39 protein-coding genes and 3 pseudogenes (2 of these 42 cut by a window edge) are annotated in these 57,671 nt (G+C 72.4%); 29 read left to right on the top strand and 13 right to left on the bottom strand.

Annotated features, from left to right (window positions below; genetic code table 11):
- Both ACWCPI_RS01425 and ACWCPI_RS01420 read right to left on the bottom strand, forming a co-directional pair.
- On the bottom strand, positions 1–77 hold the 5' portion of the coding sequence (locus ACWCPI_RS01425) for a hypothetical protein (protein ID WP_451036151.1). It extends 541 nt beyond the left edge of the window; only the first 77 of its 618 coding nucleotides appear in the window; it begins with the start codon at positions 75–77; its stop codon lies off the left edge, out of view.
- A gap of 475 nt (positions 78–552) precedes the next feature.
- Positions 553–783, bottom strand: coding sequence for a twin-arginine translocase TatA/TatE family subunit (locus ACWCPI_RS01420; protein ID WP_388810349.1), 231 nt, complete (start codon positions 781–783; stop codon positions 553–555).
- Positions 784–981: 198 nt separating this feature from the next.
- On the opposite strand from ACWCPI_RS01420, the gene ACWCPI_RS01415 reads away from it, so the two are divergent.
- The 3 genes and pseudogenes from ACWCPI_RS01415 to ACWCPI_RS01405 all read left to right on the top strand — a co-directional run bounded on the left by ACWCPI_RS01415 (position 982) and on the right by ACWCPI_RS01405 (position 3,908).
- Entirely contained in the window at positions 982–1,371 is a 390-nt protein-coding gene (locus ACWCPI_RS01415) for a BlaI/MecI/CopY family transcriptional regulator (protein WP_451036150.1), read from the top strand.
- A 6-nt stretch (positions 1,372–1,377) separates the two neighbouring features.
- Positions 1,378–2,324, top strand: a pseudogene (locus ACWCPI_RS01410) (M56 family metallopeptidase).
- A 177-nt stretch (positions 2,325–2,501) separates the two neighbouring features.
- Positions 2,502–3,908: an LCP family protein gene (locus tag ACWCPI_RS01405; protein WP_451036149.1), complete on the top strand. Its 1,407-nt coding sequence runs from the start codon at positions 2,502–2,504 to the stop codon at positions 3,906–3,908.
- Positions 3,909–3,987: 79 nt separating this feature from the next.
- Here the strand turns inward: ACWCPI_RS01405 and ACWCPI_RS01400 are convergent.
- Positions 3,988–4,206 (bottom strand): annotated as a pseudogene (locus tag ACWCPI_RS01400) (tellurite resistance TerB family protein); the annotation flags it as partial.
- 193 nt (positions 4,207–4,399) lie between these two features.
- Between ACWCPI_RS01400 and ACWCPI_RS01395 the strand changes: the two are divergent.
- The 3 genes and pseudogenes from ACWCPI_RS01395 to ACWCPI_RS01385 form a co-directional block, all read left to right on the top strand.
- Complete coding sequence (locus tag ACWCPI_RS01395; protein WP_451036148.1) at positions 4,400–5,737, top strand: hemolysin family protein; 1,338 nt, start codon at positions 4,400–4,402, stop codon at positions 5,735–5,737.
- Positions 5,734–6,753, top strand: coding sequence for a hemolysin family protein (locus ACWCPI_RS01390; RefSeq protein WP_451036147.1), 1,020 nt, complete (start codon positions 5,734–5,736; stop codon positions 6,751–6,753). Before ACWCPI_RS01395 ends, ACWCPI_RS01390 begins: the two co-directional genes overlap by 4 nt.
- Before the next feature lie 105 nt (positions 6,754–6,858).
- Positions 6,859–7,206 (top strand): annotated as a pseudogene (locus tag ACWCPI_RS01385) (acyltransferase family protein); the annotation flags it as partial.
- On the opposite strand, the gene ACWCPI_RS01380 reads toward ACWCPI_RS01385, so the two are convergent.
- Both ACWCPI_RS01380 and ACWCPI_RS01375 read right to left on the bottom strand, forming a co-directional pair.
- Positions 7,185–7,694 (bottom strand): DUF6174 domain-containing protein, encoded by a 510-nt coding sequence (locus ACWCPI_RS01380; protein ID WP_451036146.1) that lies wholly within the window; start codon positions 7,692–7,694, stop codon positions 7,185–7,187. The pseudogene ACWCPI_RS01385 and the gene ACWCPI_RS01380 overlap by 22 nt on opposite strands.
- 209 nt (positions 7,695–7,903) lie before the next feature.
- Positions 7,904–11,935 carry a molybdopterin-dependent oxidoreductase gene (locus tag ACWCPI_RS01375; protein ID WP_451036145.1) on the bottom strand — a complete coding sequence of 1,344 codons (4,032 nt, stop codon included), beginning with the start codon at positions 11,933–11,935 and terminating at the stop codon, positions 7,904–7,906.
- 243 nt (positions 11,936–12,178) lie between these two features.
- Between ACWCPI_RS01375 and ACWCPI_RS01370 the strand changes: the two genes are divergently transcribed.
- The 4 genes from ACWCPI_RS01370 (at position 12,179) to ACWCPI_RS01355 (ending at position 15,182) form a co-directional block, all read left to right on the top strand.
- Entirely contained in the window at positions 12,179–12,568 is a 390-nt protein-coding gene (locus ACWCPI_RS01370) for a cell division protein SepF (protein WP_019756151.1), read from the top strand.
- A 507-nt stretch (positions 12,569–13,075) separates the two neighbouring features.
- Positions 13,076–14,194, top strand: a complete 1,119-nt coding sequence (locus ACWCPI_RS01365) for an AAA family ATPase (protein WP_451036144.1) — start codon at positions 13,076–13,078, stop codon at positions 14,192–14,194.
- Positions 14,191–14,517, top strand: a complete 327-nt coding sequence (locus tag ACWCPI_RS01360) for a nucleotide pyrophosphohydrolase (RefSeq protein WP_451036143.1) — start codon at positions 14,191–14,193, stop codon at positions 14,515–14,517. Before ACWCPI_RS01365 ends, ACWCPI_RS01360 begins: the two co-directional genes overlap by 4 nt.
- 194 nt (positions 14,518–14,711) lie before the next feature.
- Positions 14,712–15,182, top strand: coding sequence for a DUF6099 family protein (locus ACWCPI_RS01355; protein WP_451036352.1), 471 nt, complete (start codon positions 14,712–14,714; stop codon positions 15,180–15,182).
- 173 nt (positions 15,183–15,355) lie between these two features.
- Here ACWCPI_RS01355 and ACWCPI_RS01350 read toward each other — a convergent pair whose 3' ends face one another.
- Entirely contained in the window at positions 15,356–15,532 is a 177-nt protein-coding gene (locus ACWCPI_RS01350; RefSeq protein WP_451036142.1) for a hypothetical protein, read from the bottom strand.
- 245 nt (positions 15,533–15,777) lie between these two features.
- Here ACWCPI_RS01350 and ACWCPI_RS01345 point away from each other — a divergent pair, with 245 nt between their 5' ends.
- The 3 genes from ACWCPI_RS01345 (at position 15,778) to ACWCPI_RS01335 (ending at position 20,963) form a co-directional block, all read left to right on the top strand.
- Entirely contained in the window at positions 15,778–16,701 is a 924-nt protein-coding gene (locus ACWCPI_RS01345) for an LLM class F420-dependent oxidoreductase (RefSeq protein WP_451036141.1), read from the top strand.
- A gap of 225 nt (positions 16,702–16,926) precedes the next feature.
- The gene (locus tag ACWCPI_RS01340) at positions 16,927–18,417 is read left to right on the top strand and encodes a 3' terminal RNA ribose 2'-O-methyltransferase Hen1 (RefSeq protein ID WP_451036140.1); all 1,491 of its coding nucleotides are present in this window, start codon (positions 16,927–16,929) and stop codon (positions 18,415–18,417) included.
- The gene (locus ACWCPI_RS01335; protein WP_451036139.1) at positions 18,414–20,963 is read left to right on the top strand and encodes a polynucleotide kinase-phosphatase; all 2,550 of its coding nucleotides are present in this window, start codon (positions 18,414–18,416) and stop codon (positions 20,961–20,963) included. The genes ACWCPI_RS01340 and ACWCPI_RS01335 overlap by 4 nt, the downstream gene beginning before the upstream one ends.
- Positions 20,964–21,061: 98 nt before the next feature.
- Here ACWCPI_RS01335 and ACWCPI_RS01330 read toward each other — a convergent pair whose 3' ends face one another.
- Positions 21,062–21,961 (bottom strand): hypothetical protein, encoded by a 900-nt coding sequence (locus ACWCPI_RS01330; RefSeq protein WP_451036138.1) that lies wholly within the window; start codon positions 21,959–21,961, stop codon positions 21,062–21,064.
- Complete coding sequence (locus tag ACWCPI_RS01325; RefSeq protein WP_451036137.1) at positions 21,958–22,995, bottom strand: SPFH domain-containing protein; 1,038 nt, start codon at positions 22,993–22,995, stop codon at positions 21,958–21,960. Before ACWCPI_RS01325 ends, ACWCPI_RS01330 begins: the two co-directional genes overlap by 4 nt.
- A gap of 125 nt (positions 22,996–23,120) precedes the next feature.
- Between ACWCPI_RS01325 and ACWCPI_RS01320 the strand changes: the two genes are divergently transcribed.
- Positions 23,121–24,344, top strand: a complete 1,224-nt coding sequence (locus ACWCPI_RS01320; protein WP_451036136.1) for an arginine deiminase — start codon at positions 23,121–23,123, stop codon at positions 24,342–24,344.
- 61 nt (positions 24,345–24,405) lie between these two features.
- A complete protein-coding gene (gene argF / locus ACWCPI_RS01315) occupies positions 24,406–25,413 on the top strand; it encodes an ornithine carbamoyltransferase (RefSeq protein WP_451036135.1) in 1,008 nt (335 codons plus the stop codon).
- Positions 25,414–25,420: 7 nt separating this feature from the next.
- Here the strand turns inward: argF and ACWCPI_RS01310 are convergent, their stop codons facing one another.
- Positions 25,421–25,873 carry an ATP-binding protein gene (locus ACWCPI_RS01310; RefSeq protein ID WP_451036134.1) on the bottom strand — a complete coding sequence of 151 codons (453 nt, stop codon included), beginning with the start codon at positions 25,871–25,873 and terminating at the stop codon, positions 25,421–25,423.
- A 307-nt stretch (positions 25,874–26,180) separates the two neighbouring features.
- On the opposite strand from ACWCPI_RS01310, the gene ACWCPI_RS01305 reads away from it, so the two are divergent.
- On the top strand, positions 26,181–27,008 hold the full coding sequence (locus tag ACWCPI_RS01305; RefSeq protein WP_019756463.1) for an enoyl-CoA hydratase family protein: 828 nt from the start codon (positions 26,181–26,183) through the stop codon (positions 27,006–27,008).
- On the top strand, positions 26,993–29,308 hold the full coding sequence (locus tag ACWCPI_RS01300) for a bifunctional salicylyl-CoA 5-hydroxylase/oxidoreductase (RefSeq protein ID WP_451036133.1): 2,316 nt from the start codon (positions 26,993–26,995) through the stop codon (positions 29,306–29,308). The genes ACWCPI_RS01305 and ACWCPI_RS01300 overlap by 16 nt, the downstream gene beginning before the upstream one ends.
- Positions 29,309–29,317: 9 nt before the next feature.
- Here the strand turns inward: ACWCPI_RS01300 and ACWCPI_RS01295 are convergent, their stop codons facing one another.
- Both ACWCPI_RS01295 and ACWCPI_RS01290 read right to left on the bottom strand, forming a co-directional pair.
- A complete protein-coding gene (locus tag ACWCPI_RS01295) occupies positions 29,318–30,130 on the bottom strand; it encodes a PaaX family transcriptional regulator (protein ID WP_451036132.1) in 813 nt (270 codons plus the stop codon).
- Positions 30,131–30,145: 15 nt separating this feature from the next.
- Entirely contained in the window at positions 30,146–31,759 is a 1,614-nt protein-coding gene (locus tag ACWCPI_RS01290; protein ID WP_451036131.1) for an AMP-binding protein, read from the bottom strand.
- A 172-nt stretch (positions 31,760–31,931) separates the two neighbouring features.
- Between ACWCPI_RS01290 and ACWCPI_RS01285 the strand changes: the two genes are divergently transcribed.
- The 3 genes from ACWCPI_RS01285 (at position 31,932) to ACWCPI_RS01275 (ending at position 34,364) form a co-directional block, all read left to right on the top strand.
- Positions 31,932–33,101, top strand: a complete 1,170-nt coding sequence (locus tag ACWCPI_RS01285; RefSeq protein ID WP_451036130.1) for an acyl-CoA dehydrogenase family protein — start codon at positions 31,932–31,934, stop codon at positions 33,099–33,101.
- Positions 33,098–33,496 (top strand): RidA family protein, encoded by a 399-nt coding sequence (locus tag ACWCPI_RS01280; protein WP_451036129.1) that lies wholly within the window; start codon positions 33,098–33,100, stop codon positions 33,494–33,496. The genes ACWCPI_RS01285 and ACWCPI_RS01280 overlap by 4 nt, the downstream gene beginning before the upstream one ends.
- Before the next feature lie 148 nt (positions 33,497–33,644).
- Positions 33,645–34,364 carry a class I SAM-dependent methyltransferase gene (locus tag ACWCPI_RS01275; RefSeq protein WP_451036128.1) on the top strand — a complete coding sequence of 240 codons (720 nt, stop codon included), beginning with the start codon at positions 33,645–33,647 and terminating at the stop codon, positions 34,362–34,364.
- A 180-nt stretch (positions 34,365–34,544) separates the two neighbouring features.
- On the opposite strand, the gene ACWCPI_RS01270 is transcribed toward ACWCPI_RS01275, so the two are convergent.
- Positions 34,545–34,727, bottom strand: coding sequence for a DUF5999 family protein (locus ACWCPI_RS01270; protein ID WP_451036127.1), 183 nt, complete (start codon positions 34,725–34,727; stop codon positions 34,545–34,547).
- 294 nt (positions 34,728–35,021) lie between these two features.
- Here ACWCPI_RS01270 and ACWCPI_RS01265 point away from each other — a divergent pair, with 294 nt between their 5' ends.
- From ACWCPI_RS01265 to ACWCPI_RS01225, 9 genes are all read left to right on the top strand, one after another.
- Positions 35,022–35,501, top strand: coding sequence for a DUF6299 family protein (locus ACWCPI_RS01265; protein WP_451036126.1), 480 nt, complete (start codon positions 35,022–35,024; stop codon positions 35,499–35,501).
- Positions 35,502–35,694: 193 nt separating this feature from the next.
- Positions 35,695–35,883, top strand: a complete 189-nt coding sequence (locus ACWCPI_RS01260; RefSeq protein WP_451036125.1) for a hypothetical protein — start codon at positions 35,695–35,697, stop codon at positions 35,881–35,883.
- A gap of 653 nt (positions 35,884–36,536) precedes the next feature.
- Complete coding sequence (locus tag ACWCPI_RS01255) at positions 36,537–38,456, top strand: RiPP maturation radical SAM C-methyltransferase (RefSeq protein ID WP_451036351.1); 1,920 nt, start codon at positions 36,537–36,539, stop codon at positions 38,454–38,456.
- Positions 38,453–39,394, top strand: coding sequence for a TauD/TfdA family dioxygenase (locus ACWCPI_RS01250; protein ID WP_451036124.1), 942 nt, complete (start codon positions 38,453–38,455; stop codon positions 39,392–39,394). Before ACWCPI_RS01255 ends, ACWCPI_RS01250 begins: the two co-directional genes overlap by 4 nt.
- Before the next feature lie 23 nt (positions 39,395–39,417).
- Positions 39,418–40,716, top strand: a complete 1,299-nt coding sequence (locus tag ACWCPI_RS01245) for an MFS transporter (protein WP_451036123.1) — start codon at positions 39,418–39,420, stop codon at positions 40,714–40,716.
- The gene (locus ACWCPI_RS01240) at positions 40,713–40,964 is read left to right on the top strand and encodes an MbtH family protein (protein ID WP_451036122.1); all 252 of its coding nucleotides are present in this window, start codon (positions 40,713–40,715) and stop codon (positions 40,962–40,964) included. The genes ACWCPI_RS01245 and ACWCPI_RS01240 overlap by 4 nt, the downstream gene beginning before the upstream one ends.
- Positions 40,965–41,014: 50 nt before the next feature.
- Complete coding sequence (locus ACWCPI_RS01235; protein ID WP_451036121.1) at positions 41,015–44,278, top strand: non-ribosomal peptide synthetase; 3,264 nt, start codon at positions 41,015–41,017, stop codon at positions 44,276–44,278.
- A gap of 13 nt (positions 44,279–44,291) precedes the next feature.
- Positions 44,292–51,245, top strand: a complete 6,954-nt coding sequence (locus ACWCPI_RS01230; protein ID WP_451036120.1) for an amino acid adenylation domain-containing protein — start codon at positions 44,292–44,294, stop codon at positions 51,243–51,245.
- Entirely contained in the window at positions 51,242–55,201 is a 3,960-nt protein-coding gene (locus tag ACWCPI_RS01225; protein ID WP_451036119.1) for a non-ribosomal peptide synthetase, read from the top strand. The genes ACWCPI_RS01230 and ACWCPI_RS01225 overlap by 4 nt, the downstream gene beginning before the upstream one ends.
- 281 nt (positions 55,202–55,482) lie before the next feature.
- Here ACWCPI_RS01225 and ACWCPI_RS01220 read toward each other — a convergent pair whose 3' ends face one another.
- Positions 55,483–57,671, bottom strand: the 3' portion of a protein-coding gene (locus ACWCPI_RS01220) for an MMPL family transporter (RefSeq protein WP_451036118.1). 82 nt of this gene lie beyond the right edge of the window; only the last 2,189 of its 2,271 coding nucleotides appear in the window; its start codon lies off the right edge, out of view — the gene reads right to left on this strand; the stop codon is at positions 55,483–55,485.

Below are 57,671 nucleotides of genomic sequence, written 5' to 3'. Positions count from 1 at the left end.
ACGGTCTCACCGTCCGCCCGTATCGGCTCACTTCCGCTGCGGCGCGTGATGACCAGCGGGCCCAGACCTGAGCTCATGGTGTCCTCCGGGTGGCGATACGAGCTGACACCGAGTCTGGCAGCCGCGGCCGCACCGGCGTTGCGCCGACGAAGCGGCGGCGGCTCGGGAGTGCGGCGCCGCGCTGCAGTGGGCGGACCTGATCAGCGCATCCGACACCCTGGAGCTCAGGATGCGGGTCCTCGTCGTCGTCCGTGGCGAACACCGTGTGGAGCGCATCCACGACCGGGTGGAGCGGATCACCCGGTCCCAGCGGCCCGCGGCCCTGAGCGTCCGATCGTCACGGCGGCCGATGGGTCGCCGGGCAGTGGCGAGAACCGCCCGGCGGGACCCGATCCGCAGGCTGACCCACGGCCGGCAGCCCGTCTCCCGGCAGCCCGTCTTCCGCGGCCTTCGCGCGGCCACCGGCCGGTGCCGTCGCCCGACCCCGCCGGATGTGACGCCGTGGGTGGGGCGGCCGTGGCTCACGCCGCCCAGGGGCCGCCCGTCACGCCGCTATCGCTGATGCGGCCGCGCGCCCTGGGGGCCCGGCTCGTTCGGGGTGACGGTCTCGCCCGGGATCACCCGGGGTGCCGCCGGGTCGGGCTCGTCCTTCATGGCCCTGGCCTCGGACTTGAGAATGCGTGCGGACTTGCCCGCGGAGCGGGTCAGTTCGGGGAGCTTCTTGACGCAGAGGACGGCGATGACGACAAGGAGGATGATCGCGAGTTCGCTCATTCCGAACATGGGGGTCCTGCCTTCTGGTGGCTGGGGGACGTGTGGCCGCAGAGAGAGCAGCATCGCACGGCCGAGCGACGCGCCGGTGAAATCTACAGTACTGTAGAAATACGAGTGGGCGGATCCCGCCCGCGATGTCCGCCCTCCTTACGATGGACCGCTCGACGTGTCGCAGGGAACGCGCGGGTCAGCGGAAGGAGACAGGGCATGGCGGAGCACCGGCAGCGCCCCGGGCGCCGGGGGCAGGGCGAGCTGGAGGTGCTGGTCCTGTCGGCGCTGCGGGAGGCGGACGGCCCGGCCACGGCCGGGTGGGTGCAGGAGCGGCTGGGCGGGGACCTCGCCTATACGACGGTGATCACGATTCTGACCCGGCTGCTGGCCAAGGGTGCGGTGACCCGTGAGCGCGCGGGCCGCTCCTTCGCGTGGACCCCGGCCTCGGACCAGGCGGGACTCGCGGCGCACCGGATGCGCAAGGTGCTGGACGCCGAGAGCGACCGGGGGGCCGTGCTGGCCAGCTTCGTCACGGGCCTCGGACCGGACGACGAGCGGCTGCTGCGCGAGCTGCTGGGGCGGTCCCCGAGCGAAGGGGGAGACTGACGCCTCATGGGGGTCTTCGTCTTCCTGCCGCTGGTGCTGCCGCTCACGGCATGGCCGATGCGCGCCTGGCCGAGCGGCACCTGCACCCCCGTACCGCGACCCGGCTGCGCACCGGCGTCGCCGCGGTGATGGCGGCCTGCGGCACGGTGTGCCTGGGCCTGGTGAGGGTGGTCGGCACCGCCCAGCTTCCCGGCAACCCGCTGCCCGACGGTTGGTCGGACCCCGAGGTGCGGGCGGCCGTGCCGTACGACGAGGTCGTCGGCAAGGCGGCGATCCCGGCGCTGTGCGCGGTGGTGGTCGCCTGCGGGCGGGCCCTGTGGCGGCACGCCCGGGTACGCGGCCGCGCCCATCGTGCGCTGGCCGGGCTGCCGGGGGCGGGGTGGCCGTCCTGCCCGACGAGACGCCGTACGCGTACGCGCTTCCCGGTGGCAGCCGGGGCCGTGTCGTGGTGACCACGGGGCTGCTGGACTGCCTCGAACCCGCCGAACGCCGGGCGTCGTTCGCCCACGAACGGGCCCATCTGACCGCGCCCCACCACCGGTTCCTGCTCACCGTCCAACTGGCCGCGCGCGCCGACCCGTTCCTGCACCCGCTGCGCACCGCGGTGTCGTACACCACGGAACGGTGGGCGGACGAAGAGGCGGCCCGGACCGTCGGCAGCCGCCGGACCGTGGCGCGGGCGATCGGCAAGGCGGCGCTGGTGACGCGGGGCACTCCCGTCGCGACACTGGCCGGCTTCGCGGCGCCGGGGCCGGTGCCGCGCCGCGTGGCCGCGCTGCTCGGGCCGGCGCCGCCCGTTCGCCGCCGGCTGTCGCTGTTCACTTAGGTGGGCCTGGCGGCCTGGCGGCCTGGCGGCCTGGTGCGCGGCGGCGCGGACGGCCGTGTCGGCGATGTCGTCGGCGAACTCGGCGGTGACGATGGTCCTCATCCTGCGCGCGGCCACCCCGCTCTGAACGAGCGCCGTCCGAGGGGGCGTTGGACGTGGGCTGCCGGCGGGCGCCGCGCCCGTGCTCCCGGTCACCGATAAAATTCGTGTCTTCGTTCGGTCCGGAGCAACGGAAGTTGCGAGGATCGTGGTCTGTTCATGGTGGGGCGTCCGGGCTCGGCCCGGCCGTATGTCTACAGACCACATGTCTACAGAGGGGGCGCGGGTGAGCGGTTCGGGGAAGCGACGACGTGAGTCGGGCGGCGCGGGGAAGGCCGTGCTCACGCGGCGCGGGCGGATCCTGGCGTGGAGCGCCGGGGTGACCTCGGTGGTCGTCCTCGGTGTAGCCGGGGTGGGCGCCTGGGTCTACCAGGACCTCGACAACAACATCAGGTCCGCCGACGTCGACGACAAGATCGGCGGGGACCGCCCCGAGAATCTCAGCCCGGGCTCGAAGAACATTCTGGTCGTCGGCTCCGACAGCCGCGACGGGGCCAATGCCGCGTACGGCAAGGACCTGGACACCATGCAGTCGGACACGCTGATGGTGCTGCACGTCCCGGCGAACCGGAAGTGGGCCGCGGTCGTGTCGTTCCCGCGTGACTCCTGGGTGCAGATACCGGCCTGCGACCGCGGTGACGGCAGCGACTCCTCGCCGCACCGCGCCAAGATCAACGAGGCCTTCGCGATCGGCGGCACCAGCGGCGAGGTCGCCGGTGCCGCCGCCTGCTCCATCAAGACCGTCGAGGCGAACACGGGCCTGCGGATCGACCACTTCATGTCCGTCGACTTCCAGGGCTTCAAGGGCATGGTCGACGCGCTGGGCGGCATCGAGGTCTGCCCCGAGCAGGCCATCCGCTCCAAGAAGGCCAAACTGCGGATGGACAAGGGCTGCCAGACCGTGGGCGGGGAGAAGGCCCTCGGCTATGTGCGCGTCCGCTACGGCGTGGGCGACGGCTCCGACATCGGGCGCATCGGGCGCCAGCAGGAGTTCATGAACGCCCTGGCCGAGAAGGCGCAGGACAAACTGACCAGCCCGAAGGCGCTGTACGGGTTCCTGAAGTCGGCCACCGGGTCCCTGACCACGGACCCCGACATGGCCGGCATCAAGCCGCTGTACGGGCTCGCCTCGGAGCTCAAGGGCATCCCGAGCGACCGTCTGAGCTTCCTCACCGTGCCCAACTACCCGCGCGAGGCGGACGTGCCGGCCGACCTGGCCAACGTGGTCTGGCAGTACCCCCTGGCCAGTGATCTGTTCGCCGCCCTGGCCAGGGACAAGGAGGTCGACAAGAAGGAACTGGACGCCGCCGCGAAAACCCCCCTGTACGCCTCCTCCGTGCGGGTCCAGGTCCTCAACGGCGCGGGCGTCCCCGGACTGGCCGCGACGGTCGCCGACAAGCTCCGCAGGGGCGGTCTCAGCGTGACCGGCACGGGCAACTCCCCGCAGAACTCCGACACCACCACGGTCACCTACCCGCAGGGCCTGGAGAAGCAGGCCAAGGCGGTGGCCGCCCGGCTTCCCGGGGCCCGTGTCACGCAGGAGGCGGACGCCGCGCCCGGCGTGGTCACCGTGGCCGTCGGCAAGGACCTCGACCCCGACGACATCCGCTGAGCGCCCGTGCCGGGCGGGTCCGCTTCTCCTCGCGCCCGGCGCACGGCCGGGGATCACTCAGAGGTCGAACTCGTGCGGCGGGCGGGAGCCCCAGCGCGTAGCACGCCTCGCGGACGACCGACTGTTCGTACGTATCGAAGTCACCGTCGGCGCCGCCGATGACGACGCCGATCTGGACGGCGGCCCGCGCCTCGGCGGGCTTCCTCCTCGCCTTGGCGATCTCCGGCAGCACGCTCACCTTGCCGAAGCCGAAGTCGGTGGTGAGCCTGTCCAGGTTCTCCTCGGTCCGCGAACGGACTGCCGCAAAGATCTCGACCAGCGGGCTTTGCCTGTCCTTTACCATGGGGCGGAAGGGTGTCCGCACGGGCGCCCGGACCGCGAAGCCCCGCCGAACCGAGAAGGAGACACGAGCCCGCGATGGGTGAGCCTCCCAGTACCAGCCGTGCCATGCCCCGCACGCCCGACGCGCACGAGGGAACGGGGGTGGCACGATGACCGAGATCCTGCTGCTCCTGCTGGCCCTCCTCCTCATCCTGGCCTGCGCCCTGTTCGTCGCGGCCGAGTTCTCCCTGACCACCGTCGAGCGAGGTGAACTGGAGCACGCCGCCGCGGCAGGCGAGCGCGGCGCCGCGGACGCGCTGAAGGCCGTACGCCATCTCACGCTGCAGCTCTCCGGCGCCCAACTCGGCATCACCGTCACCTCCCTGGTGATCGGCATGCTCGCCGAGCCGTCCCTGGCCGCCCTCCTGCGGGGCCCGCTGACGGCGGCCGGCCTCGGCGGGGCCGCCGCGTCCGTGGCGACCGTGCTGGGCGTGGTCGTCTCCACCGTCGTCCTGATGGTGATCGGTGAACTGGTGCCGAAGAACTGGGCGATCTCCCGGCCGCTGGCGGTCGCCAAGGTCGTCGCCGGCCCGCAGCGCGGATTCACGACCGCCTTCGGCCCGTTCATCCGCCACCTGAACAACACCGCCAACCGGTTCGTACGCCGCTTCGGCCTGGAGCCCGCCGAGGAACTGGCGGCCGCCCGCAGCCCCGAGGAACTCGTCGCGCTCGCCCGCCACTCCGCTGCCCAGGGCGCCCTGGAGCCGGACTCCGCCGAACTGTTCGTGCGCACCCTGCACCTGGCCTCGCTGACCGCCGAGAACGTGATGACCCCGCGCGTCGATGTCAAGGCGCTCGAAGCGCGGGCCACGGCCGCCGACGCGGCCAACCTCAGTCACGCCACCGGCCTTTCCCGCTTCCCGGTCCACCGCGGCAGCCTCGACGAGGTCATCGGCACCGTCCACATCCGCGACGTCCTCGCGCTGGAGCCCGCCAAGAGGCTGGTCACACCGGTCACGGAACTGACCACCGCGCCCCTGCTGGTCCCCGCCAGCCTCACCGCGGACCGGCTCCTCGAACGACTGCGCACCACCCGCACGATGGCCGTCGTCATCGACGAGTACGGCGGCACGGCGGGTGTGGCCACCATGGAGGACATCGTCGAGGAGGTCGTCGGCGAGGTCCGCGACGAGCACGACCCCGTCGAGGTCCCCGACCTGCTGGCCGGCCCCGCGACTGCGGACGGGCGTGCCGTGTGGGAGGCGGACGGCGGCGTACGCCTCGACGAACTCTCCGCCATAGGACTGACCGCACCGGACGGCCCGTACGAGACGGCCGCCGGACTCATCGCCACCCGCCTGGGCCGTATCCCCGCCAAGGGGGACGTGCTCGACCTCGACGGCTGGCAGCTCGACGTCCTCGACGTCGAGCACCACCGCGCCGACCGCATCCGCATCACCGCACCGGCCGCCGTCCGGCGGGCCCAGCTCGCGGAGGAAGCCCGATGACCGCCCTGCAACTCGCCATCGGCGCCCTGACGCTGCTGACCAACGCCTTCTTCGTCGGCGCCGAGTTCGCCCTGATCTCCGTGCGCCGCAGCCAGATCGAGCCCCGCGCGAAGGAGGGTGACAAGCGGGCCCGGATGACCCTGTGGGCCCTGGAGCACCTCTCCGCGATGATGGCCACCGCCCAACTGGGCATCACCGTCTCCTCGCTGGTGCTCGGCGCGGTCGCCGAGCCGGCCATCGCGCACCTGCTGGAGCCCGGCTTCGAGGCCGTTCACCTGCCGCACGCCCTGGTCCACCCGGTCGCCTTCGTGATCGCCCTGACCGTGGCCACGTATCTGCACATGCTGATCGGCGAGATGGTCCCCAAGAACATCGCCCTCGCCGCCCCGGTGCCCAGCGCCCTGCTGCTCGGCCCGCCCCTGGTGGCGCTCACCCGGGCCCTGCGGCCGTTCGTGTTCGGCATCAACGCCTTCGCCAACGCCCTGCTGAAGCTGCTGCGCGTCGAGCCCAAGGACGAGGTGGACGCCGTGTTCACCGACGACCAGCTGGTGCGCATGGTCGTCGACTCCAGTGAGGCCGGGCTGCTCACTCCCGCAGACGGGGAGCGCCTGCGTGACGCGCTGGAGCTGGGCACCCGGCCGGTGGGGGAGATCCTGGTACCGGTGCAGCGGATGCACACCGTCGACCACACCGTCACCCCGGCCCGGCTGGAGCGCGTGGCCGCCGAGGCCGGCTTCTCCCGCTTCCCGGTCACCGGCCCCGAGGGCGCCCTCCTCGGCTATCTGCACATCAAGGACACCCTCGGCGTCGCCGACCGCGACCGGCCCTTCCCGCCCGGCGCCCTGCACCGCGTCACCCGGGTCCGTATCGACACCCCGCTCGACGACACCCTCACGGCCCTGCGGGCCGAGGGCAGCCATCTCGCGGGTGTGCTCGGTGAGGGCGGCAAGGTGATCGGCTTCGTGACCATGGAGGACGTCCTGTCCGAACTGGTCGGCCCCGCCGCCGGAGTGTGAGTGAGCCCGGGTGCCGTGTGCGGTCCGGCCGACCGCGGGCGAGCGCCCGGGTCGGCTCATACCGCGCCCGACTTGGCTCATAACGTGGGCAGCAGCGGCGGCGGCTTGGCCGGTTTCGGCTGCTCGATCGTCCTGGTCGCCGGTTTCCTCGCCCGGGTGCCCGGTCGCCGGACGTGGTTCACCGCGCTGGGCGCCGGGACGCTGTACGGCTTCCTGCTGCACGGGTTCGCCGCCCAGGGCGCCAAGTACCTGGGCTGGTACGACCCGGACTGGATCCGGCGGCCCCTGGGCGTCATCACCGTCACGCTGGTCGCCGCAGCGGTGATGACCGCGCTGTGCACCCCAGTCGTACAGCGGGTCTTCCGCCGGCTGGGCCGCCGACGGCGAGCGCACCCGACGGCGGCCGACGAGACCGACCTGTCGCGCCGGCGTCAGTCCTTCGTCGGCGTGTAGTCGCTGATGACGTACAGGGCCTCGTCATCGATCGCATCCTCCTCCCAGTCCAGGGAGATCCGGGCCGGGTGCCCGTCGGCCGCGTACCGGGCCTCCGCCTCGTCGGCGCCGTCCCGTCGCGCCTGGTCCAGCTCGGCGAGGAGTTCCTCCAGTGTGGGCACGGCGTCCGGCACGCGCTCGACCACGCTCCGGCCGCTGTCGTCGAGACCCACGGCATCGACCACGGCGCCGTCGCGGACCGTGATCCGGAAAGTGCCGAGCAAGCTCCGCTCCCCGCCGCTCGACAGGAGCGTGTAGGCGTACGAGCCGGGCTCCTGCCAGGGGGCGCGGCGCTGCGCCGCCGTACCCCGCGCGCCGTCCCCTCCCGCGGAACCGGAGGCCGCCGGTGTCCCGGTGCCGCAGGCGGCGGCCGCGCAGATCAGCCCTCCGATCAGAGCGGCACGGACCCCGGCACGGGCAGCGGTGGGTACGACGGTCACGGCAGCCATCCCTTCGACGACGAACTACCGCTATGACGCCGCTCGCCCGATGAACGTTCGATCTGCCCTCTGGCCGCCGGCTGTCCGGCCCCTCGCGCTCGTCGGGTGACGCTCCGTGAATTGGTCCCGTGCTTCTCGTGCCCTTCATCAGCGCTGTACGGGCGCTGACCGCCGCTTCACAACAGTGGCAACACCGCCCCACCGGGGAGGAACCGCGGTCAGTACACGTCCCTGACGTACCGCTTGGCCGCCGCCAGCTGTTTCACGTACGCCGACGCCTCGGCCTCCTCCAGCCCGCCGTGCGCGACCGCGATGTCCCGCAGCGCCCGGTCCACGTCCTTGGCCATGCGGGAGGCGTCGCCGCACACGTAGAAGTGGGCGCCGTCCTGGAGCCAGCGCCACAGCTCCGGGCCGTGCTCACGCATCCGGTCCTGGACGTACACCTTGTTGCGCTGGTCGCGTGAGAACGCGGTGTCGAGCCGGGCGAGGGTGCCCTCGTCGAGCAGGCCGGTCAGCTCCTTCTCGTAGTAGAAGTCGCTGGCCCGGTGCTGCTCGCCGAAGAACAGCCAGTTCGGCGCGCGGTGGCCGAGTGCGCGCCGCTCCTGGAGGAAGCCCAGGAAGGGTGCGACACCCGTGCCCGGGCCCACCATCACCATCGGCGTCGAGGCGTCGGCGGGCGGCCTGAAGTGCGGGGAGCGCTGCACGAAGACGGGCACCTCGGTGCCGGCATCGGCGTCGGCGAGGAACAGGGAGCAGACCCCGCCGCGGGGCCGGCCGCGCAGGTTCTCGTACCGCACCACGGAGACGGTCAACGAGACGCTGTGCGGGTCGACGAGCGGGCTGGACGATATGGAGTACAGGCGCGGCTGAAGCTTCTTGAGCACTCCGGCCCACTCCTCGGCGCCCGCCCGCACCGGGTGCTCGGCGATGACGTCCACCGCCTGCCGGCCCCAGCTCCACTGGGCCAGGCCGTCCTTGTTGTCGGGCCGCAGCAGCCGGCGCAACTCCCGGTCGTCCCGCACCCGTTCGGCGACGAAACGCAGCAGGTCCGGGGTGATCCTGGTGATGTCGAGGTGCCGGTGCAGGGCTTCGGTGAAGGCGACGACGCCGACACCGTCCAGCTCCACCGCGGTCGAACCGTCCACGCCGGTCACCGCCAGCCACTCCTCCACCAGCGCCGGGGAGTTGACCGGTCGCACGCCGAGCGCGTCGCCCGCCTCGTACGTCAGTGACGTCCCACTCGTGTCGAAGGTGAACCGCCGCACCTCCTTGCTCGCGCCCGGCAGGCTCAGCGGCCGGTTGCCGACGAGACGGGCGGTGGCCGGGGCGGGCTTGGCCCTGGGCTTCTCCACGGCCGCGGGGGCGGCCGTGCCGCCCAACGCCGTGAGGACCTGGTCGAGCCACACCTCCGCCGACGGCTCGTAGTCCGGCTCGCAGTCCGTGCGCGGAGCCAGGCGCACCGCGCCCAGCTCGTCCAGCCGTGCGTCGAGCCGGCGCCCGTGCCCGCAGAAGTCGTCGTACGACGAGTCGCCGAAGGCGAGCACGGCGTACCGCACCCCGTCCAGACGTGGAGCCCGCTCGTCGGACAGCGTGTCCCAGAACCCGGAGCCGTTGTCGGGCGCGTCGCCGTCCCCGAACGTGCTGGTGATCAGGAGCAGGTCGGCCGTGCGGGCGAGGGCGCCGACGTCGGCCTGGTCCATGCCGACCAGGCTGGCCCGGTGCCCGGCCGCGCCCAGCCGCTCGGCGGCGGCGGTGGCGAACTCCTCGGCGTTGCCGGTCTGCGAGGCCCACAGCACGACCACCTCGCGCCTGTCCTTACGCACCGCGGCGGGCTCGGCCGCCGCGCGCGAGTACATGCCGGCGAGCACGCCGTTGACCCACATCGCGTGCTCGGGACTGAAGGGCGCGTCCGGTGGCAGGACGGGGACGCCGGGCGCGCCGGAGTCGATGCCGGCGAGGAAGCCGGTCAGGTACAGGCGTTCCAGGGAGGTCAAAACGGGCGGCGGCGAGGGGGGCAGCCCGAACGGGCCGGCACCGGGGGTGACGGCCGTCGGGACCACCACGTCGGCGGGCCGCTCCGGTACCGGGGCAGAGGGCGGTGTCGGCTCGTGGACCTTCGCCAGCGACACCGCGCACACCTTGAACTCGGGCTGGAAGGAGATCGGATCCACCGCGTCGCCGGTCACCGCGTTGACGCTCAGATACTCACCGAACAGATCGTTCCAGTGGAACGGCGCGAAACAGCACCCCGGCCGCACCCGGTCCGTCACGACCGCGGGCAGCACCGCCCGGCCCCGCCGCGAGGCGACCTCCACCCGGTCCCCGTCGGCGATCCCCAGCGCCTCCGCGTCCCGCGGATGCACCTCGACGAACGGCCCCGGATTCAGCTTGTTGAGCTTGGCGACCCGCCCGGTCTTGGTCAGCGTGTGCCACTGGTGCTGCACCCGCCCGGTGTTCAGGACGAAGGGGTAGTCGTCGTCCGGCAGTTCGGCGGGCGGCATGTGCGGTCGCGCGTGGAACACACCGCGCCCGCTCGGCGTCGGGAACCGCAGAGCGCCGTCCGCGTCCACGTACCGGATCGGATTGCGCGCGGGCCCGTCCACCTCGGCGGCCGGCCACTGCACGGGCGTCTCCCGCAGCCGCTCGTAGGTCACCCCGCGCAGATCCCAGCCGGTCGCGGGGTTCCAGGCCCGCCGTATCTCCTCGAAGACGTCCTCGGCGCTGTCGTACGAGAACCCCTTCTCGTACCCCATCGCGCGCGCGACGGCCGCGATGATCCGCCAGTCGGCCATGGCCTCGCCCGGCGGGTCGGCCACCGCCCGGGTCAGCGTGAGGTCGCGCTCGCTATTGACGAAGACGCCCTCGCCCTCGGTCCACATCGCGCCGGGCAGCACGACGTCGGCGTAGGCATTGGTCTCGGTCTCGCCGAAGACGTCCTGGGTGACGACGAACTCGGCGGCCTCCAGTCCCTCGATGACGGTACGGCGGTTGGCGACCGAGGCGACCGGGTTGGTGCAGATGATCCAGCAGGCCTTGATCTCACCGTCGGCCATCCTCCGGAACATCTCGATCGTGCCCTTGCCGACGCCGTCGGCGCGCAGGGTGCCCGGCGGCAGCTCCCACAGCTCCTCGACGAACGCCCGCTCGGCGTCCACGGCGACGGACCGCTGCCCCGGCAGCCCCGGCCCCATGTAGCCCATCTCGCGCCCGCCCATGGCGTTGGGCTGCCCGGTGAGCGAGAAGGGCCCGGACCCCGGACGGCAGATCGCGCCGGTGGCCAGATGCAGGTTGACCAGGGCGTTCGTGTTCCAGGTGCCGTGCGTGGACTGGTTCAGGCCCATCGTCCAGCAGCTCATCCACTCACCGGCCTCGCCGATCAGCCGGGCGGCCGTGCGCAGGTCCTCCTCGGCGATCCCGGTGATCTCCGCGACGGCGGCCGGCGCGTAGTCGGCGAGAAAGGCGGGCATCTCCTCCCAGCCCTCGGTGTGGGCGGCGATGAAGTCGGGGTCGGTGTGGCCGTTCTCGACGAGCAGGTGCAGGAGGCCGTTGAGGAGGGCGAGGTCGGTACCCGGCTCGACCTGCAGGAACAGGTCGGCCTTGGCGGCGGTCGCGGTGCGCCGCGGGTCCACGACGATCAGTTTGGCGCCCGCCTTGACCCGCTCCATCATCCGCAGGAAGAGGATGGGGTGGCAGTCGGCCATGTTCGAGCCGATGACGAGGAAGACGTCCGCCCCGTCGAAGTCCTCGTACGACCCGGGCGGGCCGTCGGCGCCGAGCGACAGCTTGTAACCCATGCCGGCGCTCGCCATGCACAGCCGTGAGTTCGACTCGATCTGGTTCGTCCCCACGAACCCCTTGGCGAGCTTGTTCGCCAGGTACTGGGCCTCCAGGCTCATCTGCCCCGAGACGTAGAAGGCGACCGCGTCCGGGCCGTGCTCGTCGATGATCGCGCGCAGCCGCCGCGCGGTCCCGGCGATCGCGTCGGCCGTGGGGGCGGGCACCGGCTCCTCGCCCCGGTCGTCCCTGACGAGCGCGGTCGTCAGCCGGCCGGGCGCGGCGAGCATCTCGGCCGTGGTCGCGCCCTTCGTGCACAGCCGGCCCGCGTTCGCCGGGTGGGCCTTGTCCCCGGACGCCTTCAGGACCGTACGCCGCCCGTCCGGCCCCGTCCCGACGTCCAGCAGGACTCCGCAGCCCACCCCGCAGTACGTGCAGACCGTCCGGACCTGGGTCGTGGAGGTGGTCGAGGTCACGCGCTGCCCTTCTCCGGTGGTAGGGGTGGTGTCTGGAGCGTACGAATTGCCCGTTACGTCGATGTCACATCCCTTGATCATGAGGAGTTACGTCGGCCACACAGCCGCCGGGGGCGCCCTGTGAGGGGGTGGACGGCTCAGGTGCGGCGGTCGCGCACCGTGTCGCTGTTGGGCCGAACGGGTGACTTGAGTTAAGAATTGGCCGGTGCAGGTATTGAAGGCGAGTCAGGTCGGGGGGAGCCGGTGAACAGCCACGACGTCACCGATGAACAGTGGGAGGGGCTCGCCCAGGTCGTTCCTTTGCGTGGCCGGGACGCCTGGCCGTCCGCAGTGGACCACCGGGTGCCCCCGGAGGCGGTGACGGAGCCACGGCGCCGGTTCGTCGTCCTGCGGGTCAACGTCTTCGCGGACGCCCGTGAGGTCGCCGAGACGCTGATGGCCGGGATCCCGGTGCTGCTGGACCTGACCGGAGCGGAGACCGAGGTCGCCAAGCGGGTCCTGGACTTCAGCACCGGTGTCGTCTTCGGCCTCGCGAGCGGGATGCACCGGGTCGACCGGAACGTGTTCCTGCTGACGCCGCCCGGCACCGAGGTGAGCGGGCTGATGGAGGGCGCCGGCGTCCCGGGCGCGTGAGCGGGCCGGCCGGCGCGGTAGCTCGATCGTAGGAAGAGTGCGAGGCCGGAACGGTTCGCCTGAGGGGCCGGGTCCTACGGTCCGGACATGGCCGTGTCGTCTGTGTCTGGTGCCCCCCTCTCTCCGCTTCCGGAAATCCCTGGGGTGCCCGGGGCGCCTTCGGGGGACCCTGGGGCGCCTGGCGCTCCTTCGGGAGGATCTGGGGAGCCCGGGGCGCCTTCGGGAGGGCCTGGGGTTCTCGAGGTGTCCGTGTCCGCGGAAGTTCCTGAGGTCTGCGGGGCGTCCTCGGGTGCCTCTGGCGATCCTGAGGTGTCCGCGGGTGCCTCTGGAGGGTCCGGGGTGTCCGCGGGTGCCTCTGGAGGGCCCGGGACGTCCGCGGGTGCTCCAGGAAGGTCCAGGGCGTCCGCTGGAGCCTCTCGGCCCTCCGGTGTGCCGGGGCGCGGCCCGTGGGTGCCCGGGCCGGCTTCGGGCCCCGAGTCGTCGGCGGCCCGCCCGGCGGGCCTTTGGGTGCGTGCGGACCGGCCGTGCGTCACCGAGCTGCGGCTGTCCGCGTTCGCCGGGCATCGGCGGGCGGTGTTCGGGCTCGGCCCGCTCACTCTCCTCGCCGGACCGAGCGGCAGCGGGAAGACGACGGCTCTGCGGGCGTACGAGGCGCTGGCCCGGCTCGGTGGCGGTGCCGATGTCGCCGAGGTCTTCCCCGATCCGGTCGCCTGGGTGCCCGAGCGGGCCCGGCCCGACGCCCAGCGGCGCCGGGGCTTTCGCATCGGCTGCACGGCCGACGGACCCGAGGGGCCGGTCCGGCTCGACGTCGCCGTGCAGGCCGAGCCCGACCTGCGCATCGTCGGGGAGCGGTTGAGCGCGGGCGGCCTGGTGCTGCTGGAGACGGCCCTGCGCGATCCGGGTCGGCCGTATGTGCAGGCCGCCTGGCACACGGCCGGCCAGTCGCCGGTGACGCGGGCACCGCTGCCCGACGACCGTCTCGGCACCGCCCTGCTGCCGCTGCGGGTGGCGGGGAAGACCGACGGGCAGCGCCGGGTGCTGGCCGCCGCGGAGCAGATGGTGGTGGCTCTGCGTTCGGTGTTCTCCTGCGATCCGCGGCCCGACCGGATGCGGGCGCCGGTGCCGGTCGGCTCCGGTCGGCTGCTCGGAGGCTGCGACAACCTCGCCGAGGTGCTGTGGCGGACGCGCGCCGAGTGCGGACGACGGCACGCGCACGTCGTGGCCGCGGTACGGGCCGGGTGTGCCGGTGCGGTGGCCGACGTGGCCGCGGAGGTCCTGGGGGACGGGACGGTGCGGGCGGTGCTCGACCGGGGTGACGGCATCCGGACGGGGCTCGCGCGGCTGGGCGACGGCGAGCTGCGGTTTCTCGCGCTGTCCCTGGTGCTGCTGACCGGTCCCGGAGTGCTGGAGGTCGACCCGGCCGGTGAGGTGCCGGCGGCCATGCAGGCGCTCACCGTGCTCGCCGACGGGTTCGACCGGGGGCTGGACCCGGGGCAGCGCGGCGAGTTGCTGCGGCTGGCGGCGCGGATGTGCGGGCAGGGGCACATCCGGGTGGTCGCGGCGGTGAGCGACGCGACGGGGGCGGCGGATGAAGGCGGCGTGACGGTGGTACACCTGGGGCCGTGACCGAACCCCTCGATGTGGCCGCGCTGCAGCGCAGGCTGGCCGAGTTCGCCGCCGCCCGCGACTGGCAGCCGTACCACACGCCGAAGAACCTCGTGGCGGCGCTCAGCGTGGAGGCGTCCGAACTCGTCGAGATCTTCCAGTGGTTGACGCCTGAGGAGTCGGCGCGGGTCATGGAGGACACCGGGACCGCCGAGCGGGTCAGGGACGAGGTCGCCGACGTGCTGGCCTACCTGTTGCAGCTGTGCGAGGTGCTCGGGATCGATCCGCTGGCGGCGCTGGACGCGAAGATCGACCGGAACGAGCGGAGGTTCCCGGCACCGTAGAGAGGATGCGCACCCGAAGGAGGCGAAGAGTCCGTTTTCACTCTCCGTGTTCGTCTGGCGGGTCGTAGCCGAAAAGTTGTCCGCAGATTTCCGTCTTCCTCTGGCTTTTCGTCTCAAGGCCCTTCACTCTGGGTAGTGGACAAGGGAGTTCGGGTGGACGCGTGGGCAGCGCGTCGGACAGACGGGGACAGCGGATGGACGCGGTGCGGCTCATCGTGACGAGCAGGCGTGCGCTGGCCGGTAGTGGAGGCGCGCCGGAGACCATGACCGAGGTGTGGCAGGCGCAGGCCCTGGCACAGGCGATAGGGAGCAGGCTCGCCGTCTTCGGCCCGCCCGAACTGCGCGGCGAGGCACTGGGACTGACGGAACTGGCAGGGCGGGGCTGCGGTGTCCTGGACGCCCCGGAGCTGGCGGAGAGCGACTTACGCGCCGCCCAGCTGACCGAGCTGGGTGATGCCCGGCAGGCACTCATGCACCTGGGCAGCCTCCTGGGGGAGGTGGGGATCGCCCTCGTCGGCATGGCCAGCGCCGCGGACGACGAGACGACGTACTGGCAGTGCATGGAGGCGATCGACGCGGCCGACGAGTCCCGGGACCGCGTGCTGGAGATGCTGCGAAGACTGGCCGACCGGGATGAGGTGCTGGCGCAGCGGGAGGCGGGGTAGGCGGGGCCTCGGCGGAGCGGCGGCGTGACCCCGCCGTGCCCGGTGCTTTTGGGGAAGGCGGGCAGTGCGCCCACCGGCGCCGAACCCGCGACAGCACACCCCGCCCCCCGCCCGGCCCTCGCGTCCGGCGGCGCCCCCGCCCGGCCCAGGCCCGCGGCGGCCCGCGGTCGGGCTCAGCCGGCGTCCCCGTCCTTCCGGTTACCGGGGCCGGTGCTCCCGGCCGACTGCAGGTCCGCGTCCAGGGCCGACAGGTCCGCGTTCAGCGCCGCCATCAGCTCCTCCATCTGCTGCAGCAGCCCCTTCTGCTGCCCGGCGCCGCCGGTCTGCTGTGGCGCGAATTCCTCGGACATGACGGCCTCCTCGGCCTCCGGCCCCCCGACTGGAGCGGGCCGACACGAATGACGCCCGGGCGGTCACCGTCCGGCGCGGGTGCCGGGCGGTCCGGCTCCGACCGAGCCAACGATCACCGTCGGGGGCGGTCACTGGCACGGGCCAGGGGCGGGTGCGGCGTTGACGGAATTCACCCGACCGGGGACGCCGGGGACCGGCGGGACCGGTGAGGTCGACCAGTGCACCGGCGTGCAGGATGGAAGGTATGGATCTTCGCATCTTCACCGAGCCCCAGCAGGGGGCCACCTACGACACCTTGCTCACCGTGGCGAAGGCCACCGAGGACCTGGGCTTCGACGCGTTCTTCCGGTCCGACCACTATCTCAAGATGGGCTCCGTGGACGGCCTGCCCGGCCCCACCGACGCCTGGATCACGCTGGCCGGACTCGCGCGTGAGACCCGGCGCATCCGCCTGGGCACCCTGATGACCGCAGGAACCTTCCGGCTGCCCGGCGTGCTCGCCATCCAGGTCGCGCAGGTCGACCAGATGTCCGGCGGCCGCGTCGAACTCGGCCTGGGCGCCGGCTGGTTCGAGGAGGAGCACAAGGCGTACGGCATCCCGTTCCCGAAGGAGAAGTTCGCGCGGCTGGAGGAGCAGCTCGCCATCGTCACCGGGCTGTGGGCGACCAAGGCCGGGGAGACGTTCGACTTCCACGGCACCTACTACGACCTCACCGACTCGCCCGCTCTGCCCAAGCCCGCCCAGGACCGGATCCCGGTGCTGATCGGCGGACACGGAGCCACCCGCACCCCGCGGCTGGCCGGCCGGTACGCCGACGAGTTCAACATGCCGTTCGCCTCGATCGAGGACAGCGAGCGGCAGTTCGGGCGGGTGCGGGCCGCGGCCGAGGAAGCCGGCCGCAAGGGCGACGACCTCGTCTGCTCCAACGCCCTCGTCGTGTGCGTGGGCAAGGACGACCAGGAGGTCGCCCGCCGCGCCGCCGCCATCGGACGCCAGGTCGACGAGCTGAAGCTCAACGGGCTCGCCGGCTCCCCGCAGGAGGTCGTCGACAAGATCGGGCGGTATCAGGAGATCGGGTCGCGGCGCATCTACCTGCAGGTCCTGGATCTCGACGACCTCGACCACCTGGAGCTCATCTCGTCCCAGGTCCAGTCCCAGCTGTCGTAAGGACCGCGGGCCGTGGGCCGGTACGAGTGACCGGAGCGATGTCCGGCGGATCGGGCGCGTGCGGCGCGATCCGCCGGACGCGTCGCCTGCGGACGCCTCGCACGGCGGCCATGACTCGAACGCCCGGACGATCGGGGCAGGTGGGAAATTCCGGGGTGCTGCCGACGGCCGCTCTGTACCGTGTGCGTATTCGCAGTTCAAACCCCTACTCCAAGGCCACCCACCGTGTTCCTGACCATCACCACCACCGGTACCCGAGAACGCCCCGCCACCGACCTCGGCTTCCTGCTCCACAAGCACCCGGAGAAATCCCAGGCGTTCTCCACCTCCTACGGCAAGGCGCACGTCCTCTACCCCGAGGCGGACGCCGAGCGCTGCACCGCGGCCCTGCTGCTGGAGGTCGACGCGGTGGCGCTGGTCCGGCGCGGCAAGGGCAAGGGCCGCGGCGGCGCCCCCGACGCGGCGCTCGCCCAGTACGTCAACGACCGCCCGTACGCAGCCTCCTCGTTGCTCGCGGTGGCGCTGAGCGGCGTCTTCTCCAGCGCGATGCGGGGCGTGTGCAACGCCCGGCCCGAGCGGGCCGCCGCGCCGCTGCCCCTGCGTATCGAGGTGCCCGCGCTGCCCGCCCGGGGCGGCCCCGAACTCGTACGACGGCTCTTCGAGCCGCTCGGCTGGGCGGTGACCGCTGAACCCGTACCGCTGGACACCGAGTTCCCGCAGTGGGGCGACTCGCGTTACGTCCGGCTCGTGCTGGAGTCGGACGCGCTGACCCTCGCCGAGGCCCTGCGTCATCTCTACGTCCTGCTCCCCGTCCTCGACGACGCCAAGCACTACTGGGTCTCCTCCGACGAGGTCGACAAGCTGCTGCGGGCCGGTGAGGGATGGCTGCCGGACCACCCGGAGCAGAAGCTGATCACCAGCCGGTACCTGTCGCGCCGCTGGTCGCTGACCCGGGAGGCGATGGAGCGGCTGGAGCTGGTGCGGCTCGCGGAGGCCGACGACAGCGAGGTCGAGGACATCGACAACGCGGTCGATGCGGACGGCGAGGCCGAGGAGAAGCCGACGCCGCTCGCCGTGCAGCGCCGGGACGCGATCATCGCCGCGCTCAAGGCGTCCGGCGCCGCCCGCGTGCTCGACCTGGGCTGCGGCCAGGGGCAGTTGGTGCAGGCCCTCCTGAAGGACCCGGCGTTCACCGAGATCGTGGGCGTGGACGTGTCGATGCGGGCGCTCACCATCGCCGGACGGCGGTTGAAGCTGGACCGCATGGGGGAGCGGCAGGCCTCGCGCGTCAAGCTCTTCCAGGGCTCCCTCGCCTACACCGACCGCCGGCTCAAGGGCTACGACGCCGCCGTGCTCAGCGAGGTCGTCGAACACCTCGACCTGCCCCGGCTGCCCGCCCTGGAGTACGCGGTGTTCGGCTCGGCCCGCCCGCGGACCGTCCTCGTGACCACGCCGAACGTCGAGTACAACGTCCGCTGGGAGAGCCTCCCGGCCGGCCACGTCCGGCACGGCGACCACCGCTTCGAGTGGACCCGCGAGGAGTTCCGGGCATGGGCCGGCGCGGTCGCCGAACGGCACGGGTACGGCGTGGAGTTCGTACCCGTGGGACCGGACGACCCCGAGGTGGGACCACCCACGCAGATGGCCGTGTTCGAGATGGGCGCGGCCGGCACGCAGAGCACCGTGAGGGACGAGAAGGAGGCGAAGGCCGCATGACCGAGAACCACGCAGCACCGAAGGGCCGAGCCCTGCCCGTCACCGACCTCTCCCTCGTCGTCCTGGTCGGGGCCTCCGGTTCCGGCAAGTCCACCTTCGCCCGCAAGCACTTCAAGCCCACCGAGGTCATCTCCTCGGACTTCTGCCGCGGCCTGGTCAGCGACGACGAGAACGACCAGAGCGCGACGAAGGACGCCTTCGACGTCCTGCACTACATCGCGGGCAAGCGCCTGGCCGCCGGCCGCCGTACGGTGGTCGACGCCACCAGCGTGCAGCAGGACGCCCGACGGCAGCTGATCGACCTCGCCAGGAAGCACGACGTGCTGCCGATAGCCATCGTGCTCGATGTGCCGGAGGAGGTGTGCGCCGAGCGCAACGCGGCCCGTACCGACCGCGCCGACATGCCCCGCCGGGTCATCCAGCGGCACACCCGGGAAATGCGCCGCTCCCTCAGGCACCTGGAGCGCGAGGGCTTCCGCAAGGTGCACGTCCTGCGCGGCGTCGAGGAGGTCGAGAACGCCACCGTCGTCACCGAGAAGCGCTTCAACGACCTCACCCACCTCACCGGCCCCTTCGACATCATCGGCGACATCCACGGCTGCGCGTCCGAACTGGAGTCGCTGCTGGGCAAGCTGGGCTACGTCGACGGAGCGCACCCGGAGGGCCGTACGGCCGTCTTCGTCGGCGACCTCGTCGACCGCGGCCCCGACAGCCCGGGCGTGCTGCGCCGCGTGATGTCGATGGTCAAGTCGGGCAACGCGCTGTGCGTGCCCGGCAACCACGAGAACAAGTACGGCCGTCACCTCAAGGGCCGCAAGGTCCAGCACACGCACGGACTCGCCGAGACCATCGAGCAGATGGACGCCGAGAGCGAGGAGTTCCGGGCGCAGGTACGGGAGTTCATCGACGGGCTCGTCAGCCACTACGTCCTCGACGGGGGCCGGCTGGTGGTCTGCCACGCCGGTCTGCCGGAGAAGTACCACGGCCGTACGTCCGGCCGGGTCCGTTCGCACGCCCTGTACGGCGACACCACCGGGGAGACCGACGAGTTCGGGCTGCCGGTGCGCTACCCGTGGGCCGAGGACTACCGGGGACGGGCGGCCGTGGTGTACGGCCACACCCCGGTCCCGGAGGCCACGTGGCTGAACAACACCATCTGCCTGGACACCGGCGCCGTCTTCGGCGGCAAGCTGACCGCACTGCGCTGGCCGGAGCGGGAACTGGTCGACGTACCCGCCGAGCAGGTCTGGTACGAGCCGACCAGGCCGCTGCGGACCGAGGCGCCCGGCGGACACGACGGCCGCCCGCTCGACCTGGCCGACGTTCACGGGCGCAGGGTCGTGGAGACCCGTCACCAGGGCCGCGTCTCGGTCCGTGAGGAGAACGCGGCGGCGGCCCTGGAGGTCATGAGCCGCTTCGCGGTCGACCCGCGCCTGCTGCCGTACCTCCCGCCCACCATGGCACCGACGGCCACCAGCCACGTCGAGGGCTACCTCGAACACCCCGCGGAGGCCTTCGCGCAGTACCAGGAGGACGGCGTCGAGCGGGTCGTGTGCGAGGAGAAGCACATGGGCTCGCGCGCGGTGGTCCTGGTCTGCCGGGACGCGCAGGCGGCGCGCAGGCGCTTCGGGGTCGACGGGCCGACCGGCTCCCTCTACACCCGCACCGGCCGCCCGTTCTTCGACGACGAGTCGGTGACCGAGACCGTCCTCGACCGGCTGCGGACGGCGATCGGCGCGGCCGGCCTCTGGGACACGCTCGAAACCGACTGGCTGCTGCTGGACGCCGAGCTGATGCCGTGGTCGCTGAAGGCGGCGGGTCTGCTGCGCTCGCAGTACGCGGCCGTCGGTGCCGCCTCGGGAGCGGTGTTCCCGGGCGCGCTGGCCGCGCTGGAGGGCGCGGCGGCCCGCGGGGTCGACGTGTCCGACCTGCTGACACGCCAGCGGGAACGGGCCGCGGACGCCGCCGCGTTCACGGACGCCTACCGGCGCTACTGCTGGCCGACGGACGGCCTGGACGGCGTACACCTCGCTCCCTTCCAGGTCCTCGCGGTCCAGGGCCGCAGCCTCGCCGCCCTGCCGCACGACGAGCAGCTCGCGCTCCTCGACAAGCTGGTGGAGCACGACAACAGCGGCCTGCTGCGGACGACCCGACGGCTCTACGTCGACACATCTGACCCGGAGTCGGTGCGGGCCGGTGTCGACTGGTGGCTGGAGATGACGGGTCGTGGCGGCGAGGGCATGGTCGTCAAGCCGCTCGGCGCGGTCGTGCGCAGCGCGCAGGGACGGCTGGTCCAGCCCGGGATCAAGTGCCGGGGCCGTGAGTACCTGCGGATCATCTACGGTCCGGAGTACACACGCCCGGACAACCTGGCCCGACTGCGGCAGCGCTTCCTGAACCACAAGCGGTCGCTCGCGATCCGCGAGTACGCGCTCGGTCTGGAGGCACTGGACCGGCTGGCCGAGGGCGAACCGCTGTGGCGGGTGCACGAGGCGGTGTTCGGGGTCCTGGCCCTGGAGTCGGAGCCGGTGGACCCAAGGCTGTGACCCGGGACGCCGGCGGGCGGGTGACCCTCACCGTCCCCCGCCCGCCGGACGTCCGGTCGTGAGACGCTGCCCGGTCCGTCGGCGCATCGGGACGGGGCTCAGGCCACCAGCCGCAGCCGCTCGCCGCACACACCCACCCGTACCGTCTGCCCCCAGGTCAGCTCGACCGCGTCCGTCTCCATCCCGTCCCCGAACGCCACCAGCCGCTCGGACTCGACGGTGAGGCGGAGGCCGGACGCGGCGGCGAGTTCCCCGGCCACCAGGGAGGTCCCGGTGGCCGGGGACGGCCAGGCCTCGCGGACGAACCACAGCAGTCGTTCCTCGGTGGGGGAGGGCAACCGCAGTCGCTCTCCCCGTTCCTGCCACACCGACCGGATCCAGCCGGTCGCCCCCGTCCCCGTGCCGATGATCACCCCGGACGAAGCCTGGGCCTCGACGCCACCCCCGTCGTCCTCCAGGCCCAGGCGGTATCGGGCCGTCTGATGTCCGGCGGCGCCCAGGTAGATCTCGTTCAGTGCCACGAGGCGTTGCCCGTCGTCGGTGACGGCCTCGACCATGGTGAGTTCGTCGCAGCCGCTCCTGGCCGACTGCGTCGACACCAACAACTGCGCCGCGTCCGCGGGACGGTGGCGCACCAGGACACCGGGGTTGCGACCGGGGTCGGCGTCGATGCCCACCACCGGCTGCCCGGCCAGGTACTTGGCCGCGTTGGCGACCAGCCCGTCCTGCCCGACCACGACCACCACGTCCTCCGGTGCGAACAGGAACCGGTCCAGGTCGGCCCGCTCCACCCGTGCCTGACGCCAGGTCAGGGGAATCGCGGAGGTCACCTCCGCCAGCGCCCGGCGGGTCCGGCGGTGGCGTTCCGCGACCTCCTCGATGCCACGCCCGCGGGAGGAGAGGAAGAAGACCGCCTGGCCGTGCGTGCCGTGCCGGGCCACCAACTCCTCGTACTCCGTCCTGCGATGGACGAGGACGACCCGGGGAGCGAGGCTCACGCCTGCTCCCGCGTGCCGAGCCGGGCGAGCAGCCCCGTGAGCACGTCCGGCGACACCGTCACGCTGTCGATCCGCGGCAGGTTCTCCGCCAGCCGTGTCCCGGTGAGCGCGTGCAGCGTGGCCACGTCCACCTCCGCGTGCACCCGCAGCCAGGCCGCCTGTGCCTGCGCCCGCGCCTCACCGACCTCGCGGGCGCCCTCCGCCTCCGCTCGTGCCAGTCGTACGGACCGGGCGGCCTCCGCCTCCGCGAGCCGTACCGTCCGTGCCGCCTCGGCCTTCGCCCGCACGGCGTCGGCCGCCGCGTGCTCCTCCGCCTCCCGGCGCGCGTTCGTGCCCCGCTGGTCCACCAACTGCTCCTCGCGGCGGGCGAGTTCGATCTGGCTGGCCAGTTCGTTCTCCGCGATGGCACGCTCCCGCTCGACGGCCACCGCCCGCCGCTCGTACGTCGCCCGGTCCGCCTCCTGCTGGATCTGCTCGCGGGCCGGTGTGCGCAGCGCCCGCTCCACCTCGGGTTCCGGGCGCAGCGCCACGACCCGTACGGCGACGACCTCGATGCCGGTCGCCGGGAGGCGGGGTTCCGCGGCCAGGCCCGCCGCGATCCGCTCCCGTACCGCCTTCACCCCGTCCACCAGGGCCGACGACAGCGGCGTACGGGCCAGGACGTCCAGCGCGTGCTGCTGTGCCGTCTCCGTCAGGAGCGTGCCCAGTTGCTCCAGCGGCGTGCCCCGCCAGGCGCCCGTGTCGGGGTCGATGGAGAAGTCCAGACGGGACGCGGCCGTCGCCGGGTCGCTGATCCGGTAGGTGACCGTCGCCTGCACGGCCACGTCCTGGAAGTCGGAGGTGCGGGCATGGAAGGTCATCGCCAACTCGCGGTCGTCCACCGGCACTTCGGAGAGTGCGGCGGTCAGTGCCCGGAACCAGAAGCTCAGGCCGGGGCCGTCGTGCAGCAGTCTGCCGCCGCGGTGGTGGCGGATGTGCGCCGTGGGCGCGCCGCGCAGATGGCGCCAGCCGAGGCGCCGGGTGATGTCGGCCATGCGATCCCCTCCACGATTTCTCGTCATTCGGACGATAAATGAGAGGTGTTGTTGTCGTCAAGGGGACGAAAACAACAACAGGAAAGAGTGGGGTGAACGCGGCCCTCGATGGTCAGGATGGAGGCATGGGATTCCATGTCGACTCCGAGGCCGGGCGGCTGCGCCGCGTCATCCTGCACCGGCCGGATCTGGAGCTCAAAAGGCTCACCCCCAGCAACAAGGACGCGCTCCTCTTCGACGACGTGCTGTGGGTGCGCCGGGCGCGCGCCGAGCACGACGGCTTCGCCGACGTCCTGCGTGACCGCGGGGTCGCCGTCCACCTCTTCGGCGACCTGCTCACCGAGGCCCTGGAGATCCCGGCGGCCAGACGGCTGGTCCTCGACCGGGTCTTCGACGAGAAGGAGTACGGGGTGCTCGCCACGGACCACCTCCGCGCCGCCTTCGAGGGCCTGCCCGCGCGCGAGCTGGCCGAGGCCCTCGTCGGCGGCATGACCAAGCGGGAGTTCCTGGAGGTGCACCCCGAGCCGACCTCCGTGCGCTTCCATGTCATGGAGCTCGACGACTTCCTTCTCGCGCCCCTGCCCAATCACCTCTTCACCCGTGACACCTCCGCCTGGATCTACGACGGCGTCTCCGTCAACGCCATGCGCTGGCCGGCCCGCCATCGCGAGACCGTGCACTTCGAGGCGATCTACCGGCACCATCCGCTGTTCCGCGACGAAACGTTCCACTTCTGGTCCGAGGGGCAGGCCGACTACCCCTCCACCATCGAGGGCGGCGACGTCCTGGTCATCGGCAACGGCGCGGTGCTGATCGGGATGAGCGAGCGGACCACGCCCCAGGCCGTCGAGATGCTCGCCCACAAGCTGTTCGCCGCCGGGTCGGCCCAGACGATCGTGGCCCTCGACATGCCCAAGCGCCGCGCCCTCATGCATCTGGACACCGTGATGACGATGGTCGACGGGGACGTCTTCACCCAGTACGCCGGGCTCGGCATGCTCCGCTCCTACACCATCGAACCGGGCGCCGGCGACAAGGAGCTGAAGGTCACCGACCACCCGCCGGAGCACATGCACCGCGCGATCGCCGCCGCCCTCGGGCTGAGCGAGATCCGCGTCCTGACCGCGACCCAGGACGTCCACGCGGCCGAACGTGAGCAGTGGGACGACGGCTGCAACGTCCTCGCCGTCGAGCCGGGCGTCGTCGTCGCCTACGAACGCAACTCGACCACCAACACCCATCTGCGCAAGCAGGGCATCGAGGTGATCGAGATCCCGGGCAGCGAGCTGGGGCGGGGGAGGGGCGGCCCGCGCTGCATGAGCTGCCCGGTCGAACGGGCGGCCGTATAGAAATTCTGAAGCTCGTATAGACTTCCAGGGTCTTTGTTGCCGCATCTCTGGAGCGCCCCTCATGGCGACTGTCCCGACCGCCCTCGCCGGCCGCCACTTCCTCAAGGAGCTCGACTTCACCGAGCAGGAGTTCCGCGGGCTGGTCGAGCTGGCCGCCGAGCTGAAGGCCGCGAAGAAGGGGGGCGCCGAGACGCGGTACCTGCGGGGCAGGAACATCGCGCTGATCTTCGAGAAGACCTCGACGCGCACCCGCTGCGCGTTCGAGGTCGCGGCGGCCGACCAGGGCGCCTCGACGACGTACCTCGACCCGTCCGGCTCGCAGATCGGCCACAAGGAGTCCGTGAGGGACACCGCGCGCGTGCTGGGCCGGATGTACGACGGGATCGAGTACCGCGGGGACAGCCAGGCCAAGGTGGAGGAGCTGGCGGCGTACGCGGGCGTGCCCGTCTACAACGGTCTGACCGACGACTGGCACCCCACCCAGATGCTGGCCGACGTCCTCACCATGACCGAGCACAGCGCCAGGCCGCTCAAGGAGATCTCCTACGCCTACCTGGGCGACGCCCGCTTCAACATGGGCAACTCGTACCTGATCACCGGAGCGCTGCTCGGCATGGACGTACGCATCGTCGCCCCGAAGACCTACTGGCCGGCCCAGGAGATCGTGGACCGGGCCCGGGAACTCGCCGAGACCAGCGGTGCGCGCGTCACCCTCACCGAGGCGGTCGAGGAGGGGGTGGCGGGCGCCGACTTCGTCGCCACCGACGTCTGGGTCTCCATGGGAGAGCCCAAGGAGGTCTGGGACGAGCGGATCGCCGCCCTCGGCCCGTACGCCGTGACCATGGACGTGCTGCGCGCCACGGGCAACCCGGACGTCAAGTTCCTGCACTGCCTGCCCGCCTTCCACGACCTCGGCACGAAGGTCGGGCGGGAGATCTTCGAAAGCCATGGGCTTCAGTCGCTGGAGGTCACGGACGAGGTGTTCGAGTCCGCTCACTCCGTGGTCTTCGACGAGGCGGAGAACCGGATGCACACCATCAAGGCCGTGCTGGTGGCGACGCTGGCGTGAGCCGGCGTCACGCCGGACGGCGCTGAGCCGGCACGACCGGCAGCCGGAACCACACCGCCTTGCCGGAGTCGGTCGGGCGATGGCCGCAGGACGAACTGAGGGCACGGATCAGCAGCAGCCCGCGGCCGTGCTCCTGCCACGGGTCGGGCTCGCCCGCGACCGGCCGGGTCAGATCGCCGGGCGGCGCCGGGTCGGCGTCGTGCACCTCGACCTGGCAGCCCGACGGCAGCAGCTCCACCACGAGCTCTATCGGGCCGTCGCCCCCGGTGTGCTCCACGGCGTTCGCCACCAGCTCCGCCGTCAGCAACTCCGCGGTGTCGCTGTCGGCGGAGTGCTCCAGCTCGGCCAGCGCCGTACGGACCAGTGCGCGCGCGACGGGCACGGCCGCGGCGGTGTGCGGCAGTGCGATACGCCAGGAGGCGGAGGCCGGGGGGCGATCTTGCAAGGCGGGTCCGTTCATGAGCAGGCAGTCCTGCTTTCAACCTGATGAATGGTACGGCGCCCCCCGGCAGTGACGTCCGACGGGCACCGTTCGGGACCTGCGGCCCCGACTGCTGGGCGGCTTACCCGGGTGAACGGCCCGCCCAGCACGGCTGATCCCGTCGTTACCTGGGTGTCGACGAGCCGTGACGGATGTGACGGGATCGGGTCGGGCCCGACCCGCCCTATTGCGCATAAGTGACGGCGGTCAAAGTTCGGTGATAGCGTCGGAGGGGTAAGGCTCAATGAGCCAGTGCCCGCCGTCCCGCCCGAGGAGGCCGCACGTCATGAGTCCCTTCACCGGCTCCGCCGCCCGTACCTCCGACTGGGAGCATCTGCGGGTCGAGCATGCCGACGGCGTCGCCACCGTCACCCTCGCCCGGCCCGAGAAGCTCAACGCGCTCACCTTCGGCGCCTACGCCGACCTGCGCGACCTGCTCGCCGAGCTCTCCCGTGAGAAGGCGGTGCGGGCCCTGGTGCTGGCCGGCGAGGGCCGCGGCTTCTGCTCCGGCGGCGACGTGGACGACATCATCGGCGCGACGCTGTCCATGGACACCGCACAGCTCCTCGACTTCAACCGGATGACCGGACAGGTCGTGCGGGCCGTACGGGAATGTCCGTTCCCGGTGATCGCGGCCGTGCACGGAGTGGCGGCGGGAGCCGGGGCGGTCCTGGCGCTCGCGGCCGACTTCCGGGTCGCCGACCCCAGCGCCCGCTTCGCCTTCCTCTTCACCCGGGTCGGACTGTCCGGCGGCGACATGGGCGCCGCGTACCTGCTGCCCAGGGTCGTGGGCCTGGGCCACGCGACCCGCCTGCTCATGCTGGGCGAACCGGTCCGTGCACCGGAGGCCGAGCGCATCGGCCTGATCAGCGAGCTCACGCAGGAGGGGAAGGCGGACGAGGCCGCCCGGTCCCTGGCCCGACGCCTCGCCGACGGTCCCGCCCTGGCGTTCGCCCAGACGAAGGCGCTGCTGACGGCCGAGCTGGACATGCCACTGGCGGCAGCCGTCGAGATGGACGCCTCGACCCAGGCCCTGCTGATGAACGGCGAGGACTACGCGGAGTTCCACGCGGCCTTCACGCAGAAGCGGCCTCCCAAATGGAGGGGGCGGTGACGGTGCCGACCGGACAGAGCCGAACCCGCCCCCTTCGAGTCGCGGTCGTCGGCGGCGGCCCCGGGGGTCTCTACGCGGCGGCGTTGCTGAAGCGTCTCGACCCGTCCCGCGACATCACCGTCTGGGAACGCAACGCCCCCGACGACACCTTCGGCTTCGGAGTCGTCCTCTCCGACGAGACCCTCGGCGGCATCGAACACGCCGACCCCGTCGTCCACAAGGCACTCCAGGCGCACTTCACCCGCTGGGACGACATCGACATCGTCCACCGGCAGGTCCGCCACACCTCCGGCGGCCACGGTTTCGCCGCGCTCGGCAGAAAACGACTCCTGCAGATCCTGCACGACCGCTGCCGCGCCCTCGGCGTGTCACTCCGCTTCCGCGCCGAAGCCCCGCACGCCGCCCGGCTGGCAGAGACACACGACCTCGTCATCGCCGCCGACGGTGTGCACAGCGCCACCCGCGAGGCCTACCGCCATGTGTTCCGCCCCCATGTGGCCGAGCACCACTGCCGCTACATCTGGCTGGCCGCGGACTTCGCCTTCGACGCCTTCCGCTTCGAGATCGCCGAGACCGAACACGGCGTGATGCAACTGCACGGCTACCCCTACGCGGCCGACGCCTCCACCGTCATCGTCGAGATGCGGGAAGAGGTGTGGCGCGCCGCCGGGTTCGACGAACTCGACGAACAGGAGTCGGTCGCGCGCTGCGCCAAGATCTTCGCCGACGCGCTCGGCGGACGCGCGCTCAAGTCCAACAAGTCGGCTTGGACGACCTTCCGCACCGTCGTCAACGAACGCTGGTCGCACGGCAACATCGTGCTGCTCGGCGACGCCGCCCACACCGCCCACTTCTCCATCGGCTCCGGCACCAAGCTCGCCGTCGAGGACGCCCTCGCGCTCGCGGCCTGCCTGGAGGAACAGCCCGACATCGCGAGCGCGTTGACCGCGTACGAAGCCGAGCGCAAGCCGGTCGTCGCCTCCACGCAGCGCGCCGCCCGCGCCAGCCTGGAGTGGTTCGAGAACCTCGGCCTCTACCTCGACCAGCCGTCCCGCCAGTTCGCCTTCAACCTGCTCACCCGCAGCCGCCGCGTCACCCACGACAACCTGCGCCTGCGCGACGCCCGCTTCACCGAGTCCGTGGAGCGCGACTTCGGCTGCCCGCCGGGCACGCCCCCGATGTTCACCCCGCTGCGGCTGCGCGGCCTGACCCTGCGCAACCGCGTCGTCGTGTCCCCGATGGACATGTACTCGGCCACGGACGGCGTCCCCGGCGACTTCCACCTCGTCCACCTCGGCGCCCGCGCCCTCGGCGGAGCCGGCCTGGTGATGACCGAGATGGTGTGCGTCAGTCCCGAGGGGCGGATCACCCCCGGCTGCGCCGGCCTCTACACCGGACGCCAGGCCGAAGCCTGGAAGCGGATCGTCCGGTTCGTGCACTCCCAGGCGCCCGGTACCGCGATCGGGGTGCAGCTGGGTCACAGCGGGCGCAAGGGATCGACCAAGCTGATGTGGGAGGGCATCGACGAGCCCCTGGAGGACGGCAACTGGCCGCTCGTGGCCGCGTCCGCGATCCCCTACAAGCCGCACAGCCAGACTCCGCGCGAGCTCAGCCGTGCCCAACTCACCGACATCCGCGAGCAGTTCACGGGCGCCGCCTGGCGTGCCGCCCGCGCCGGCTTCGACCTCCTCGAACTGCACTGCGCGCACGGCTATCTGCTCTCCGGCTTCCTGTCCCCGCTGACCAACCACCGCACGGACGCCTACGGCGGTTCCCTCGGCGGACGGCTGCGCTTCCCGCTGGAGGTCTTCGACGCCGTACGCGCCGTGTGGCCGGAGGAACGGCCCATGACCGTCCGTATCTCCGCCACCGACTGGGCCGAGGGCGGCACCACCGCCGAGGACGCCGTCGAGATCGCCCGCGCCTTCGCCGCGCACGGCGCCGACGCCGTCGACGTGTCGACCGGGCAGGTCGTGGCCGACGAACAGCCCGAGTTCGGGCGGTCGTACCAGACGCCGTACGCGGACCGGATCCGGCACGAGACCGGCCTGCCGGTCATCGCCGTGGGCGCGATCTCCTCCTGGGACGACGTCAACTCGCTGATCCTGGCGGGCCGTACGGACCTGTGCGCCCTGGCCCGGCCGCACCTCTACGACCCGCACTGGACGCTGCACGCGGCGGCCGAGCAGGGCTACGAGGGCCCGGGCGTCGTCTGGCCCGCCCCGTACCGCGCGGGCAGCCGCCGCCCCCGGACCGGACGTACGGACGCCCCCAAGCCCCGCCTCGCCCTGGGCGGTTGACTCCCGAGGTCACAGACCGGCGTACGTCGCCCCCGCGTCGCGCAGCCGTTCGTGCAGCCCTCGGAAGACGGCGGCCGACCGCGCGCCGGGCCAGTCCCCGGGCAGCAGCCGGGCGGGCAGCCCGGGATCGGTGTAGGGGAGGTGGCGCCAGGAGTCCAGGGCGAGCAGGTAGTCGCGGTAGGCGGCCTCGGGCGGGGTGTCCCGCCGCCGTTCCCAGTCGTGCAGCACACGCGCGTGCCGGTCGAGGAACTCCTCGTGCTCCTTGGCGATCGCGGCCAGGTCCCACCAGCGCGCCACGGCCTCCGCGGTCGGCGTGAAGCCGAGATGCTCACCCCGGAAGAAGTCGACGTACTCCTCCAGGCGCAGCCGCTGCAAGGTGTGCCGTGCCTCCTCGAACAGCCGCGCCGGCGCGATCCACACACCCGGGGCCGCCGTCCCGAAGCCGAGGCCGGCCAGCCGGGAGCGCAGCACGTGCCGCTTCTGCCGCTCCGACTCCGGTACCGAGAACACCGCGAGCACCCAGCCCTCGTCCTCGGGCGGCACGGCGGTGTAGATGCGGCGGTCACCGTCGTCGAGCAACTGGCGGGCGTCCGGGGACAGTTCGTACCCCGCGGCGCCCTGCGCGGTACGGGCCGGCAGCAGCAGCCCGCGCCGCTTCAGCCGGGACACCGAGGAACGCACCGAGGGCGCGTCCACGCCGACCGCGGCAAGAAGTCTGATCAGCTCGGCGACCGGCACCGGGCCGGGCATGTGGCGGCCGTAGGCGCCGTAGAGCGTGACGATGAGAGACCGTGGTGCATGCTGGTCGGACACGTTGATCATCTTAAGTCGTACGGGTCACTCCTGGTCACCTGACGGGTCACCGGCCTCGCGCAGCCTGAACCTCTGCAGCTTGCCGGTGGCGGTGCGCGGCAGGGCGTCAAGGAAGACGATCTCGCGCGGGCACTTGTACGGCGCCAGCTCCGCCTTGACGAACGCGCGCAGCGCCTCCGGGTCCCGGCGCGCACCCTCTCTGAGCACCGCGTATGCCACCACGACCTGTCCGCGTGCCTCGTCGGGCCGGCCCACCACGGCCGTCTCCAGCACGTCGGGGTGGCGCAGCAGCGCCTCCTCGACCTCCGGGCCCGCGATGTTGTACCCGGCCGAGATGATCATGTCGTCCGCGCGGGCGACATAGCGGAAGTAGCCGTCACTCTCCCGGACGTAGGTGTCGCCGGTGATGTTCCAGCCGTCCCGCACGTACTCGCGCTGCCGGGCGTCGGCGAGGTAGCGGCAGCCGACCGGCCCGCGCACCGCGAGCAGCCCCGGCTCGCCGTCGGGCTGCTCGCGGCCCTGCGCGTCCACCACGCGCGCCTGCCACCCCGGTACCGGCACCCCGGTCGTGCCGGGCCTGATGTGCTCGTCGGCCGCGGAGATGAAGATGTGCAGCAGTTCGGTGGCACCGATGCCGTTGATGATGCGCAGCCCGGTCCGCTCGTGCCAGGCCCGCCAGGTGGCGGAGGGCAGGTTCTCGCCCGCGGAGACACAGCGACGCAGCGACGAGATGTCGTACGAGTGCAGCTCGTCGAGCATCGCGCGGTATGCCGTCGGCGCCGTGAACAGCACGGACACCCGGTGCTCGGCGATCGCCGGCAGCAACTGCTTGGGGCCGGCCTGTTCGAGGAGCAGGGCGCTGGCCCCGACCCGCATCGGGAAGACCACCAACCCGCCGAGACCGAAGGTGAAGCCCAGCGGGGGACTGCCGGCGAAGACATCGCCCACATGTGGTCGCAGCACATGATCGGAGAAGGTGTCGGCTATCGCGAGTACATCCCGGTGGAAGTGCATACATCCCTTGGGCCGTCCGGTGGTGCCGGACGTGAAGGCGATGAGCGCGACGTCGTCGGCGGCCGTGTCCGCGGTGGCGTAGGGCGTTCGAGGGGCGGGCCGGCGCAGCAGGTCGTCGGGGGTGTCGCCGCCGTAGGTCGTGATCCGCAGCCCGGGCATCTCGGCCTTGGCGAGGTCGTCCACGGCCCGGACGTCGCACAGCGCGTGCCGCACCTGGGCGATCTCGCACATGGTGCGCAGTTCGTGCGGCCGCTGCTGGGCCAGCACCGTGACGGCCACCGCGCCCGCCTTCAGCACCGCGAGCCAGCAGGCGGCAAGCCACGGCGACGTCGGGCCGCGCAGCAGCACCCGGTTGCCCGGGACGACCCCGAGGTCGCCGGCGAGCAGGTGGGCGATCCGGTCCACGCGGGCGCGCAGTGTGCCGTACGTCCATGTGTCGCCGGACCGTGTGTGGAAGACGGGCCGCTCGGCGTCGGGGCCGTCGAGCAGTTCGGCGGCGGCGTTGAGCCGTTCGGGGTAGCGCAGCCCCGGCAGGTCGAAGCGGAGCTCGGGCCACTGCTCGGGCGGCGGCAGATGGTCGCGGGCGAAGGTGTCGACGTGCGCGGAGCGGTGCTGACCTGCCATGGCGGTTTCGCCCCCTTGCCTTGTGGGCTGCCTCGTGGGCGTCCTGGTGGGCTCGCACCAGGGAGCGTATCGTCTTGGTGACGACAGTCAATGATGCGCGATATCGTCGAGGTGGTCCGTCGAGGAGGTCCGTCCAGAGGGTCCGTCACGCGGTCCCGCAGGGAGGTCGGCAATGCCCGCATTCTCGCTCGATCCACCGCAGACCGCCTGGTGTGCCGAGCTCCGAGCCCTGGCCGCCGAGCGACTGGCCCCGCTCGCGGAGAAGGGCGAACCCGGGCACGTCAACCGCCCACTGGTCGCCGCCCTCGGTGAGACCGGCCTGCTGAAGCGGCTGTTCACCTCCGGCGCGGTCGACCTGTGCCTGATGCGCGAGTCGCTCGCGTACGCCTGCACGGAGGCGGAGACCGCGCTCGCCCTGCAGGGCCTCGGCGCTCATCCGGTCCACGCCCATGGCACCCCGGCCCAGCGCGAGCGCTGGCTGCCCCGGGTGGCCGAGGGCACCGCGGTGGCGGCCTTCGCCCTCAGCGAGCCGGGGGCGGGCTCGGACGCGGCGGCACTGGAGTTGCGCGCGGAGCAGGACGGCACCGGGCCGGGCGGGACACCGCTCGCCCACCCCGACGGCCCCGCCCGCTGGCGACTCACCGGCGAGAAGTGCTGGATCTCCAACGCCCCGGAGGCCGACTTCTACACCGTCTTCGCCCGCACCACCCCCGGCGCCGGCGCCCGCGGCGTCACCGCCTTCCTGGTCCCCGCCGACCGCCCCGGCCTCACCGGAGCCGGCCTGGACATGCTCTCCCCGCACCCCATCGGCGCCCTCACCTTCGACGCCGTCCCCGTCGACGCCGACGACGTCCTCGGCGAGCCCGACCGGGGCTTCAAGGTCGCGATGGGCACCCTCAACCTCTTCCGCCCCAGCGTCGGCGCCTTCGCCGTCGGCATGGCCCAGGCCGCCCTCGACGCGACCCTCGCCCACACCGCCCGACGGGACGCGTTCGGCGGCAAGTTGAAGGACCTCCAGACGGTCGCCCACCAGGTCGCGGAGATGGCACTGCGTACGGACGCGGCCCGGCTCATGGTGTACGCGGCGGCCACGGCGTACGACGAAGGCGCGCCGGACGTGCCCAAGCGCGCGGCGATGGCGAAACTGCTCGCCACCGAGACCGCGCAGTACGTCGTCGACAAGGCCGTTCAACTGCACGGCGCCCGCGCCCTGCGCCGCGGCCACCTCCTGGAGCACCTCTACCGCGAGGTCCGCGCACCGCGCGTGTACGAGGGGGCGAGCGAGGTGCAACGCGGCATCATCGCCAAGGAGTTGTACGCGCAGAGGAAGGCCGCCTCGTGACCGCCGAGCGCATCAACCCGCCCGCCCTCTCCCCGCCCACGGGCTTCTCGCACGCCGTCCTCGCCACCGGCTCACGCGTCGTCTTCCTGGCCGGCCAGACCGCCCTCGACGCCGACGGCAAGGTGGTCGGGCGGACACTGCCGGAACAGTTCGAGAGGGCGCTGTCGAATCTGCTGACCGCCCTGGCGGCGGCCGGCGGCACCCCGGCCGACCTCGCGCGGGTCACCGTCTACGCCACCGACGTCGCCGCGTACCGCGCCCAGGCCGCAGAACTGGGCCGCATCTGGCGGCAGTCGGCCGGACGGGACTATCCGGCGATGGCGGTCGTCGAGGTCGTGCGGCTGTGGGACGAGCAGGCGATGGTGGAGCTGGACGGGTTCGCCGTGCTGCCGTAGGTCCGGCTGTCGTCGGCCCCGTGGCCGCGGGCTCGCTGCGGACGTCCTCCGCAAGGGCGCGTTCTGCGGAGGTGTTTCCCGTTTCGAGTCCGACGCGGAAACAGGCGGGGCAGGGAAACTGCGGCGCGGCCCGGACCGTTGGACAGGCATGGAGCTGAATGTGCGAGCGGGACATCAGGGGACGGGGCCCGGGGCGATCACGCCGGACGGCTGCGCGGTCGAGTTGTACTCGCGGCTGCCGGTCGGGGCCGAGCCGGACATCGTCGCCGGTGCCGTGCCGCCGGGTGCCCACATCCTGGAGCTGGGTTGTGGTGTGGGGCGCGTGACCCACCCGCTCCTGGAGCGGGGATTCACGGTGACTGCGGTGGACGAGTCCCAGGAGATGCTCGATCGCATTCGCGGGGCACGTGTGGTACGCAGCGCGATCGAGGACCTCGACCTGGGCGAGACGTTCGACGTGGTGATGCTTGCGTCGTTCCTCGTGCACGCCGGAGACGTGGAAGTACGGCGTGCGCTGCTGCGTGCCTGCGTCCGGCACCTCGCGGCGGGCGGCTGCGTGCTGATCCAACGGGAGGGTGAGGACTGGCACACGAATGTGCCGCGTGAGCGTGTCGACCCCAGCGGTTTCACGATGCGGATCGTGTCGGCGGAGCCGACCGGTGATGGGGCGAACTCGGTGTACGCGGAGTATGAATTTCCGGACGCCACATGGACCCAGACGTTCGTGTCCCGGCCGCTGACGAAGGAGCAGTTCGAGGGGGCTCTCGCAGAAGTGGGTCTGAAGGTGGATACGTACCTCACGGAGGACGGGACATGGGCGCGGTCGATTCTCGCGGCTCAGGCGCATGTGACCGGTGGTCCTTGGTGACCTGCTCGACGATGCGCAGGATCTCGGAGGCCGAGGCCCGGGAGAGGTCCCCGAAGGGACCTGGCGGTGTGCTCGGCAGCGGCACCGGTGCCGCCTTCGACTCCGCGCCCGCGCACCGCGTGACGGGAGCGGGGACGAAAGGCTCGTCGCCGCTGTAGCCGATGCGGCGATGCCGGGTTTTCAGCTGGACGACCGAGCCGACGCGGGGCAGGACAGCCCCTCCATCAGCTGGCTGCGCAGGTGGGCAGTGCCGAACGGCGTCAAGAAGGTGCAGTTGACACACCACCCCTGCTCGGGGTGTGCGGCCGCCACATGTGCGGTGGGACCGTCGGAGAACGGGCACGAAGGCTGGTGGGAACACATGGCGCACACATGGCGCACCTCCACATCGGACGGACGGGCCGTGTGGATCGGCCATATGGGTAGACCACGCCCCGGCCCCGCACTCATCGGAACGGCCCGCCCGAACACGCGGACAACCCATGGACAACCCATGGACAAGCCACGGACAAGCCGCGCACGAGCCGTGGTCACCGCGGCGGCCGATCCGCGAGGGCCGGGGCGGACTCGCCACCGAAGGGGTGACGGTCACGGCCGCGGGCGCACCCGCCGGGTACCAGTGGAAGGCCCCACTCCGCCCACCCGGGAGGTCATCCCATGCATCTGCGCCGTGTTCTCGCCACGCGCCCCGCCCTCGCCACCGCCGCCTGCACCGCCCTGTTCCTGCTGGTCGCCGCCCCGTCGGCGCCCGCCGACTCCTCGGCTCCCGAGGCTCGCGTGGCCCCGAAGGAGACCGTGACCATCGACGACAAGGCCCTGATGTCCGCGGACGGCACCGTCACCGTCTCCGGTACCTACAACTGCGTCGACAACATCGGCCCCACCTTCGTGAGCTCCTCCATCGGCCAGAGCGACTCCACCGTCCGCCACGCCATCGGCGGCACCATGGCCGTGTGCGACGGCAAGGAGCACCGCTGGTCGAACAGGAGCAAGCCCTCCCCGAGCACCCTCAAGCACGGCAAGGCGGACGTCGAGGCCACCGTCGTGGAGCTGTTCCCCGTCGGCGGCCTGGGCGGCCTGCCCCTGCCCCGCTTCCACGCGCTGGAGAAGAAGGGCATCACCCTGTCCAAGAGGTGACGCTTTCCGCCCCGACACGGCACCGCACCGCGCCCCTCCCGGCCGGGAGGGGCCGGCAGCCGCACAGCCCGTCCTCAGGGGGCCGTGCCGGGGCCGGCTGCCGGGGTCCGCTCGCTGGGCGTGGCTCCGGCAGGAAGAAGTACGTGACGGCGAGCGCGAGCGCCGGATCCCCGCCCCGACCGGGGGACATGGTGTGGGTGGCCGCCACCAGTGGGTCGACCACCTGGGGCTGGACGTCCACGGGCAGTTCCCGGATCCGGGCGGCGCTCAGCTCGCCGCCCCGCGCGTCCTTGAGCGCCTCGGGCAGGTGCAAGGCGTACGAGCGGGCGAGGACCGTGCCGAGGACGGCTGTGGTCGATGGCGCCGCCCGGCATCCGGCTGAACCGCACCGAGGTGACCGCCGGGCCCAACTGCTCCTGTGGCGCGATGAGCTGCACGGGCCACCCGGGGCCAGGACAACGGCGCCGATGACGACCATGCCGGCGAAGAACTCCCGCAGGCTCGCCACCCGGACGACCCGGGTGCGGCACAGGGCGAGCGGGAAGACCGCTCGGGCACGGCGAACCGGGACCACACCCCCTGCCTTACGCGCCCCTGCCGCAGGAGGAACGCCGACCGGTCGCAGGGGGATCCCCCACCACCGCCTCCACGCCCAGCCCGCAGAGCGAGGCGGTCGGCGCGGTGAGCGGACGGGCGGCGCCGGGTCCATGGGGAAGGGGCCGTGCGAAGCCGACGTGATGGCCGAGGGGATGCCGTGTGGCCGCGGCCGTCGGCTTGGCCAAGAAGCGTGCCTCCGGTGGGCCGGGGCGAGTGGGCCGGGCCGCCCGGGGGAGGACCCTGAAGTCCTCCATGAAAGCTCGGCCGACCACGGTGAACGCACCCTGAGGGAGCGAGTGGGAACGCCGACGTGCCCGGACGCCATGCATGCGGAGGAGGGTTTTCCCGTTGGCCAGAACTCCTCTGCCGACCGCGCAGATTTCAGTTTAGGCTTCAGTTAATGATCACGGGAGGTCGTTGTTGTTGCGTGTCGCGCTGGTGAACATGCCTTTTGCCGACTGGAACCGTCCATCATTCGCCTTGGGGCAGTTGTCGACTCTCGTACACCGGGAGTTCAACGGCCGGGCGCGAGCGCACGTGTGCTACCTGAACCAGGACATGGCCGAGTATTTCGGAACGCGTCTCTACGAATCCCTGTCGGTGAGTCACGACCACGTCGACACTGGCATCGGGGACTGGCTGTTCAGGCACATCGCCTTTCCGGGCGAGCCCGACACCGCCACGGAATACTTTCAGCGATACTACCGGGGCGCCCGCTGGGAGGGCTTCCGCGCCGAGATCCTGCGCGCCCGTGACGGGCTGCTGCGGTTCTGCGAGGAGCTGATCGACCGGTACCGGCTCGACGAGGCCGACATCGTGGGCTTCAGCTCCATGTTCGCCCAGCATGTACCCAGCATGGCGCTTGCCCGGCTGATCAAGGAGCGCAGCCCGAAGACCCTCGTCGTGCTCGGCGGTGCGAACTGCGAGGCACCCATGGGCGCGGTCGTCGCCGAGCACGTCCCGGCGGTCGACTTCGTCTTCTCCGGCCCCGCTCTGAACACGTTCGGGGAATTCATCCAGTGCGTGCTGGACGGTGAACCGGAACGTGCCGACACCATCCCCGGGATCCTCTCCCGCCGCAACTGCCGGGACCCCCGCTTCCGTAAGGCCATCGGCACGGAACGGGACATCGATGATTTCTTCCTGCCCGACTACGACAGCTTCTTCGCTGCCCTGGACAACCATCCGGAACTGCGTCGCACCGGCACCAGTGAGCCGATGCTGTTCTTCGAGACGTCCCGTGGCTGCTGGTGGGGACAGCGTTCACACTGCACCTTCTGCGGTCTGAACGGCGAAAGCATGGCCTTCCGGGCCATGGCGCCCGACCTCGCCGTCCAGCAGTTCAACTGGCTTTTCGAGTTCGCGCCCGAATACACCTCGCTGTTCTGCACGGACAATGTCATGCCGCGAAATTACGCACGTGACGTCTTTCCGCGGCTCGACCCGCCGGCCGGCACCTCGATCTTCTACGAGGTCAAGCTGCCCCTGAGCCGCCAGGTCCTGCAGGCGATGACGGACGCCGGTGTGACCGTCGTGCAGCCCGGCATCGAGGCGCTGGCGTCCTCCACGCTCAAGCTCATGGGCAAGGGCACCACCGCCTTCCAGAACCTGCAGTTCCTCAAGCACTGCAACGAGTTCGGCATCAAGCCCGAGTGGAACCTGTTGATCGGATTCCCCGGCGAGGACCCGGCCGTCTACCGCAAGTACGTGGAGGAACTGCGCGACTTCTTCCACCTCGTACCACCGCACGGCGTGTACATGGTGCGCTTCGACCGCTTCAGTCCCTACTTCAAGCGGAGTGAGGATTTCGGCCTCGACCTCATACCGGTGGACTACTACGCGCTCACCTACCCCTTCGGCGCGGAGGCGCTGTCGGACCTCGCGTACTTCTTCGCCGATCAGAACCTCGCCCCTTACACGCTCAACGCGGTCGAGTGGCACGACCAGTTGAGCCGGCTGGTCATCGAGTGGCGCGACGCCTGGTACGGCGAGCCCGAAGCGCCCCGCCGGGAGCTGTGCCTGGTCACCACCGACGACGGCCGGCTCGCCGTCCGGGACTCCCGCTCCGGTGTCCTCAGCGTGCATCCGGTCGACGAGGCGACCGCCCGGCTGCTGCACCGACTGTCGTCCCCCGCCAAACCCGACCAACTGGCCCGGGACTGGGCGGAAGGCCCGGACGACCTGCGGCGGCGCCTCGGCCACCTCTCCGAACAGCGGTTCCTGTTCACGGAGAACGGCCGTGTGATGAGCCTGGTGCTGACCGGGGCGGACGGCGAACCGGAGGAGCCGCCCCGGCAGGAGCCCACCGCGGCCGGCGCCCGGCGTCTGCTTCCGCTGCTGTCGGAGGCACCGCGATGACCGCCGAGACCCCGCTGCTTCCGCTCCTCGTCGAGTCGGACGGTGTTCCGGCCGCCGAACAACTGCGCGCCGGCCGGGAGAAAGTGCGTACAGCGCTGCGCGAACGGGGCGCGGTGCTGCTGCGGGGCTTCGACGTCGAGGGCCCCGACGGCTTCGCCGACATCGTCCGCGCGCTGTCCGGCGAACCGCTGCCGTACACGGAGCGCTCCTCACCGCGCAGTGTGATCAAGGGGAACGTCTACACGTCCACCGACTACCCGCCGGGCGAAGAGATCTTTCTGCACAACGAGAACTCGTACCAGGCGAGTTGGCCGCTGACACTGTTCTTCCACTGCGTCCGGCCGCCGCTGACCGGGGGCGCCACCCCGCTGGCCGACACCCGTCGGGTACTCGACAGCATCGACGAGGAGGTGCGCCGGGAGTTCACGCGGCGCGGCTGGATGGTCGTCCGCAACTACGGCGACCTGGTCGGTCTGCCCTGGCAGGAAGCGTTCAACACCACCGACCCCGCCGAGGTCGAACGATACTGCCATGAGCAGGGCATCGAGGCGCAGTGGCTGCCCGGCGGCGGGCTGCGGACCCGGGCCGTGCGGGATGCCGTGCATCAACACCCGGTGACGGGCGAGCCCGTGTGGTTCAACCACGCGACCGTCTTCCACGTCAGCACCCTGCCGGAGAGCGCCCGGCTGGGACTGCTGGAGATGCTGGGCGAGGAGAACCTGCCCAGCCAGACCTACTACGGCGACGGCGGGGCCGTACCGGCCGACGTCATGGACCATCTGCGGGCGTGCTACCGAGCCGCCTCGACCCGCTTCGACTACCGGCAGGACGACGTCCTGGTGATCGACAACATGCTGGTCTCCCACGGCCGGGAGCCGTTCACCGGACCCCGCCGGATAGCGGTCGCCATGGCGGAGCCGTACACAGCACATCGATGAACTCTCGGACGGAAGACCCTCCCATGCCCGCGCGTTCGCTCTGGTCCAACCGGGACTTCTCCGTCTTCTGGGCGGTACAGGCGCTGTCCGAGGTCGGCAACGCCTTCTCGCTGGTGGCCGTCCCGCTCCTGGTGCTGCACACCACCGGCTCGGCTGCGCAGATGGGGCTGCTGACCGCCGTCGCCGGCGTCGCGGCGCTGCTCACCGGTCTCGTGGGTGGCGCCTGGGCCGACCGGTTCGACCGGCGGCGGCTGCTGATGCTGTGCGACGGGGCCCGTCTGGTGCTCTACGGGGCGATCCCGGTCTGCTGGGCGCTGAGCCCGCAGATCTGGCTGCTGTACGTGGTCATGGGCCTGGCCTCGATCTTCGAGATGCTGTTCAAGATCACATACGTCACCGCGGTGCCCAACCTCGTCGACAAGGACCAGATCGTCGCGGCCAACGGCCGTCTGGAGGCCACCAACGCGATCGCGTACATCGCCGGACCCGCCCTGGCCGGTGTGGTGGCCGGGTTCTTCGGGCCCACGGCCGCGGTGGCGATCAACGCGGGCAGCTTCGGGATCTCCCTCCTCGGCCTGGCCCTCATCAGGCTCAGGCCCACCGAGCGGCCGTCGGACGACGATCAGGCCGCTGCCACGAGGCGCGCGCACGATCTGCGCACCGGCTTCCGCACCGGCGCCGCCTTTTTGTGGCGTACGCCGGTGCTGCGGGCGCTGACCGTGCTGCTGACGATCACCACATTCCTCAGCCTGGGCATGACCGACGTGTTCATCTACCACCTCAGACACGGTCTGGAGCAGGACGAACGCACGGTCGGCTACGTCCTCGCCCTGGCCGGAGTGGGCACCTGCGTGGCCGCCGCAGCCACCGCCCGGTTGCGCCGTTCCTGGGGGTTCGGCCGCTGCTGGCTCGGCTCGATGGCCCTGTGCTCGGTGGCGACGCTGACCCTCGGCACCTTCGGGCAGGTGCCCGCGGCGGCCGTGGCGATCTTCCTGTACTCCTTCGGCATGGCGCTGGCCGGCGTCTGCTCGATGTCCCTTCGGCAGGAAGTCACCCCGGATCACCTGCTCGGGCGCGTCACCTCCGCGTTCTGGACGATCCACGGCAGCCTCGCACCCCTCGGCGCGGCCCTGCTGACCGCCCTGGTCGGACGGCTGGGTACGCGCGGCCCGCTGACCGGCGTGGCCCTGGTCTTCCTGGCCGTGGCCGCCGCGGCCGCCTTCACACCCATCCGGCAGCGCCACCCCGAGCGCACCGCCGCACCGCCCGTGCACCCACCACGGACCGAGCCGACACCACCGAGAGAGGAGTCACGGGGATGACGCAGCAGCCCGACGACGACCGGCTGTACAAGGTCGTCGTCAACCACGAGGAGCAGTACTCCCTTTGGCCCGCCGACCGGGACAACCCGGCCGGCTGGTCGGACGCGGGCAGGACCGGCCCGAAGAGCGACTGCCTCGCCCACATCAGGGACGTGTGGACCGACATGCGCCCGCTGAGCCTGCGCCGCCGCCTGGAGCCGGGCGAACAGGCCGGACCGGCGGCCCGGGACACCGACCGCGCGGACTGAGTCCTCGGTCCGCCACCGCATCGCAGCACCGCGAACCAGGGAAGGCACTCGTGCACGACGACCTGGAAACACAACCGGCGGCCCAGTCGGGGGAAACGGTCCGGCAGCCGCTCTCCCACGGCCAGGAACGACTGTGGTACCTGGAGCAGATCACCGCCGGCGACCCCGTCCACCACCTCTCCTCCGCCACCCTCGTCGAAGGCCCCCTCGACGCCGAGCGCCTGGCATCGGCCCTGCGGATCTGCGCGGCCCGCCACGACCTCCTCCGCAGCACCTTCAGCGCCGGGGACGACGGCCCGTACGGCATCGTCCGGCCGAGCCCCGAACTGCCGTTGCGTCAGGTGGACCTGGGCCCCGGCCCGGTGCCGGAGGCGGCGTTGCGCCACGCTCTCGCCGCCGAGATCGCCCGCCCGTTCGCCTTGGACACCGCGCCCCCGCTGCGCGCCGTCCTGGTGCGCGCCGGCGAGGAGCGGTCCGTCCTGCTGCTCACGGCACACCGCATCATCGCCGACCGGGCCTCGCTCACCCTGCTGGAGCGCGAACTCGGCCGTTACTACGCCGACTCGGGGGCGGCACCGGTGAACTCGCCACCCGCGTACGCGGACCGAGCGGCCCGGGAGCGGGAGGACCACGACGACTGCCTGCCGTACTGGCAGCGGCGGCTGGAGGAGTTGCAACCGCTCGAGCTGGCGACGGACCGGCCCCGGCCGAGGACCGCGACCCACCGGGGCACCGGCCACCGACTGCACGTCGAGGCCCGGCACGCCGAATCCCTGAGACGCCTTGCCCACGAGGAAGGAGTCGCCGCCGAGACCGTACCGGCGGTCGCCTTCGCCGTCCTGCTCGCGCGCTGGACGGGCCGCTCCGACGTGACCTTCGGCAGCCCCGCGGACCGCCGCCCGCCGACGGGCGCGCAGACGGCGTTCGGACCGTACGAGGATCTGCTCGTCCTGCGGACCGATCTGACGGGCCGCCCCTCCCTCCGGGAGGCGGTGCGCCGCGTAGGACGGACGCGGGACCAGGCGCACCGGCACGCGGACACCCCCTTCGGACGACTCGTCACCCTCCTCGAACCGGATCGGGACCTGAGCCGTCATCCGCTCTGCCAGGCCGTCTTCCGCACCACCGGGCCGCCTCGAACCGGCTTCACCGCGGCGGGATGCACCACCTCCCCGCTCGAACTGCCCGACGACACCACCCCGTACGACCTGCTGTGCACGGTCACCGAGGACGCCGACGGGCGCGGCGGCCTGGGCGTGGAACTGCGCCTCTCGTCCGACCTGTGGCTGCCGCGGACGGTGGACCGCATGGCGTCGGCCTTGCGCACCCTGCTCACCGCCCTGGCCGACACCCCTGACCGCCGGATCGGCGACATCCCCCTGCTGCCGCCCGAGGACCGGGCCCTGATCGACGCCTGGAACGCCACCGACCGGCCGCTGCCCGAACCCACCACCGTGGACGGCCTCTTCCGGGCGTGCGCGGCCCGCGACCCGCAGGCCGTCGCCCTCACGGACCGCACCGGCAGCTGGACGTACGCCGCGCTCGCGCGTCGGGCCGCGGCCGTCGCACGGTCACTGATCGAGGCGGGCGTCACCGCCGACAGCCCCGTCGCCCTGCACATGGTGCGCTCCGCCGACCTCGTCACGGGCATGCTGGGAGTCCTCCTGGCCGGCGGCGCCCATCTCGTCCTCGACCCCGGCCACCCCGAAGAGCGGTTGCGGTTCATGGCCGACGACGCCGGGGTCTCCGCCGTGCTGAGCGGCGGCGACCCACCCGCCTGGCTGGGCGGCCTGGGTGTGCCCGTGCTCCGGCTCGCCGACGCCGAGAGCGGCCCGGACAAGGCCCTGCCGGCGCCGCGCAGCCACCCCGACAGCCTCGCCGGCGTCGTCCACACCTCGGGTTCGACCGGCCGCCCCAAGTGCCTCGGCATACCCCACCGTGCCGTCGTCCGGCTGATCACCGCGACCGACTACGTGACCATCGGTCCCGGCGACGTCCTGCTGCACCTGGGCGACCCCGCCTTCGACATCACCGCCTTCGAGGTGTGGGGCGCGCTCTGCAACGGCGCCCGGGTCGCCGTACTGCCCGGCGACGAGCCGCTCGGTCCCGACGAGGTGCGCCTCGCCCTGCGCGAACTGCGGCCCACGATCGTCTCCCTCACCGGCACCCTCTTCAACCGTGTCGCCGACATCGATCCACGGGCCTTCGGCGGGCTGCGCCACCTGTTCGTCGTCGGAGAGGTGATGGACGCCCGCCGCACCCGGGCGGTGCTGGGCGGCGGCGCACCGCCCGCACACCTCCACAACGGCTACGGCCCCAGCGAGAACGCCACGTTCTCCACGACCCACCTGGTGGACCGGCTGCCCGAGGACGCGGTGAGCGTGCCCATCGGCACCGCCATCACCAACACCACCCTGCATGTGCTGGACCAGGACCTGCGTCCGGTGCCGCTCGGGGTGGCCGGCGAACTCCACGTCGGCGGACTGGGAATCGCCCGCGGGTATCTGCGCCGCCCGGACCTCACGGCGGAGCGCTTCCTGCCCGACCCCTTCTCCTCCCGGCCGGGGGCGGTGATGTACCGCACCGGAGATCTGGTGCGGTGGCTGCCCGACGGGGCGCTGGACTTCCTCGGCCGGGCCGACCAGCAGGTGAAGATCCGCGGCTACCGGATCGAGCCGGGTGAGATCGAGGCGGCGCTGCTGGACCGCGGCGACGTACGCGAATGCGTGGTGCGAGCGGTCGACGTCGCCGGGGACAGGCGGCTCGTCGCCTACGTCGTCCCGGTGCCCGGCCGCCGGCCGTCCCCGGCCGAGCTGCTGGGCGGGCTGAGGGACCGGCTGCCGTCCCACATGGTGCCCGGCCATGCCGTCCTGCTCGACGTCCTGCCCACGACGGCCAGTGGAAAGACCGACACGCGGGCGCTGCCCGGCATCACCGAGGACGAGGCAGGCCCGCCGGACGCGGACACCGTGCCGCCCAGAACCGCGACGGAACGCGCCCTGTGGGACATCTGGGCCGAGGCCCTGAACGTACGGGCTTTCGGAGTGCACGACAGTTTCTTCCTGATCGGCGGTCACTCGCTGCTCGCCTCGGTGGTGCGCACCGCGGTCCGTGAACGGCTCGGCGTCGCCCTGCCGCTGCGGACCCTGTTCGATCTGCCCACCATCGCCGGACTGGCCGACGAGGTCGAACGCGTCGGCGGCGAGGCGGTGGCCGCACGGACCCAGGCCGGACCGGCCGACGACTCGGATCGACTCGAAGGCCTGGTGGCCGAACTGGAGCGGCTCGCCGAGACCCGGCGCGCCGAGGGATGAGCGGGGGAGCCGCATGACGTACAGCACGAAGACAGCCGAGACGATCGACGCCGATCTGCGCAACAGGATCGAACAACTCCCCGCCGAGCAGCGGGCCCTGCTGCGCCAGCGCATGTGGGAGAAGGGCGCCGCCACCGGTCTGCCGGCCCTGGACGAGGACGGCGAGGCCCCCGCGTCCTTCACGCAGCGTCGGATGGCGTTCCTGTCCGGGCTGGACCCGGACAGCCCCGCGTACCACAGCCCCGTCGTCCACCGGCTCACCGGACCGCTGGACGACACGGCCCTCGAAGACGCCCTCAACGACCTCCTGCGGCACCACGCCGTCCTGCGCACGGTCCTCCCGGTCAGCAAGGACCGCACCGTCCAGCGGGTCCTGCCGCACCGGCACCGGGCGCTGCCCGTCGTCGACCTGACCGCGCTTCCCGAACGGGACCGCCTGCCGGAGGCCGAGCGCCTCGCCCTGGCGGACGCCGGGGAACGGTTCGACCTGGCCACGGGGCCACTGGTGCGGTTCTCCCTGTTACGCCTCGCCGCGGACGACGCGATCCTGGTGCTCGTCTTCCACCACGCGGTCATCGACGGCTGGTCGCTCGGCGTCTTCCTGAGCGACCTGGGCACCGCGTACGGCGCCCGCCTCGACGGCCGGGCACCCGAACTGCCCGCCCCCACGGTCGAGTACGCCGAGTACGCCCGCTGGCAGCACGAATGGGCACAGGGCGCCGAGGCCGCGCGCCAGCTCGACCACTGGGAGCGCTGTCTGGCCGGTGCTCCGGACCCGATGCCGCTGCCCGCCGACCGGCCCTGGCCCGACCGCCCCTCGGGCCGCGCCGCCTCCACCGTGTTCACGGTGGACGCCGGGGTGAGCGACGAACTGCGGCTGCTGTCGGCGCGCACCGGCACCACGCTGTTCATGGTGCTGCTCGCCGCGTTCCAGATCGTGCTCGCCCGCTACGGCGGCCACGACGACGTGGTGGTCGGCACGCCCGTCGCCAACCGCCGCTACCGGGGCTTCCACGACCTGGTCGGATTCTTCGCCAACTCGGTCGCACTGCGGTCCCGGGTCCGCCCCGGGACGTCCTTCCAGGACTTCCTCGCCGAGGTCCGCGCGACCTGCCTGGAGGCGTACGAGAACGAGGACGTCCCCCTGGACCTGGTCGCCCGGCGGCTGCACCCGGAGCGCACCCCGGGCCGCAACCCCATCTACCAGGTCAACTTCACCCTGCACAACACCCCGCCGCGCGCGGCCGGAACCCTGCCGGGCGGGATCACCCTCACCCCGCTCGACCGCCTCGACCACGACGCCGCCCGCTTCGATCTCGACCTGAACGTCTGGGAGACCGACTCCGGCCTGGAGTGCCGGCTCATCCACTCCACGGACCTGTTCGACACCGCCACCGGCGAGCGGCTGGCCCGCTCCCTGACGACCCTGCTGTCCGCCGTGCCCGCCGACCCCACGGCACCGATCGGCACCCTGCCGCTGCTGACGGACGAGGAGACACAGGAGGCGCTGCGCGAGGGCACCGGCACCGCGGTGCCCCGCCCCGAGGACGTCCGTGTGGAACGGCTCTTCGCCGAGCGGGCGCGTGCCACTCCCGAGGCGGTCGCGGTGTCGGCCGCGGGCCGACCCGACCTGACGTACCGGGACCTCGACCGGCGCGCCAACGGGCTCGCCCACCGGCTGCACGGCCTCGGCGCGGGTCCCGGCGACGTGGTCGCGGTGCTGCTGCCGCGCGCGCCCGAGGCGGCGATCGCGCTGCTCGCGGTGCTGAAGAGCGGCGCCGCCTACCTGGCGCTCGACCCGGCGTATCCCAAGGCCCGGCTCGACCACATGCTGCGCGACAGCGGAGCCCGCCTGCTGGTCACCGACGCGAGCCTGCGGAACCTGGCGCCGGGCGAGGGCCCTTCGGTGGTCACGCTGGACCCGGACCGGATGCTCCGGGAGGAGGCCGAGACCCCACCCCAAGGAGACTTCCGCTCCGACGACCTGATGTACCTGATGTACACCTCCGGTTCGACGGGCGGGCCCAAGGGCGCCATGCTCTCCCACCGCCAGGTCGCCAACTACCTGCTGTGGGCCGTCGAGACGTACCTGCCGCCGGAGGCCGACGGTGCCGTTCCGGTGCACTCCTCGCTGTCCTTCGACCTGACCGTGACGAGCCTGTTCGCACCGCTGCTGGGGGGCCGGCGGCTGCTGTTCGCCGACGACGCCGGCACACCGGGCCAGGCCCTGCGCGCCTGCGCCGAGTCCGACAGGGGCCTCGCCTTCGTCAAGCTCACCCCGTCACACCTGGGGATGCTGGCGGACTCGGGCGCGCCCGCACGTGCCGGCGACTGGACGCGCACCCTGGTCGTCGGCGGTGAGGAACTGCACGAGGAACGGCTCACGGCCTGGCGCGCGGTATCCGGCCGGCCTCGCATCGTCAACGAGTACGGCCCCACCGAGACCGCCGTGGCCTGCGCCGCGTACGACAGCGCGCACCCGGTCGGCGGCTTCGGCCGGGTGCCCATCGGCAGGCCCGTCCACAACGTGCGGCTCCACGTCCTCGACCCGTGGCTCAACCCCGTGCCGGTGGGCGCGCCGGGCGAGCTGTACGTCGGCGGGGCGGGCGTCTGCCACGGCTACTGGAACCGCCCGGACCTGACGGCGGAGCGCTTCGTCCCCGACCCCTTCGGGGAGCCGGGCGGGCGCCTGTACCGGACCGGTGACCGGGTGCGGCGACTGGCCACCGGCGACCTGGAGTACCTGGGCCGGCTCGACGACCAGGTGAAGATACGCGGCCACCGGATCGAACCGGACGAGGTGGCCGCCACGCTGGCCCAGGACCCGGAGATCCGGGAGGCCGCCGTGATCGCCCACGCCGACACCCCGCAGTCCCGGCACCTGGTCGCCTTCGTCAGCCCGGACATCGAGACCGCCTCCGGCCCGGACGCCGAGGACGACTGGGTGAGCCGCTGGCGCACCCTGTACGAGGACACATACGGCTCCGCCGAGCGCCCCGCCGACCCGTCCTTCGACCTGGCCGGCTGGAACAGCAGCTACACCGGCGAGCCCCTCCAGGCCGACGCGATGCGCGAGTGGCTGGACCACACGGTCGACCGGATCCGCGCGCTCGGGCCCCGCCGGGTGCTCGAAATCGGCTGCGGCACCGGCCTCATCCTCTCCCGAGTCGCCCCCCACTGCGACTTCTACCAGGGCGTCGACCTGTCCGAGCAGGTCGTCGACCGGCTGCGGAGCGAGATCGGCACCGACCCGAACGGCCGGGAGCGGATCGCGCTGCGGTCCGACCCCGCCCACCTCGCGATCCGCCGAGGCGAGACCTACGACACCGTCATCCTCAACTCCGTCGTCCAGTACTTCCCGTCCGTGGACTACCTGTTCGGGGTCCTGGAGCAGGCCGTCGAGGCGATGCCCGCCGGCGGCCACGTCTTCCTCGGCGACGTGCGCAACCTCGCCCTCCTGGAGGCCTTCCACGCCTCCGTGACCGCCCACCGCGCACGGCCGGGCACCTCCGCCGACGCACTGCGCGCCGAGATCCACTGGCGCATGGAGGCCGAGAGCGAACTCTGCCTCCACCCAAGGCTGTTCGACGAACTGCGCACCCGGCCGCGCATCGATTCGGTACGGGTCCTGCCGAAGCGGGGGACGGCCGACAACGAACTGACCCGGTACCGCTACGACGTCGTGATCACCGTCGCGGGCCCGCGCACCGCGAACGACACGGCCGCCGGGTCACCGCGGTGGCGCGACTGGCAGGCGGAGGGCCTGGACGCCGCCGCCGCCCTGGACGCGCTGCTCGGCGCCGAACGCCCCGACCGGCTCGCGCTGCGCGGCATCCCCAACAGCCGTCTGACGGCCGACCTGCGGCTGCTGAAGCGGCTGTCCGGCGCAGCGGCGGACGCCGTCGGCCCGGGTGCCGACCCCGAGGAGCTGTGCCGCCTGGCCGGGCGCCACGGCTACCACGCCGAACCGAGCTGGGCCGACGGACGTCCCGACGGATCCTTCGACCTGCTGCTGCACCGCAGCGGAACGGCACCCACGCCCCTGCCGTCCACGGACCCCTCCGTCCCGCCACAGCGGCTCGCGACCGAACCGCTGTGGCGGCCCGCCGCGCTCGCCGCACTGCCCGGCATCGCGGACCGCGTCCGCACCCGGCTCCCCGGACCCATGCTCCCGTCGCGGTACGTCGTGCTGCGCCGGCTCCCGCTCACCGCCCACGGCAAGGTGGACCGCGCCACGCTCACCGCCCTGCTGGCCACCGCCGCCCCCGCCGACGAGGCAACCGGGCACCCGGGGGAGGAGCCCGAGGTCGAACTGACGCCCACCGAAGGGCGGATGGCCGCCATCTGGAGCGAACTGCTCGGCCGCGACGGCATCCGTCCCCAGGACGACTTCTTCGACCTCGGCGGCCACTCCCTGCTCACCTTCCGCCTGGTCTTCCGGCTGCGGGAGGAGTTCGAGGTGGAGGTGCCGATCCGCGGGCCCTTCGACGCCTCCACGCTCGCATCCCTGTCCGCCCTGGTCGACGGCCTGCTCGCGGAGAAGAACCGCCCCGCGCTGCCCGCGCTGGCGGCCGTCGAGCGGGAGGCGACGGTACCCGCCTCCTTCGCCCAGGAACGCCTGTGGTTCCTCCACCAACTGGACCCGGACACCGCCCAGTACAACTTCCCCGTCTTCGTACGGCTGACCGGTGAACTCGACGTCGACCTGGTGCGGCGGGCGCTGGCACAGATCGTCACGAGGCACGAGGCGCTCAGGACCGTGATAACCGCCCGCGACGGGCGGGCGTACCAGACCGTGCTGCCCGCCGAGCCGCCCGCGCTGCCCCTCACCGACCTGACCTCGTACCCGCCCGAGCAGCGCGAGAGCGAAGCCCGGCGGCTCGCCAGGGAGCAGTACGCCCAGCCCTTCGACCTGGCCGCCGCCCCCGTGCTGCGGGCCGGACTGCTGCGGCTCGGCTCCACGGACCACGTGCTGCTGCTGACGGCCCACCACGTCACGGTGGACGGCTGGTCGGCAGCCGTCCTGCTGGAGGAACTGGCCGAACTGTACGCGGCGGCCCGTGAGGGACGGCCGCACCGGCTGGCGGACCTGCCGGTGCAGTACGCCGACTACGCGATCTGGCAGCGCCGGCTCGCCGAGGCGGGCCACTTCGACCGCCTGGTGGAGCACTGGACCCAGCGTCTCGACGGCATTCTCGACCTGCCCGGACTGCCCCTGGACCGGCGCCGTCCGGCCCACCCCGAACACCGGGGTGAGAGCCTGCGCTTCCGGATCCCGGCCGGCACCGCCGACGGGGTGCGCACCCTGTGCCGGGACGAGGACAGCACCCTGTTCATGGCGCTGCTCGCCGCCCTGTACGCGGTGCTGAACCGGCGGACCGGAGAGACCGACCTCGTCGTCGGCTCGGACGTCGCGGGCCGCTCCGACACCAGGACCGAACCGCTGATCGGGTTCTTCGTCAACCAGATCGTGCTGCGCGCCGACCTCACCGGCGCCCCGACCTGGCGGGAGCTGCTGCAGCGCACCAAGACCCTGGCTTTGGACGCCTACGCCCACCAGGACCTGCCGTTCGAGGAGGTCGTCAAGGCCCTCAGCCCGCCCCGCACCCGCAACCACAGCCCGCTGTTCCAGACCAAATTCGTGCTGAACAACAACCGGCGGGCGACCGGCTCCGCGGCCGGGCTGCGCATCAGCCCCTTCTCCGCGGACCTCATCGACACCAGCCGCTTCGACATCACCATCGTCCTGGAGGAGGACGACTCCGGTATCGCGGGATTCCTCAACTACGACCCCGCCCTCTTCGACGCCTCCACCATGGAGGAACTGCGTGAGCAGTACCTCGCGCTGGTCGCGGACATGGCCACTCGGCCCGACGTCTCGATCGCGGACGCGCCCCTGCCCACGACGCCGCCCACCACCCCGGGCCGGCCCGCCCCGGGCCGGGGCAAGCGGCGCGGCCCCGGCGCACTGCGCGCCCTCACCCCTACGAAGGTCGCCCTCACCGGGGGCGACGTGGTCACCCGTGAGCACCTGCGCGAAGACGCCGACCTGCCCGTGGTGCTGCGGCCGGCCCGCCCCGACGTCGACCTGGTGGCCTGGGCACGCGCCCACCGCGACCGGCTCGACGCGGACCTGGAACGGCACGGCGCCCTGCTGTTCCGCGGGTTCTCGGTGACCGACCCCGACGCCCTGGAGCGCTTCGCCTCCGTGTTCGTCGACGACCTCTTCGCCGAGAACGGCGAGCACCCGCGAGCCTCGCTCGGCGGCAACGTCTACACGCCGGTGTTCTTCCCGCCGGAAGAGAAGCTCCTCTGGCACAACGAGAACTCCTTCAACGACGAGGGCCCGACCCGCATCTGGTTCTGCTGCGCCCGCCCGGCCGAGTCCGGCGGCGAGACCCCCGTGGTCGACAGCCGCGCCGTCCACCGCAGGCTGGACCCTGCGCTGCGCGAGGAGTTCACCGCCAAGGGAGTCATGTACATCCGCACCTACGGCACCGGCCTGGGCCTCGACTGGCGGGACGTCTTCCGCACCACCGACCGGGCCGAGGCCGAGGCCCGCTGCGCCCGGCAGGGACTGCGCCACACCTGGCACGGTGACCGGCTGCGCACCACCGCCGTGCGCCCCGCCGTCCTGCGCCATCCGCGCACCGGCGAGTGGTCCTGGTTCAACCAGGCCCAGCACTGGCACACCGCCTGCCTCGACCCGGACGTGCGGGAGTCGCTGCTGTCCACGATGGCCCCGGAGGAACTCCCCCGCAGCTGCCGCTTCGGTGACGGGACACCGATACCCGACGAGGCCATGCAGGAGATCCTGCGGGTCTACCAGGAACTGGAGGTCAGCTTCCCCTGGGAACGCGGCGATGTGATGCTGCTGGACAACATCCTCACCGCCCACGCCCGCAACCCCTTCCGCGGCGAGCGTGAACTCCTCGTCGCCATGGGCGACATGGTGAGGTTCCAGTGACGACACGGACCGAGCAGGTACGGCAGGTGGAGGGGTACCGGCTGTCCTTCCAGCAGCAGCGGCTGTGGCGGCTCACCGAACTCGGCGTGCCGTCCTGGGCGCAGATCCTCCTCACCGCCGACGGTGACCTGGACGCCGGGCGACTGGCGGCCGCGCTGCACGACACGGTGACCCGGCACGAGATCCTCCGGTCGACCTACCAGCGGGTGCCCGGAGTACGCACCGCGCTGCTCGTCGTCCAGGACCCGGACGACGCGCGCCCGCACTGGTCCCACGAGGACTTGCGGCACCTGGACGAAGCGGCGCGACTGCGGCGCATCGACGAGGTGGCCCGCGTGGGCAGGCGGCTGCCGCACGGCGCACCGGACGAGCCGGTCCTCCGGGCGACCCTGTTCACCCTCGGCCCCGAACGGTACGCCCTCCTGCTCACCACCACCGCCCTGGCCGCCGACGGGGCCGCACTGCGGCTGCTCGCCGACGAACTGGCCCAGCGGTACGCCGGCACACCGCCCACCGGGGAGGTCCTGCAGTACAGCCAGTTCGCCGAATGGCAACACCAGGAGTACGGACCACAGCCGAGCCGGCCGGCGCCGCCCGGCACCCCCGCGAGGCCGCTGCCCCTGCCGCTGCGTCGGCACGGCGGCTCCGGCCGGCCGGAGCGCCGGACCGTCACCGCACCTCTGCCGGACGGCGTCACGACCGCAGTCCACGCCTACGCGCGACGGCGGCGGGTGCGCCCGGCGGCCGTGCTGCTGGCCGGCTGGCAGACGCTGCTTTGCCGGATCAGCGGACAGCGCGACCTCACCGTCGGCACGCTGCTCACCGGCCGGGAGTTCGAGGAAACGGCAACCGGCCTCGGCCACTTCGCCCACTGGACCGGCGTGAGCGCCCGGCTCGAACCCGCGGTGGTCCTGGACGCCCTCGCCGCACGGGCCGAACGCGCCCTGTCCGACGCCGAGGAGGCACACGAGGACGCCCCGCCCCCGGACCCGGGGGGCGCAGCGGCCCACGACATCGGCTTCGTCTGCCAGGACCTCACCTCGACGCCGCCCACCCGGAGCGGCCCGGCCGCCGGCGTGACCTTCACCGTGCTCTGGGACGACGTCGAGAGCGAGCACCACGCCCTGCGGCTGATGTGCACGCTGGGCCCGGCCGAGGGCCGAACGAGGTGGACTTACGACGGTGAGCAGTTCGACGACGCCTACGTACGTGTCCTCGCCGACCAGTACACGACGCTGCTCGCCGCCCTGCTCGCCGCGCCCGCCACCCCGGTACGCCAAACGCGCCTTCCTCCGGCGCCCGGCGCCGCCCCGCTCCTGGCCCGCCTGCCGGAACCGTCGGACGACCTCTGTCTGCACCATCTCGTCGAGCGGCAGACGCGGCGCACCCCTGACGCCCTCGCCGTGGTGGCCGGACCGGAGCGGCTGACCTTCCGGGAACTCGACCTGCTGGCCGACCGGTGGAGCCGGTCGCTGCGCGCGCGGGGCGTCGGCGTCGAGACCCCGGTGGCGGTGAGCGCGGCCCACTCGGCCCCGCTGGTCGTGGCGCTGCTGGCCGTGCTCAAGGCCGGCGGAACGTACGTTCCGCTCGACCCGCAGCTCCCGCCCCTGCGCGTAGGGGAGTTGCTGGAGCGGGCGGGATGCAGGCTGCTGCTCACCGATCGTCCGGACGAGACCGGCGTCCCGCAGGGCGTCGAGTGCGTCGATCTGCGCGGCCTGCCACCCGACGGCGCGGAGACGGCGGCCGGGTCCGCCACGCCGGACCGCGCACGGCCCGACAATCTCGCGTACATCATGTTCACGTCCGGCTCGACCGGGGCCCCGAAGGGCGTGATGCTCCCGCACCGGGCCGTCTGCGACTACCTGGTGTGGAGCGCCCGTACCTACCTCGCCGACGGCGACCAGGAGGAGACGGACGGCACGGGCGCCGGTCGCGGCCGGCAGGGCGGCGACCGTGCGGGCGGTGCGATGGCGCATTCCTCGATCGGGTTCGACCTCACCGTGACGAGCCTGTTCCTGCCCCTGGTCACCGGTCGCCCCGTCCACCTCGACCCCGCCTGGCGGGACGCCCTCGCTCTCTCGGCGGAACTGGCCGACAGGTCCGGCCTGGACCTGCTCAAGCTGACCCCGTCACACCTGAAGGTCGTCAACCACGCCTTGGAGCCGCGGCACCTGGCCGACACCGCGGGGTCGCTCGTCCTCGGCGGTGAGGCCCTGGAGGGCGAGGCGATCGCCCCCTGGCTGGCAGGCGCCCCGGGGACGAGGGTGTTCAACGAATACGGTCCGACCGAGACCGCGGTCGGCGTGTGCGTCCACGAAGTGAGCGCCGAGGACGGCCCCGGCCCGGTGCCCATCGGCCGGCCCATGGACCATGCGGAGGTCCTGGTCCTGGACGAGGACCTCGAACCCGTGGCCGTCGGCGTGCCGGGAGAGATCCATATCGGCGGCACGAGCCTGGCCCGCGGTTACGCCGGAGCCCCGGACGCCACCGCCGAGCGCTTCGTGCCCCACCCCTTCTCACCGGAGCCCGGCCGCCGTCTGTACCGCACCGGCGACCTCGCCTGCGTCGGCCCGGACGGCCTGATCCGCTATCTGGGGCGCGTGGACGACCAGATCAAGGTCAACGGGGTACGGGTGGAGCCCGAGGAGGTCCGAGCCGCGCTGCTGCGCCACCCCGGCGTGCGGGACGCGGCCGTGGTCCTGGTGTCGGATGAGGAACGCGGTGACCACCTGGCTGCCTGTGTCGTCACCGCCGACGACACCCCCGACGCCGACACCGCCCCCCGGTCCCTGCGCGCCTTCCTGGCAGAGCGGCTGCCCGCCCACCTGGTGCCGCTGACGTACGCCAGGACCAGGGCGATACCCCTCACGCCGAACGGGAAGGTGGACCCGGCCGCGGTACGGGCCCTCACCTCCGGCGGCGGCACCGCGCCGCACGTTCCCCCGGCGGGCCGCACCGGAACACCGCCGCAGGGCACGGTGGAAACCGCCGTGGCCCGCGTCTTCGAGGAACTGCTCGACGCCGGCCCGGTCGCCGCGGACGACGACTTCTTCGCCCTGGGCGGTCACTCCCTGCTGGCCGTCCGTCTGATCGCCAGACTGAACGCGCAGTTCGGTACCGCGCTGCGGGTACCCGTCCTGTTCACGGAGCCGGACCCGGAACCGGGGCACTCCGACCGGCCGGCCACCCCCCGGCATCTGGCTCGGCTGCTGAAGGCGGACACGGCTGCCGACCCCGCCCGATCCGAGGACGTCGTCGCGCTACGGCCCCGGGGCGAGGGCGCCCCGCTGTTCTGCGTCCACCCCGCGGGCGGGGAGGCCATCGGCTTCCGCCACCTCGCCGCCTGCCCGGAACTCAGCAGCCCGCTCTACGCCCTCCAGGCCCCGCCGACCGCCGCGGCGGACGACGCACCCCAGGAGGACCAGAGCATCGAGGCACTGGCCGCCCGCTACCTGAAGGCCGTCCGTGCCGTGGCGCCGAACGGCCCGTACCTGCTGCTCGGCTGGTCCATGGGCGGGCTCGTGGCGTTCGAGATGGCCCGCCTCCTCGAACAGCAGGGCGAGCGGCCCGGGATGCTCTTCCTCGTCGAGAGCTACCTTTCCGAGCATCTCCCTCAGACCGACGAGGACAGCGACGCAGCGGGAACGGGCGGCGGCCGGCTCGACGCCGGGACGACCGACGCCGAACGCCTCGACCTGGACCTCCGCCTGCGCGCCAACCGCATCCACCTGCGGGCCGCCCGCGACTACCGCCCCTCGGCGTACGCCGGGCCGGTGTGCCTCGTACAGGCCGGCCGTCAGGACCCGGACTTCCGGCGCGCGGCGGCCCGTTCCTGGTCCCGCGTCTGCGCACCCGCACATCTCACCCACCACGTCCTGGAAGGCGACCACCTGTCCCTCTTCGCACCCCCGCACGTCACCGAACTCGCCCGCCTGATCGACAGGAAGACGCGATAGGGCCCCGAGCTGCCCCCCTCCGCCGCGGCGGAGGGGGGCAGCTCGGGGCCGGTCGGCGTCCTGCTCGGTTCGGGTTATGCCCCGGCCCTCGTGTCGCAGCATGGCGAGGCATCGCCAGCCGATACGACAAGACTCCCGACAGCTACCTCGGCCGGTCTCCACCTGCGCGCCTCGATGATCTGGATCAAGGACCTCACCAGGACCACCCGATGATCACGACTCGATATGCCCCCAGGGTGACGCGCTGAGGTGCCGGACGCCAAGGGTGGGCAGGAGTTGAGTCAACGGTCGACCAGCCGTGGACGCGGGGCCTCACCCGTGGACTCCGCGTCGGCGTCGCCGGTGCCGACCGGGCCGCGGGGAAGCATCCGGTCCAGCCACTTCGGCAGCCACCAGTTGGTCCGGCCGAGGAGCGTCATGGTCGCCGGTACCAGCACCATGCGTACGACCGTGGCGTCGATGAAGATCGCGGTGGCCAGGCCGAGCCCGAACATTTTGGTGGAGGGGTCCTCGGCGACGGCGAAGGACAGGAAGACCGCCACCATGATGAGTGCGGCCGAGGTGATCACCCGGGCGGTGCGCGAGACTCCCTCGACGATCGCCGTGCCGTTGTCGCCGGTGCGCAGGTACTCCTCGCGTACGCGGGAGAGGAGGAACACCTCGTAGTCCATCGACAGGCCGAACAGGATGGCGAAGAGGAACATCGGGATGAACGACACGATCGGAACCGTCGCTTCCAGCCCGATGAGTGCGCCTCCCCAGCCCCACTGGAAGACCGCGACCATGATGCCGTAGGCCGCCCCGATGCTCAGCAGGTTCAGCAGTACCGCCTTGAGCGGTACGAGTATCGAGCGGAAGACCAGCATCAGCAGCAGGAACGACATCGCCAGCACGGCGGCGACGAACACCGGAAGGCGCTCGCTGGTGCGTCGGCCCACATCGGACAGGCTCGCGGCGGCGCCGCCGACGTGGGCCCTGGCCGGGCCGTGCCCGACCGCCGTGGGCAGCACGTCGGTGCGCAGCCGGGCGATGGTGTCGGCCGTGGCCTTGTCCTGAGGGCTGGTGGTCGGGAACACCACGAGGGTCGCGATGCCGGTGGCCCGATCGATGTGCGTCGGCGCGACGGACGCGATGCCCGGATCCGCGGCGACCGCCCCGACGAGTCGGTCCAGCACTCCCGGATCACCGGTGGGGTCCGCGGCGATGACGAGGGGACCGTTGGTGCCCGGGCCGAACCCCTCGGCGACCAGGTCATAGGCGCGGCGCTCGGTACGGCTGTGGGGCAGTGAGCCGTCGTCGGGCAGGCCGACGCGCAGGCCGAGCACCGGCAGCGTCGCGGTCAGCAGCAGCCCCGCCGCGCCGACCGCGTACGGCACCGGGTGCCGGCTGACGTGCCCGATCCAGCGCCGCCACCCGGCGGCGGGGACGGCGCCCGCCGCCGGGTCCCGCCGCCGTGCGAGTCGGACCGGCTTCCTGGTCTGCAGAGCCCGGCCGATCCGGCCGGCCCGGGCCAGGCGCGGGCCGGCGACGCCGAGAAAGGCCGGCAGCAGCGTCACCGACGCGACCACCATGATCAGAACGACGATCGAGACTGCGAACCCGCCCACCGTCATGAACGGCACGTTCGCGACCGCCAGGCCGAGGATCGATATGACGACTGTGCCGCCGGCGAAGACCACCGGCCGCCCCGCCGTGGCCACCGCTCGTCCGGCCGCCTCGCGCGGATCGAGCCCGCGCGCCAGGTACTCCCGGTGCCTGGCGAGCACGAACAGCGCGTAGTCGATGCCCACTCCGAGCCCGACCATGCTGCCCAGGACCGGCGCGAAGGTCGGGACGTCCGTCACCCCCGCCAGTACCGTCATCGTGGCGACGCCGACGGTCAGTCCGAAGACCGCCATGCCGATCGGCAGCGCGGCGGCGACGAGCGAACCGAACGCCAGGAACAGGATCGTGGCCGCGGCGAGGAGGCCGATCAGCTCGCTCGCGCCGCCGTCGGGGTCGGAGAAGGCGTAGAAGAGGCTCCCGCCCATCTCGATACGCAGGGGCAGTTCGGCGCGCAGCCGGTCGCCGAGATCGACCAGGGCGTCGAGGTCTTCGGCCGACAGCCGGCTCTGGTCGGGGTACTGCACCCGGACGACCGCGATCCGTCCGTCGGCCGAAACGAGGCTGCCGCGCACGGCGGTGTCCCCGCCCGCGTCGAGCGCCCCCGCCGGGTCGCTCGTGCCGAGCACGTGCGGCAGCCGCCTCACCTCGGTCTGCAGCCGCGTGAGAGCGGTGCGCGCGCTGCCGTGGTCGAAGAACGTCGCAGCGCCGTCGAGGGGGGTGACGACCACTTGGGCGGTCATCCCCTCCTGGCCGGTGCCGGCCCGCTCGATCAGTTCCGCGGCCCGCTGGGAGTCCAGTCCCGGAGCGGTCAACGAGTCCGCGGTCCGCCCGCCGAAGGCGCCGGCGGCGAGGACGGCGAGCGCGG

The organism is Streptomyces sp. NPDC001920, assembly GCF_053594495.1.
This window is presented reverse-complemented; position numbering and strand designations above follow the sequence as displayed.

Bases quoted from the DNA above. Each gene is read 5' to 3' on its own strand.
- ACWCPI_RS01350 (WP_451036142.1), bottom strand. From the start codon at position 15,532: ATGTCCGAGGAATTCGCGCCACAGCAGACCGGCGGCGCCGGGCAGCAG.
- ACWCPI_RS01395 (WP_451036148.1), top strand. From the start codon at position 4,400: ATGACCGAGATCCTGCTGCTCCTGCTGGCCCTCCTCCTCATCCTGGCC.
- ACWCPI_RS01310 (WP_451036134.1), bottom strand. From the start codon at position 25,873: ATGAACGGACCCGCCTTGCAAGATCGCCCCCCGGCCTCCGCCTCCTGG.
- argF (WP_451036135.1), top strand. From the start codon at position 24,406: ATGGCGACTGTCCCGACCGCCCTCGCCGGCCGCCACTTCCTCAAGGAG.
- ACWCPI_RS01295 (WP_451036132.1), bottom strand. From the start codon at position 30,130: ATGATCAACGTGTCCGACCAGCATGCACCACGGTCTCTCATCGTCACG.
- ACWCPI_RS01420 (WP_388810349.1), bottom strand. From the start codon at position 783: ATGTTCGGAATGAGCGAACTCGCGATCATCCTCCTTGTCGTCATCGCC.
- ACWCPI_RS01325 (WP_451036137.1), bottom strand. From the start codon at position 22,995: ATGGCCGACATCACCCGGCGCCTCGGCTGGCGCCATCTGCGCGGCGCG.
- ACWCPI_RS01265 (WP_451036126.1), top strand. From the start codon at position 35,022: ATGCATCTGCGCCGTGTTCTCGCCACGCGCCCCGCCCTCGCCACCGCC.
- ACWCPI_RS01275 (WP_451036128.1), top strand. From the start codon at position 33,645: ATGGAGCTGAATGTGCGAGCGGGACATCAGGGGACGGGGCCCGGGGCG.
- ACWCPI_RS01270 (WP_451036127.1), bottom strand. From the start codon at position 34,727: ATGTGTTCCCACCAGCCTTCGTGCCCGTTCTCCGACGGTCCCACCGCA.
- ACWCPI_RS01250 (WP_451036124.1), top strand. From the start codon at position 38,453: ATGACCGCCGAGACCCCGCTGCTTCCGCTCCTCGTCGAGTCGGACGGT.
- ACWCPI_RS01285 (WP_451036130.1), top strand. From the start codon at position 31,932: ATGCCCGCATTCTCGCTCGATCCACCGCAGACCGCCTGGTGTGCCGAG.
- ACWCPI_RS01305 (WP_019756463.1), top strand. From the start codon at position 26,181: ATGAGTCCCTTCACCGGCTCCGCCGCCCGTACCTCCGACTGGGAGCAT.
- ACWCPI_RS01355 (WP_451036352.1), top strand. From the start codon at position 14,712: ATGGACGCGGTGCGGCTCATCGTGACGAGCAGGCGTGCGCTGGCCGGT.
- ACWCPI_RS01320 (WP_451036136.1), top strand. From the start codon at position 23,121: ATGGGATTCCATGTCGACTCCGAGGCCGGGCGGCTGCGCCGCGTCATC.
- ACWCPI_RS01390 (WP_451036147.1), top strand. From the start codon at position 5,734: ATGACCGCCCTGCAACTCGCCATCGGCGCCCTGACGCTGCTGACCAAC.
- ACWCPI_RS01380 (WP_451036146.1), bottom strand. From the start codon at position 7,694: ATGGCTGCCGTGACCGTCGTACCCACCGCTGCCCGTGCCGGGGTCCGT.
- ACWCPI_RS01405 (WP_451036149.1), top strand. From the start codon at position 2,502: ATGTCTACAGAGGGGGCGCGGGTGAGCGGTTCGGGGAAGCGACGACGT.
- ACWCPI_RS01415 (WP_451036150.1), top strand. From the start codon at position 982: ATGGCGGAGCACCGGCAGCGCCCCGGGCGCCGGGGGCAGGGCGAGCTG.
- ACWCPI_RS01290 (WP_451036131.1), bottom strand. From the start codon at position 31,759: ATGGCAGGTCAGCACCGCTCCGCGCACGTCGACACCTTCGCCCGCGAC.
- ACWCPI_RS01240 (WP_451036122.1), top strand. From the start codon at position 40,713: ATGACGCAGCAGCCCGACGACGACCGGCTGTACAAGGTCGTCGTCAAC.
- ACWCPI_RS01245 (WP_451036123.1), top strand. From the start codon at position 39,418: ATGCCCGCGCGTTCGCTCTGGTCCAACCGGGACTTCTCCGTCTTCTGG.
- ACWCPI_RS01230 (WP_451036120.1), top strand. From the start codon at position 44,292: ATGACGTACAGCACGAAGACAGCCGAGACGATCGACGCCGATCTGCGC.
- ACWCPI_RS01345 (WP_451036141.1), top strand. From the start codon at position 15,778: ATGGATCTTCGCATCTTCACCGAGCCCCAGCAGGGGGCCACCTACGAC.
- ACWCPI_RS01300 (WP_451036133.1), top strand. From the start codon at position 26,993: ATGGAGGGGGCGGTGACGGTGCCGACCGGACAGAGCCGAACCCGCCCC.
- ACWCPI_RS01335 (WP_451036139.1), top strand. From the start codon at position 18,414: ATGACCGAGAACCACGCAGCACCGAAGGGCCGAGCCCTGCCCGTCACC.